Annotated in this window: 49 protein-coding genes, 2 pseudogenes and 1 riboswitch (1 of these 52 running past the window's edge); of the genes and pseudogenes, 11 read left to right on the top strand and 40 right to left on the bottom strand. The window is 70.1% G+C overall.

Annotation, left to right across the window (positions count from 1 at the left end; all coding sequences use genetic code 11):
• The 5 genes from ACGFU7_RS10530 to ACGFU7_RS10550 all read right to left on the bottom strand — a co-directional run.
• The coding region (locus ACGFU7_RS10530; RefSeq protein ID WP_393694290.1) for an NAD(P)-binding domain-containing protein at positions 1 to 227 on the bottom strand (227 nt) is incomplete at its 3' end.
• A 102-nt stretch (positions 228 to 329) separates the two neighbouring features.
• The gene (gene ilvN, locus ACGFU7_RS10535) at positions 330 to 857 is read right to left on the bottom strand and encodes an acetolactate synthase small subunit (RefSeq protein WP_018102507.1); all 528 of its coding nucleotides are present in this window, start codon (positions 855 to 857) and stop codon (positions 330 to 332) included.
• 22 nt (positions 858 to 879) lie between these two features.
• Entirely contained in the window at positions 880 to 2730 is a 1851-nt protein-coding gene (locus ACGFU7_RS10540) for an acetolactate synthase large subunit (RefSeq protein ID WP_393694292.1), read from the bottom strand.
• A 222-nt stretch (positions 2731 to 2952) separates the two neighbouring features.
• Entirely contained in the window at positions 2953 to 5790 is a 2838-nt protein-coding gene (locus tag ACGFU7_RS10545; RefSeq protein WP_393694874.1) for a putative bifunctional diguanylate cyclase/phosphodiesterase, read from the bottom strand.
• A 341-nt stretch (positions 5791 to 6131) separates the two neighbouring features.
• Entirely contained in the window at positions 6132 to 7082 is a 951-nt protein-coding gene (locus tag ACGFU7_RS10550) for a 2-hydroxyacid dehydrogenase (protein WP_393694294.1), read from the bottom strand.
• 169 nt (positions 7083 to 7251) lie between these two features.
• Between ACGFU7_RS10550 and ACGFU7_RS10555 the strand changes: the two genes are divergently transcribed.
• From ACGFU7_RS10555 to ACGFU7_RS10565, 3 genes are all read left to right on the top strand, one after another.
• Positions 7252 to 8208 carry an aldo/keto reductase gene (locus ACGFU7_RS10555; protein WP_393694876.1) on the top strand — a complete coding sequence of 319 codons (957 nt, stop codon included), beginning with the start codon at positions 7252 to 7254 and terminating at the stop codon, positions 8206 to 8208.
• A 191-nt stretch (positions 8209 to 8399) separates the two neighbouring features.
• Positions 8400 to 9569, top strand: coding sequence for a PQQ-dependent sugar dehydrogenase (locus tag ACGFU7_RS10560; protein WP_393694877.1), 1170 nt, complete (start codon positions 8400 to 8402; stop codon positions 9567 to 9569).
• A gap of 31 nt (positions 9570 to 9600) precedes the next feature.
• Entirely contained in the window at positions 9601 to 9888 is a 288-nt protein-coding gene (locus tag ACGFU7_RS10565) for a DUF6191 domain-containing protein (RefSeq protein ID WP_393694879.1), read from the top strand.
• Between the two features lie 20 nt (positions 9889 to 9908).
• Here the strand turns inward: ACGFU7_RS10565 and ACGFU7_RS10570 are convergent, their stop codons facing one another.
• The 17 genes from ACGFU7_RS10570 to ACGFU7_RS10650 form a co-directional block, all read right to left on the bottom strand.
• Positions 9909 to 13067: an AAA family ATPase gene (locus ACGFU7_RS10570; RefSeq protein ID WP_393694881.1), complete on the bottom strand. Its 3159-nt coding sequence runs from the start codon at positions 13065 to 13067 to the stop codon at positions 9909 to 9911.
• A gap of 69 nt (positions 13068 to 13136) precedes the next feature.
• Positions 13137 to 13322 (bottom strand): hypothetical protein, encoded by a 186-nt coding sequence (locus tag ACGFU7_RS10575; protein ID WP_393694296.1) that lies wholly within the window; start codon positions 13320 to 13322, stop codon positions 13137 to 13139.
• A 211-nt stretch (positions 13323 to 13533) separates the two neighbouring features.
• The gene (locus ACGFU7_RS10580; protein WP_393694298.1) at positions 13534 to 14244 is read right to left on the bottom strand and encodes a hypothetical protein; all 711 of its coding nucleotides are present in this window, start codon (positions 14242 to 14244) and stop codon (positions 13534 to 13536) included.
• 106 nt (positions 14245 to 14350) lie between these two features.
• Positions 14351 to 14905 (bottom strand): GNAT family N-acetyltransferase, encoded by a 555-nt coding sequence (locus ACGFU7_RS10585; protein WP_393694882.1) that lies wholly within the window; start codon positions 14903 to 14905, stop codon positions 14351 to 14353.
• A complete protein-coding gene (locus ACGFU7_RS10590; RefSeq protein ID WP_393694299.1) occupies positions 14905 to 17151 on the bottom strand; it encodes an MMPL family transporter in 2247 nt (748 codons plus the stop codon). The genes ACGFU7_RS10585 and ACGFU7_RS10590 overlap by 1 nt, the downstream gene beginning before the upstream one ends.
• A 185-nt stretch (positions 17152 to 17336) precedes the next feature.
• Positions 17337 to 18815: a hypothetical protein gene (locus tag ACGFU7_RS10595; protein ID WP_393694301.1), complete on the bottom strand. Its 1479-nt coding sequence runs from the start codon at positions 18813 to 18815 to the stop codon at positions 17337 to 17339.
• A gap of 84 nt (positions 18816 to 18899) precedes the next feature.
• A complete protein-coding gene (locus tag ACGFU7_RS10600; protein ID WP_393694303.1) occupies positions 18900 to 21026 on the bottom strand; it encodes a phosphocholine-specific phospholipase C in 2127 nt (708 codons plus the stop codon).
• 132 nt (positions 21027 to 21158) lie between these two features.
• Entirely contained in the window at positions 21159 to 22418 is a 1260-nt protein-coding gene (locus tag ACGFU7_RS10605; protein ID WP_393694884.1) for an SLC13 family permease, read from the bottom strand.
• A gap of 115 nt (positions 22419 to 22533) precedes the next feature.
• Complete coding sequence (gatB, locus tag ACGFU7_RS10610; protein WP_393694305.1) at positions 22534 to 24042, bottom strand: Asp-tRNA(Asn)/Glu-tRNA(Gln) amidotransferase subunit GatB; 1509 nt, start codon at positions 24040 to 24042, stop codon at positions 22534 to 22536.
• A 15-nt stretch (positions 24043 to 24057) separates the two neighbouring features.
• Positions 24058 to 24297, bottom strand: coding sequence for a hypothetical protein (locus ACGFU7_RS10615; RefSeq protein ID WP_393694307.1), 240 nt, complete (start codon positions 24295 to 24297; stop codon positions 24058 to 24060).
• Positions 24294 to 25796, bottom strand: coding sequence for an Asp-tRNA(Asn)/Glu-tRNA(Gln) amidotransferase subunit GatA (gatA, locus tag ACGFU7_RS10620; protein WP_393694309.1), 1503 nt, complete (start codon positions 25794 to 25796; stop codon positions 24294 to 24296). Before gatA ends, ACGFU7_RS10615 begins: the two co-directional genes overlap by 4 nt.
• A 5-nt stretch (positions 25797 to 25801) precedes the next feature.
• Entirely contained in the window at positions 25802 to 26098 is a 297-nt protein-coding gene (gene gatC / locus ACGFU7_RS10625; RefSeq protein ID WP_015036350.1) for an Asp-tRNA(Asn)/Glu-tRNA(Gln) amidotransferase subunit GatC, read from the bottom strand.
• Between the two features lie 200 nt (positions 26099 to 26298).
• Complete coding sequence (locus ACGFU7_RS10630) at positions 26299 to 28458, bottom strand: putative bifunctional diguanylate cyclase/phosphodiesterase (RefSeq protein WP_393694311.1); 2160 nt, start codon at positions 28456 to 28458, stop codon at positions 26299 to 26301.
• A gap of 358 nt (positions 28459 to 28816) precedes the next feature.
• Positions 28817 to 31009, bottom strand: coding sequence for an NAD-dependent DNA ligase LigA (ligA, locus tag ACGFU7_RS10635; RefSeq protein WP_393694312.1), 2193 nt, complete (start codon positions 31007 to 31009; stop codon positions 28817 to 28819).
• Between the two features lie 30 nt (positions 31010 to 31039).
• Positions 31040 to 32065, bottom strand: coding sequence for a methionine synthase (locus ACGFU7_RS10640; protein WP_393694313.1), 1026 nt, complete (start codon positions 32063 to 32065; stop codon positions 31040 to 31042).
• A 93-nt stretch (positions 32066 to 32158) separates the two neighbouring features.
• The gene (locus tag ACGFU7_RS10645; protein WP_393694315.1) at positions 32159 to 32848 is read right to left on the bottom strand and encodes an SDR family oxidoreductase; all 690 of its coding nucleotides are present in this window, start codon (positions 32846 to 32848) and stop codon (positions 32159 to 32161) included.
• Between the two features lie 27 nt (positions 32849 to 32875).
• Positions 32876 to 33415 carry a TIGR00730 family Rossman fold protein gene (locus ACGFU7_RS10650; RefSeq protein WP_393694317.1) on the bottom strand — a complete coding sequence of 180 codons (540 nt, stop codon included), beginning with the start codon at positions 33413 to 33415 and terminating at the stop codon, positions 32876 to 32878.
• A 121-nt stretch (positions 33416 to 33536) separates the two neighbouring features.
• Here ACGFU7_RS10650 and ACGFU7_RS10655 point away from each other — a divergent pair, with 121 nt between their 5' ends.
• The gene (locus ACGFU7_RS10655) at positions 33537 to 33872 is read left to right on the top strand and encodes a DUF427 domain-containing protein (protein ID WP_393694319.1); all 336 of its coding nucleotides are present in this window, start codon (positions 33537 to 33539) and stop codon (positions 33870 to 33872) included.
• 95 nt (positions 33873 to 33967) lie between these two features.
• Positions 33968 to 34768, top strand: coding sequence for an alpha/beta fold hydrolase (locus ACGFU7_RS10660; RefSeq protein WP_393694321.1), 801 nt, complete (start codon positions 33968 to 33970; stop codon positions 34766 to 34768).
• Between the two features lie 77 nt (positions 34769 to 34845).
• Here ACGFU7_RS10660 and ACGFU7_RS10665 read toward each other — a convergent pair whose 3' ends face one another.
• From ACGFU7_RS10665 to mnmA, 4 genes and pseudogenes are all read right to left on the bottom strand, one after another.
• Positions 34846 to 35148 carry an ATP-binding protein gene (locus ACGFU7_RS10665; RefSeq protein ID WP_393694323.1) on the bottom strand — a complete coding sequence of 101 codons (303 nt, stop codon included), beginning with the start codon at positions 35146 to 35148 and terminating at the stop codon, positions 34846 to 34848.
• Between the two features lie 107 nt (positions 35149 to 35255).
• Positions 35256 to 35694 (bottom strand): annotated as a pseudogene (locus ACGFU7_RS10670) (DUF5753 domain-containing protein); the annotation flags it as partial.
• Positions 35695 to 35802: 108 nt separating this feature from the next.
• Positions 35803 to 36102 (bottom strand): annotated as a pseudogene (locus ACGFU7_RS10675) (DUF6879 family protein); the annotation flags it as partial.
• 399 nt (positions 36103 to 36501) lie between these two features.
• The gene (gene mnmA, locus ACGFU7_RS10680; protein ID WP_393694325.1) at positions 36502 to 37629 is read right to left on the bottom strand and encodes a tRNA 2-thiouridine(34) synthase MnmA; all 1128 of its coding nucleotides are present in this window, start codon (positions 37627 to 37629) and stop codon (positions 36502 to 36504) included.
• Positions 37630 to 37690: 61 nt separating this feature from the next.
• Here mnmA and ACGFU7_RS10685 point away from each other — a divergent pair, with 61 nt between their 5' ends.
• Positions 37691 to 38371, top strand: a complete 681-nt coding sequence (locus ACGFU7_RS10685; protein ID WP_393694327.1) for an N-acetylmuramoyl-L-alanine amidase — start codon at positions 37691 to 37693, stop codon at positions 38369 to 38371.
• Between the two features lie 31 nt (positions 38372 to 38402).
• Here ACGFU7_RS10685 and ACGFU7_RS10690 read toward each other — a convergent pair whose 3' ends face one another.
• The 3 genes from ACGFU7_RS10690 to ACGFU7_RS10700 form a co-directional block, all read right to left on the bottom strand.
• A complete protein-coding gene (locus tag ACGFU7_RS10690) occupies positions 38403 to 39572 on the bottom strand; it encodes a cysteine desulfurase family protein (RefSeq protein WP_393694329.1) in 1170 nt (389 codons plus the stop codon).
• Positions 39573 to 39793: 221 nt separating this feature from the next.
• Positions 39794 to 40150 (bottom strand): DUF4190 domain-containing protein, encoded by a 357-nt coding sequence (locus ACGFU7_RS10695; protein ID WP_393694331.1) that lies wholly within the window; start codon positions 40148 to 40150, stop codon positions 39794 to 39796.
• Between the two features lie 73 nt (positions 40151 to 40223).
• Positions 40224 to 40385 carry a hypothetical protein gene (locus ACGFU7_RS10700; protein WP_393694332.1) on the bottom strand — a complete coding sequence of 54 codons (162 nt, stop codon included), beginning with the start codon at positions 40383 to 40385 and terminating at the stop codon, positions 40224 to 40226.
• A gap of 117 nt (positions 40386 to 40502) precedes the next feature.
• Here ACGFU7_RS10700 and ACGFU7_RS10705 point away from each other — a divergent pair, with 117 nt between their 5' ends.
• The gene (locus ACGFU7_RS10705; RefSeq protein ID WP_393694334.1) at positions 40503 to 41132 is read left to right on the top strand and encodes a TetR family transcriptional regulator; all 630 of its coding nucleotides are present in this window, start codon (positions 40503 to 40505) and stop codon (positions 41130 to 41132) included.
• On the opposite strand, the gene ACGFU7_RS10710 is transcribed toward ACGFU7_RS10705, so the two are convergent.
• From ACGFU7_RS10710 to ACGFU7_RS10760, 11 genes are all read right to left on the bottom strand, one after another.
• The gene (locus ACGFU7_RS10710; protein ID WP_393694336.1) at positions 41129 to 42175 is read right to left on the bottom strand and encodes a helix-turn-helix transcriptional regulator; all 1047 of its coding nucleotides are present in this window, start codon (positions 42173 to 42175) and stop codon (positions 41129 to 41131) included. The genes ACGFU7_RS10705 and ACGFU7_RS10710 overlap by 4 nt on opposite strands.
• 71 nt (positions 42176 to 42246) lie before the next feature.
• Complete coding sequence (locus ACGFU7_RS10715) at positions 42247 to 43113, bottom strand: thioesterase family protein (protein ID WP_393694338.1); 867 nt, start codon at positions 43111 to 43113, stop codon at positions 42247 to 42249.
• A 93-nt stretch (positions 43114 to 43206) separates the two neighbouring features.
• Positions 43207 to 43878 (bottom strand): trimeric intracellular cation channel family protein, encoded by a 672-nt coding sequence (locus tag ACGFU7_RS10720; RefSeq protein ID WP_393694340.1) that lies wholly within the window; start codon positions 43876 to 43878, stop codon positions 43207 to 43209.
• An 18-nt stretch (positions 43879 to 43896) separates the two neighbouring features.
• Positions 43897 to 45129: an ABC transporter ATP-binding protein gene (locus tag ACGFU7_RS10725; RefSeq protein WP_393694886.1), complete on the bottom strand. Its 1233-nt coding sequence runs from the start codon at positions 45127 to 45129 to the stop codon at positions 43897 to 43899.
• A 35-nt stretch (positions 45130 to 45164) separates the two neighbouring features.
• Positions 45165 to 46265 (bottom strand): ABC transporter ATP-binding protein, encoded by a 1101-nt coding sequence (locus ACGFU7_RS10730; protein WP_393694342.1) that lies wholly within the window; start codon positions 46263 to 46265, stop codon positions 45165 to 45167.
• Positions 46262 to 47263, bottom strand: a complete 1002-nt coding sequence (locus ACGFU7_RS10735; protein WP_393694888.1) for an ABC transporter permease — start codon at positions 47261 to 47263, stop codon at positions 46262 to 46264. Before ACGFU7_RS10735 ends, ACGFU7_RS10730 begins: the two co-directional genes overlap by 4 nt.
• Positions 47264 to 47407: 144 nt before the next feature.
• Entirely contained in the window at positions 47408 to 49180 is a 1773-nt protein-coding gene (locus ACGFU7_RS10740; protein WP_393694344.1) for an ABC transporter substrate-binding protein, read from the bottom strand.
• A gap of 95 nt (positions 49181 to 49275) precedes the next feature.
• Entirely contained in the window at positions 49276 to 50280 is a 1005-nt protein-coding gene (locus ACGFU7_RS10745; protein ID WP_393694346.1) for an ABC transporter permease, read from the bottom strand.
• A gap of 448 nt (positions 50281 to 50728) precedes the next feature.
• Positions 50729 to 51511 carry an enhanced serine sensitivity protein SseB C-terminal domain-containing protein gene (locus ACGFU7_RS10750; protein WP_393694348.1) on the bottom strand — a complete coding sequence of 261 codons (783 nt, stop codon included), beginning with the start codon at positions 51509 to 51511 and terminating at the stop codon, positions 50729 to 50731.
• 180 nt (positions 51512 to 51691) lie between these two features.
• Positions 51692 to 52462 carry an enhanced serine sensitivity protein SseB gene (locus tag ACGFU7_RS10755; protein WP_393694350.1) on the bottom strand — a complete coding sequence of 257 codons (771 nt, stop codon included), beginning with the start codon at positions 52460 to 52462 and terminating at the stop codon, positions 51692 to 51694.
• A 78-nt stretch (positions 52463 to 52540) separates the two neighbouring features.
• Entirely contained in the window at positions 52541 to 53218 is a 678-nt protein-coding gene (locus ACGFU7_RS10760; protein WP_393694352.1) for an AAA family ATPase, read from the bottom strand.
• A 159-nt stretch (positions 53219 to 53377) separates the two neighbouring features.
• Positions 53378 to 53475: riboswitch (glycine riboswitch) on the top strand.
• A 140-nt stretch (positions 53476 to 53615) separates the two neighbouring features.
• Between ACGFU7_RS10760 and gcvT the strand changes: the two genes are divergently transcribed.
• The 4 genes from gcvT to ACGFU7_RS10780 form a co-directional block, all read left to right on the top strand.
• Positions 53616 to 54731, top strand: coding sequence for a glycine cleavage system aminomethyltransferase GcvT (gcvT, locus tag ACGFU7_RS10765; RefSeq protein WP_393694354.1), 1116 nt, complete (start codon positions 53616 to 53618; stop codon positions 54729 to 54731).
• A gap of 91 nt (positions 54732 to 54822) precedes the next feature.
• Positions 54823 to 55200: a glycine cleavage system protein GcvH gene (gene gcvH, locus ACGFU7_RS10770; protein ID WP_266748730.1), complete on the top strand. Its 378-nt coding sequence runs from the start codon at positions 54823 to 54825 to the stop codon at positions 55198 to 55200.
• Positions 55201 to 55219: 19 nt separating this feature from the next.
• Positions 55220 to 56479 (top strand): serine hydroxymethyltransferase, encoded by a 1260-nt coding sequence (glyA, locus tag ACGFU7_RS10775; protein WP_393694356.1) that lies wholly within the window; start codon positions 55220 to 55222, stop codon positions 56477 to 56479.
• A 179-nt stretch (positions 56480 to 56658) separates the two neighbouring features.
• A protein-coding gene (locus ACGFU7_RS10780) for an L-serine ammonia-lyase (protein WP_393694358.1) crosses the window boundary here: on the top strand, positions 56659 to 57671 show its 5' portion. It continues 370 nt past the right edge of the window; only the first 1013 of its 1383 coding nucleotides appear in the window; its start codon is at positions 56659 to 56661; its stop codon lies beyond the right edge, outside the window.

Raw genomic sequence — 57671 nt, forward strand, 5'->3', positions numbered from 1 at the left:
ACGTCGGCCTCGGCGGCGGCCTCGGCCGGGGTCACCACGCGCAGGCCCTGCTCCTCGGCCTTGGCCTTGGACTTCGAGCCCTCGTGCAGACCGACGCGGACGTCGACGCCGGAGTCACGGAGCGACAGCGCGTGGGCGTGGCCCTGGCTGCCGTAGCCGATGACCGCGACCTTGCGGCCCTGGATGATGGACAGGTCGGCATCGTCGTCGTAGAACAGCTCGGCCACTGGGTCTTCTCCTTGGTGTGCAGGTGTTGCGTCCCACCGTACGGCGGGGTGCGTCAGATACGTTTTCGGGTCTCGCCATACGAGCGGCGAGGTGGCGGTGCCCTAGGCCGAACGGTCGAGGGCGCGCAGCGAACGGTCGGTGATCGAGCGCGCGCCGCGCCCTATGGCGATGGTGCCGGACTGGACCAGTTCCTTGATGCCGTACTGCTCCAGCATCTTGAGCATGGCCTCCAGCTTGTCGGCACCGCCGGTCGCCTCGATCGTGACGGCCTCCGGGGAGACGTCCACGGTCTTGGCGCGGAACAGCTGGACGATCTCGACGATCTGGGAGCGGGTCTCGTTGTCGGCGCGGACCTTCACCAGGACGAGCTCACGCTGGATCGCAGCGGACGGCTCGAGTTCGACGATCTTCAGGACGTTCACCAGCTTGTTGAGCTGTTTGGTCACCTGCTCAAGTGGCAGGTCCTCGACATTGACGACGATGGTGATGCGCGAGATGTCGGGGTGTTCGGTGGTACCGACCGCGAGCGAGTCGATGTTGAAGCCGCGGCGGGAGAACAGGGCGGTGATCCGGGCGAGGACACCGGGCTTGTTCTCGACCAGGACGGAGAGCGTGTGCTTGGTGGACATGGAGTCGGTCTCTCTCTGTCTCTCAGTCGTCTTCGTTGTCGCCGAAGTCGGGGCGGACCCCACGGGCGGCCATGACCTCGTCGTTGGAGGTGCCGGCAGCGACCATCGGCCACACCATGGCGTCCTCGTGAACGATGAAGTCGATCACGACGGGGCGGTCGTTGATGGAATTGGCCTCTTCGATGACCTTGTCCAGGTCGGCCGGGTCCTCGCAGCGGATCGCGTAGCAGCCCATGGCCTCGGACAGCTTGACGAAGTCCGGGACGCGGGTGCCCTTCGCCGGGACGCCCTCGGTGTCGGCGCCGGAGTGCAGCACGGTGTTGGAGTACCGCTGGTTGTAGAACAGGGTCTGCCACTGGCGGACCATCCCGAGTGCGCCGTTGTTGATGATGGCGACCTTGATCGGGATGTTGTTGAGCGCGCAGGTGGTGAGTTCCTGATTGGTCATCTGGAAGCAGCCGTCGCCGTCGATCGCCCAGACCGTACGGTCCGGCATGCCGGCCTTGGCGCCCATCGCGGCCGGGACCGCGTAACCCATCGTTCCGGCGCCGCCGGAGTTCAGCCAGGTGGCGGGCTGCTCGTACTGGATGAAGTGCGAGGCCCACATCTGGTGCTGGCCGACGCCCGCCGCGAAGATCGTGCCCTCGGGGGCGAGCCGGCCGATGCGCTGGATGACCTGCTGCGGGGAGAGGCTGCCGTCCTCGGGCAGGTCGTAGCCGACCGGGTAGGTGTCGCGCCAGCGGTTGAGGTCCTTCCACCACGCGGTGTAGTCGCCGGTGTGGCCCTCGGTGTGCTCGGCCTGGACGGCCTGGACGAGGTCGGCGATGACCTCGCGGGCGTCACCGACGATCGGCACGTCGGCGGCGCGGTTCTTGCCGATCTCCGCCGGGTCGATGTCGGCGTGGACGATCTTGGCGTACGGGGCGAAGCTGTCCAGCTTGCCGGTGACGCGGTCGTCGAAGCGGGCTCCGAGGGCGACGATCAGGTCGGCCTTCTGCAGCGCGGTGACGGCGGTGACCGCACCGTGCATGCCCGGCATTCCCACGTGCAGCGGGTGGCTGTCGGGGAACGAACCGAGCGCCATCAGGGTGGTGGTGACGGGCGCTCCGGTGAGCTCGGCGAGGACCTTCAGTTCGGCGGTGGCGCCGGCCTTCATGACGCCGCCGCCGACGTACAGCACCGGGCGCTTGGCCTGAGTGATCAGCTTGGCGGCTTCGCGGATCTGCTTGGCGTGCGGCTTGGTGACCGGGCGGTAGCCGGGCAGGTCCAGGGTGGGCGGCCAGCTGAACGTGGTCTGCGCCTGCAGGGCGTCCTTGGCGATGTCGACGAGGACGGGGCCCGGACGGCCGGTGGAGGCGATGTGGAAGGCCTCGGCGATGGTGTGCGGGATGTCCTCGGCCTTGGTGACCAGGAAGTTGTGCTTGGTGACCGGCATCGTGATGCCGCAGATGTCGGCTTCCTGGAAGGCGTCCGTGCCGATGGCCTTGGAGGCGACCTGGCCGGTGATCGCGACCAGTGGGACGGAGTCCATGTGGGCGTCGGCGATCGGCGTGACCAGGTTGGTGGCGCCGGGGCCCGAGGTGGCCATGCAGACGCCGACCTTGCCGGTGGCCTGTGCGTAGCCGGTGGCGGCGTGTCCGGCGCCCTGCTCGTGACGGACCAGCACATGACGGACCCGGGTGGAGTCCATCATCGGGTCGTACGCCGGAAGGATGGCGCCGCCGGGAATGCCGAATACCGTGTCGGCCCCCACTTCCTCAAGAGACCGGATGAGTGACTGCGCGCCCGTGACGTGCTCAACGGTGGCGGCGGACGATCCGCCGTTACGGGCCCGCGGCTGGGGATGGTGGGCCCCGGTGGCCTGCTCGGTCATCGCATTCTCTTCTCGAAGCTGAGGGTTTTTGCGGGTGTTTTGCGAGGATTTGCCTGGTGTTAGTGCAACAAAAAACCCCTCGTGCCGTGAGGCAAGCGAGGGGAGCGCGCCGGTGCGGTCTGCAGAGTGTCAGTGAGGGACTCTGCTTCAGCCGACGCGCTTTCCAAGTACGAGAATTCGGGTGCGCATGGCATTGACCCTCTCTCCGGCGCATACAACGTGTCAAGTGGGTGGGACGGGCGTCTCAGCATGTGAGCCGCTGAGGAGTGGGATCGAGCCACCGGTCAGGACCGGCTGGGCGCCGGCACTGCCGGGCATCGGGAACTCGCCGCGGGCCAGGGCGCGGCGCAGCCGGTACTCGTCGAGCGGCCCGGAGAAGGCCATTCCCTGGCCGTGCGTACAGCCCATGGCGCGCAGGGCGAGGACCTGCTCCGGTACGTCGACCCCGTCGGCCACGGACTGCATGCCGAGGTCACAGGCGATCCGCAGGAGGCCGCTGGTGATCTTGTGCAGCCGGGCGGATTCCACGACGCCCTCGACGAGACCGCGGTCCAGTTTCAGTACGTCGATGGGGAGCCGGCGCAGGGCGTTGATCGCGGCGTAGCCACTGCCGAAGCCGTCGAGCGCGATGCGGACGCCGAGCCGGCGCAGCGCGACGAGACGCTGTTCGAGTTCGTCGAAGGAGATCCGGGGGTCGCTGTCTGCGACCTCGATCATCAGGGCTCCGGAGGGCAGGCTGTGCCGGGTGAGCAGCGCCTCGACGGAGCCGAACGGCATCCCCTTGTCGAGGAGCCTGCGGGCGGAGAGCCGCACGGCGACGGAGACCGGATGGCCGGCCCTGGCCCGGTCGGCGGCCTGCTCGACGGCCTCTTCGAGGAGCCAGCGGCCGAGTTCGGCGGTGCGGTCGCTGTCCTCGGCGACGCGGAGGAATTCGGCCGGGGTGAACAGGATGCCCTGGGCGGAGCGCCAGCGGGCCTGGGCGGCGACGGCGGCGACGGTGCCGCTGGCGAGATGCACCACGGGCTGGTGGAGCAGGGCGAACTCGCCGTCGCGCAGTGCGGTGCGCAGCCGGGCCGCCAGCTCGGAGCGGCGTACGACTTCGGCCTGCATCTGCGGGGCGTACAGCTCGACGCGGTCCTTGCCGCGCGCCTTGGCGCGGTACATGGCGAGATCGGCGTTGCGCATGAGGTCGCTGGGAGAGATGCCGGGCTCGGCGAAGGCGACCCCGATGGACGCGGCGACCCGGACCTCGCCGGTGCCGATGTGGTACGGCTGGGAGAGGGTGAGGCGCAGCCGGTCGGCGATCTCATGGACCTGGCATTCCCGGGCGGACTGGTCGCGGATGCCGTCGCCGAGGATGATGGCCGCGAATTCGTCACCGCCGAGGCGGGCCGCGGTGTCGCCGGCCCGTACGGATTCATGGAGGCGGCGGGCGGCCTGGATGAGGAGCTCGTCGCCCGCCTGGTGGCCGAGGCGGTCGTTGACCGCCTTGAAGCCGTCGAGGTCGATGAAGAGCACGGCGGTGCCCGGGTCGCCGGAGCGGCGGCCACCGAGGGCCTGGCGGACCCGCTCGGTGAACAGGGCACGGTTGGGCAGGTCGGTGAGCGGGTCGTGCTCGGCGTTGTGCTGCAACTGGGCCTGCAGCCGCACCCGTTCGGTCACATCGCGGCTGTTGAGGATCAGGCCGCCCTGGTGGCGGTTGACCGTGGATTCGACATTGAGCCAGTCGCCCGTACCGGATCTGAAGCGGCATTCGATCCGGGTGGTGGGTTCGTCACCCGGAGAGGCGGCGAGGAACCGGCGCACCTCGTGGACCACCCGCCCCAGGTCCTCGGGGTGGATGATCGAGGCGAGCTCGGCGCCGACCAGGTCATCGGCATCGCGCCCGTACACCCCCGCGGCGGCGGGGCTGACGTAGCGCAGGACGCCGGTGGGGGCGGCGATCATGATGACATCGCTGGAGCCCTGCACCAGGGAACGGAAGTGGTTCTCCTTCTGCGCCAGCTCCTGGGTGAGGGCGATGTTGTCGACGAGCATGATGCCCTGCCGGACGACCAGGGCGAGCACCACCGTGCAGCCGGTGAAGACCACGACGCGGTCCACCCGGCGGCCCTCGATGACGTTGTAGAGAATGCCGAGGGTGCAGACGGCGGCGGCGAGATACGGCGTCAGCGCGGCCAGCGATCCCGCGATGGGGCGACTGGTCGAGCGCGGTGCACCCCGTGGCGGGAAGGCGTTCTCCGGTGCGCTGTGCGCGCCCCAGGGTGCGTACGCGAGGAGCAGGGAACCGGCGAACCAGCCCGCGTCCAGCAACTGGCCGGAGTGGTAGGTCTGGCGCAGCAGCGGGGAGGTGAACAGTGCGTCGGACAGGACCGTCAGGGCGAGTGCGCCGACGGCGGTGTTCACCGCGGGGCGGTTGACGTTGGACCGCCGGAAGTGCAGGGCCAGCACCATGGAGACCAGCACGATGTCGAGCAGCGGATAGGCCAGCGAGAGCGCCGCGCGGGCCACGCTCGCACCCTCGGCGTCCACGAGATGTGCGGTGTGGGCGAGGGCGAGGCTCCAGGAGAGCGTGAGGAGCGATCCGCCGATCAGCCAGGAGTCCAGCGCGAGACAGACCCAGCCGGCGCGGGTGACCGGGCGTTTGGCGAGGACGAGCAGCCCGACGATGGCGGGCGGCGCGAAGCAGAGGAAGAAGGCGTCGGCGAGGGAGGGGCTGGGCACCGGGAGCCCCAGCAGGACCTCGTACCAGCCCCAGACCGCGTTGCCGCCTGCGGCCATGAGCGAGGAGAGCGAGAACAGCAGCCAGGCGGGCCGGAACCGGTCGCCGCCGGCCCGCGCATAGAGGAAGCAGGAGACGGCCGCGATCAGCGCGGCGGCGCTGAGGCCGAAATCCCCCATGAAGAGCGCCAGTTCCGAAGAACCCCAGCCGAGTGCCGCCCCCACCGCGTATCCGCCGCAGACGAGGCCGAGCAGGACCTGCGAGACCAGTGCGGATGCGCCGCCGACGGCCGACCGCCGGGAGAGCAACGCCCCGAGGGCGTCGGCCGGCGCGCTCACCGGGGCGCACCCGACGCCGCCGGGTGCGCGCGCACCCGGCGCCCCGCCGGTGCCTGTTCCGGGCTTCCCGTCCGCGTCGCGACGGCGGACGACGGGAAACCCGGAACAGGCACCGGTCGCCGTCGGCTGCCCTGCGGTGTCTGATCGTTCGCCCATCGGCCGTACATCGCCCGTCGCCCCCTCGCGTGTTGCGTCCTCCCCGGCGCAGTCCCTTCCTTGGCGCAGCGCCCCTTTCGGGACGATACACCAGACTAGTCACGCAGGGACATAGCTTATCTACTCTCCGTGACGATCAAGGGGTTTGTCGGAACAGTACGCAGTCGAGCGGAATCACAGCGTGATCAATCGGTGATGCGTACGACGTTCTGCACCGGCTCCCCCGCGGCGAAACGGCTGAGCTGCCCGGCCACCAGACGCTTGGCACGCGGCATGAACGCCGAGGTGCTGCCGCCCACATGAGGAGTGATCAGGACGTTGGGAGCATGCCAGAGGGGATGGCCGGCGGGCAGCGGTTCCGGGTCGGTGACATCGAGGGCGGCGCGCAGCCGGCCGGACTCGAGTTCGAGCAACAGCGACTTGGTGTCGACGACTCCGCCCCGTGCGACGTTCACGAGCAGCGCTCCGTCCGGCATCGCAGCGAGGAACTCCGCGCCCACCAGCCCTTGTGTGGACGGGTTCAGCGGGGTGGACAGCACGACGATGTCGGCTTCGGGCAGGAGTGCGGGCAGGTCGTCGAGTGTGTGTACGGGGCCGCGCGCTGTTGCCCGTGCAGAGCGCGCGACGCGCGCCACCCGCGCACACTCGAAGGGCGCGAGCCGGTCCTCGATGGCGGATCCGATCGATCCGTACCCCACGATCAGCACGGACTTGTCGGCCAGCGCGGGGTAGAAGCCGGCCCGCCACTCCTCCTTGTCCTGGCCGTGGACGAACCCGGGGAAGCCGCGCAGGGAGGCGAGGATCAAGGCAAGGGTGAGCTCCGCGGTCGACGCCTCGTGGACCCCCTTGGCATTGCACAGCCGTACCCCGGCCGGCAGCAGGCCGAGCCCCGGCTCGACATGATCGATGCCCGCGGAGAGCGTCTGCACAATCTTGACCTGCGTCATACCGGCGAGCGGAGGGACCGTGATCTCCGAACCCTTCATGTACGGCACGACGTAGAAGGCGCAGTCGGCCGGGTCGGCCGGGTAGTCCTGCGCGCCGTCCCAGAAGTGGTAGTTGAGACCCTCGGGGAGTCCTTCGATCTCGTCGGCGCGAAACGGCAGCCATACGTCGGGAGTCTTCGTCGAAGTCATGGTCAGGAGGCTAATCCCCGGGAGGCTGCGCGAGGAGCGGCGGGCGGCAGAGGTTACTTTGGGGTGCGGTGCGGTCCCGTGACGGCGGGGCCGAGGTCCTGTAGTCACGGGACCTTAGGGAGGGTTCGGGGAGTTGGAGCGCAGGAGTCTCGGTGCGGCGGCGCTCGCCGTGGGTGCGGTCGGTCTTGGCTGTATGCCGATGAACTGGGCGTACAGCGCGTCGCAGCAGCGCGGTGACCGTGCGTTGCGTGCGGTGCACGCCGCGCTCGACGCGGGCGTCCAACTGCTCGACACGGCCGACATGTACGGCCCCTTCACCAATGAGCTGCTGGTGGGCCGGGCGCTGAAGGGCCGCAGGTCCGATGCCTTCGTCTCCACCAAGTGCGGGCTGCTGGTGGGCGATCAGCACATCGTCGCCAATGGCCGCCCCGGCTATGTGCGGCGGGCCTGTGACGCCTCGCTGCGGCGGCTGCAGACCGATGTGATCGATCTGTACCAGCTCCACCGGGCCGATCCCGAGGTGCCGGTCGAGGAGACCTGGGGTGCGATGGCGGAGCTGGTGACCGCCGGAAAGGTGCGGGCGCTCGGACTCTGTGCGGTCGGTGCCCGGGCTTCACGCCGGACGGGTGCCCGCATGCATGACGAAACGATCCGTCAGCTGGAGCGGGTGCAGCAGGTCTTCCCGGTGAGCGCGGTGCAGGCGGAGCTCTCGGTCTGGTCGCCGGAGGCGCTGGAGTCGTTGCTTCCGTGGTGCTCGGCGCGGGGTGTGGGGCTGCTGGCGGCGATGCCGCTGGGGAACGGATATCTGACGGGCACGCTGACCCCGGGACAGGGCTTCGAGCCGGACGATCTGCGGGCCAGGCATCCGCGGTTCACGGCCGAGATGATGGCGGCGAACCAGCCGGTGGTGGTCGGGCTGCGGCGGATCGCCGAGCGGCACGGGGCGACCGCGGCGCAGGTGGCGCTGGCCTGGGTACTGCGGCAGGGGCCGCATGTGGTGCCGGTGCCGGGGACCAAGCGGGAGCGGTGGGCGGTGGAGAACGCAGGGGCGGCCGGACTCACGCTGACCGCGCAGGATCTGGTGGAGATCGCCCGGCTGCCCGCGGCGCGGGGTTCGTGGGACTGATCGCCGGCCACGCATTCGTGATCACCGATCGAGAAAATCGGCGGCATGGGGAACCCGGGGCGGGGCTGCGGTGTAAGAACAGTAGTCGGGTGGCCGTCGAAGGGATCGGTGCTGTGCGCGGTGTTCTGTTCGGATCTGTACAAGACCCTGCGGGTCGTCGGGGGCGGCGTCGAGGCGTGCGCCACGGGACGGTGGCCGCGCTGGCGGCGGGCACGCTGTTGCTGACCGCGGGGTGTTCCTCGGGAGACGGTTCCGGCAGTACGGCGGGCGTCGGCGACCTGCCGTCGTCGCGTCCCTCCCCCACAGCCCCGGGCCCGTCGGCCTCTCCGTCCGCGTCGGTGGCCCTGCCACCGGCAAAGGGCTCGGCGGAGGTGGTCTCCACGCTCACCGAGGGCCTCGACTCGCCGTGGGGGCTGGCGGAGCTGCCCGGCGGCGATCTGCTGGTCTCCTCGCGCGACAAGGGCACGATCACCCGGATCGACGCGAAGAGCGGGAAGAAGACCCTGCTGGGCGACGTGCCAGGGGTGTCGCCCGGCGGGGAGGGCGGGCTGCTGGGGATCGCGGTCTCCCCCACATACGGTTCGGACCATCTGGTGTACGCGTATTTCACGACCGAGTCCGACAACCGCATCGCGCGCATGCAGTACAACGAGAACGGCACGACGCCCGGACAACTGCTGGGTGCACCGGACACGATTCTGCGGGGCATCCCGAAGGGCTCGATCCATAACGGCGGGCGGATCGCCTTCGGCCCGGATCACATGCTGTACGCGGGCACCGGGGAGACGGGAGACACCGGGCTCGCGCAGGACAAGAAGTCGCTGGCCGGCAAGATTCTGCGGATGACCCCGGACGGCCAGCCGCTGCACGGCAATCCGGAGGCCGACTCCGTGGTGTATTCGTACGGCCACCGCAATGTGCAGGGGCTGGCCTGGGACGGGCAGAAGCAGCTGTGGGCGTCCGAATTCGGGCAGGACACCTGGGACGAGCTGAACCGGATCGTGCCGGGTGGGAATTACGGCTGGCCGGAGGTCGAGGGCAAGGCGGGAAAGCCGGGATTCATCGATCCCGTGGCACAGTGGAAGACGTCCGAGGCGTCCCCGAGCGGGATCGCCTTCGCCAAGGGCTCTGTCTGGATGGCGGGCCTGCGCGGTGAGCGGCTCTGGCGGATTCCGCTGTCCGGCAAGGACGACAAGGAATCTCTGGCGCCCCCGCAATCGTTCTTGATGGGGAAGTACGGCCGTCTGCGCACGGTGCTCGCGGCAGGCGGCAACAGGCTCTGGCTGGTCACGAGCAATACGGACACCCGTGGCACCCCGAAGCCGGGAGACGACAGGATCCTGGTGCTTGAGGTGCGTTAGCGGCTACAGCAGGTGAAAGGGCGTGCGGCCGGTGTTCAACTTCTTCGAGGAACTCTTCGCGCCGGGCCGGAAGCATGCCGCCGAGGAGCAGAAGCGGCTGGAGCTGACCCGGGTGGATCTGGGCATCGGCGACCCGGGGCGCGGGCCGATAGACCTGGCCTCCGGAAAGGTGATCGTCAGGGCGTCCGGCAGCGACGGCGGTCCCGGGGCGGATCGTGGCGCGATTCCGGAGCCGGAACAGGCAGTGGACGACCCCGATGAGGCGTCCGGGCCGGATGCCCCGGACGCTCCGGAGGCCGGTCCGGACGCGCGGCCGTAGGCGGGCCGGACGCCCCGAGGTCAGGAGGCGTTCCGGGCCGGGTACAGGCGGAGCCGGTGGGCCAGCGCGGCTGCCTCGCCACGGCTGGAGACGCCGAGCTTGGCGAGAATGTTGGAGACGTGCACGCTCGCGGTCTTCGGTGAGATGTAGAGCTCCTCGGCGATCCTGCGGTTGGTGTGACCGGCGGCGACCAGCCGGTGCACATCCTGTTCTCGTCGCGTCAGCCCGAAGGACTCCACCGCCGCCGCGGCCGCCTCGCGCAGGTGGTCCTCGGTCTGCTCGCGGTCCGCGTCCTCGTCGGTGGTGCCGTCCTGGGCGGGGACGGTGACGGCCGCCGGTATCTCGTGCGCGGTGCCGTGGGCCCGGGTCCGGTCGGGGGTGGTGAGGGTGATGCGGGCACGGCCGGCCAGCAGCTCGATGGTCTCGGTCAGCGGGCGTGCGCCGAGCCGCCGGGCGGTGCGGTGCGCGTCGCGCAACAGGGTGGTGGCCGCGGACCGGTCGCCGGGGGTGATGAGGAGGGCCTCGGCCCAGCGGTGGCGGATCTGGGCCAGTTCGTACGGGCGGTGGAGGGGAGCGAAGGCGGTGGCGGCGCGGGACCAGTGATCGGGGGTGTCGAGACCCTCGGCCCGGGCCAGCTCGGCGTCGACCAGGAGACCGTAGGCGGCCCAGATGGGGATGAGCATCGGCAGCCGCTTCAGGTGGGTCCGGATGCCCGCGAGGATCGCCGGCCGGCCGGGGTCGGCGGCGGGCAGGCCCCGGGCGTCGGCCTCGGCGGCGGCGGCGACATGGAGCAGCGGCAGGGCGTACCGCTGGGTGCCGGGCGGGAAGCCCTGCTCCGACTGCGCCTCGAACGCGGCCCGAGCCTCGGGGAGCCGCCCCTGCTGCACGGCGAGGGTCATGGCGTGGCGTACGGGGGTGATGAGGTGCTGGGGCTGCGGGTCATGGGAGCCGAAACAGCGTCGGGTCAGGGCGAGTTGAATCTCGGCCTCGGCAAGGTGGCCCTGGGCGAGGGCCAGTTCGGTACGGCGTGAGGCGACGAGCCCTTGCGCCTTGCTGGACTGGGCGGCGCGGGCCGCCGCGTCGGTGGTCGCACGGCTCTCGTCCCAGTGGCCGAGGGAGAAGAGCGAGGTCGCCTGGTTGCAGCGGACCCATGCCTCCATGTCGGCGATGCCGTGGCCGCGGCCGATCTCGATGCCGTGGTCCGCGGCGGCCACGGCCTCCAGGGAGCGGCCCATGGATTCGAGGGTGGAGGGGAGATTGATGCCAGCCCGGCTCATGATGCCGACCAGGTGCAGTTCATCGGCGCGGTCGCGGACTGCGTACATCTCGGCGATGCCCTCGTCGACACTGCCCGCGTCGGCGGTGAGCCAGCCACGGGTGAGCCTGGCGTGCAGTTCGATGTACTCGTCACCGACGAGCCGGGCGTACTCCACGGCCCGGTCGACGGCTTGCAGCGTCTCGGCGCCCGGGCGGTGCAGGGCGCCCCATCCCGCCACGCTCATCAGGACATCGGCATGCACGACGGACGGGGGCAGGCCGCGTACGAGCTTCTGGGCGGTGGCCAGTTCCTGCCATCCGTCGCCACGGGTGAGGTCCTGCATCAGCCGGGAGCGCTGGACCAAGAACCAGGCGGCGCGCAGCGGGTCGTCCTCGCCGTCCAGGACGCGCATGGCCTTCTTGGCGATGGCCAGGGCCCGTTCGCGTTCGCCGCCGAACCGGGCAGCGACGGTGGCCTCGGCCATCAGGTCGAGATAGCGCAGCGGGGTGGTGTCGGGATCGCAGCCGCAGGCCGGGTAGCTCTCCGCGTAGTCGATGGGGCGCAGGGTGCGGCGCACGTCATCGGGGGCGTCGTCCCACAGCTCCATCGCCCGTTCCAGCAGACGGAGTTGCTCGAAGAACGCATAGCGGCGGCGGGCCTCGACCGAGGCCTTCAGTACGGCGGGCAGGGCCTTGGCGGCATCGTGTGCGCCGTACCAGTAGCTGGCGAGCCGGGTGGCCCGTTCACCGGCGCGGACGAGGGTGGGGTCGACCTCCAGAGCTTCCGCATAGCGCCGGTTGAGCCGGGAGCGCTCGCCGGGCAGCAGATCGTCGCTGACGGCCTCGCGGACCAGGGAGTGCCGGAAGCGGTAGCCGTTGCCCTCCGGGGTGGTGAGCAGCAGGTTGGCTCCGACGGCCTCCCGCAGGGCCTCGATGAGTTCGTCCTCGGTGAGCCGGGAGACCGCGGCCAGCAGTTCGTACTCGACGGTGGAGCCGCCCTCGGCGACGATCCGGGCGATCTTCTGGGCGTCGTCCGGGAGCGCTTCGACGCGGACCAGCAGCAGGTCTCTCAGCGAGTCGGAGAGTCGGGAGTGGTCGCCGCTCTCCAGGCTGCAGGCGAGTTCCTCGACGAAGAAGGCGTTGCCGTCGGAGCGTTCGAAGATCTCGTCCACCAGGGCGGCCTCAGGGGTGGCGGCGAGGATGCCGGTGAGCTGGCGGCGGACCTCGGCGCGGTTGAAGCGGGCGAGTTCGATCCGGCGGACGGTACGGAGCCGGTCCAGTTCGGCGAGGAGGGGGCGCAGGGGGTGGCGGCGGTGGATGTCGTCGGAGCGGTAGGTGCCGATCACGACGAGGCGGCCGCTGCGCACGGTGCGGAAGAGATAGGCGAGGAGATGCCGGGTGGAGGCATCGGCCCAGTGCAGGTCCTCCAGGACGAGGACGACCGCGCGCTGCGCCGAGATGCGCTCCAGGAGTCTGGCGGTGAGTTCGAAGAGGCGGGCGGTGCTGTACTCGTCGGTCGCGTCCCGGTCGTCCTCGCCGAGTTCGGGGAGCAGCCGGGCCAGTTCGCCCTCCTGCCCGGCGCAGGCCGCGGCCATCTCGTCGGGCAGGGTGCGGCGCAGGGCGCGCAGGGCGGTGGAGAACGGGGCGTAGGGCAGGCCGTCGGCACCGACCTCGACGCAGCCGCCGACGGCGACGACGGCCTCGCGGCGCACCGTCGCCGCGAGGAACTCCTCGACCAGCCGGGTCTTTCCGACGCCCGCCTCGCCACCGATGAGCAGCGCCTGCGGCTCGCCGCCGGGGCGGCCGGCCAGGCCGGTGCCCTCTGCGGTGGCGCGGGTGAGCGCATCGACGAGCGAGGCGAACTCACCTGCGCGGCCGACGAACACGGGACTGACGGACCTGGTCTCCACGTCGCCGAGCATCGCACACGGGTCCGACAGTGCGGGCCCCGGAATCGAGTCGTCCGGCATCGCGCAGCCGTCACACGGCTACTACGCGGCGTGGACGAACCGGTTCCGGTCCGTACTCACCGGCCCCTCGGCCTCCTTGCGTACGGAATCACGGGCGGCCCTGCGGGCGGCCCGGCGGGCGCGACGGGCCTCCCCGACGAGCCGCTCCTGCTCTGCCCGGCGCTGCAGTTCGGTCTGGTTCAGCTTGTGGAGTTCGAGCGAGTACATGTGCTTCTCCCGGAGGACGACGGCCCGTTGGGGCCTGGGGGGCGGCAGTGCTTCTGCCGTGCCCCCACTGTCGTCTCCCAGGGGGTGTCGCCACATCGGGCGAGTTCCGCATCTTCGCGGGGTGGGGGGCCTTAGCCGGGTGCGGACACTGCCGCATACGGGGCGGGGCCGCCCGGGCGGATGCCTTAGACGGCCGCGGGGCGGTGCGTACTCACTTGGTGGCGCCCGCGGTCGGCAGGGACACGATGAGGTCGAAGTACATGCCGACGGAGATCAGCACACCGAGGACACCGAGCGCGATGCCGGCGGTCGCGACAGCACGCACCCAGCCGGGCTGCGGGTGCGGGGAGGGTGCGCCGAAGGCCGGGCGGACCAGGGCGAAGATGCCGACCAGCAGGGCGAGCAGCGCGAAGACGCCGTTGACCAGCGCCGTGGAGTGCCAGGCGTCGCCGTAGATCTCGGAGATCTGCTGGGCCGCGGTGCTGCCGGTCGGGGTCTTGATCTGCCCGATCAGGGTCTCGCGCTCCGCGATGACCTTGCCGGTCCAGGACCCGCTGAGCGCGACGACACCGAGACCGGCGGCGGCCACGGCCGCGGCGGCCGAGCCGAGGCCGGACGACTCCTTGCCGGAGTCCGTGAAGTCTGAGTCCGTGAATTCGGAGCCGTCGAAGTCGGAGACCTTGAGGCCGGCATCCGGGTCGAGATCCTGATCGGAGTTGGGGGCGGAGCCCGCCCCGTCGTGGTCGGCCACCGCGAGCTCTCCCTCGGCTTCGGCCGCCCCCTTGTCGAGGTTGTACGCCGCGTCCTTGGAAGCGGTCACCTCGGCCGCGGTCTCCTCAACTGCGGTCTCCTCGGCGTCGAGAACAGCGGGAGCGGCGGGGCCGGTGGGAGTGGTGGGGTTCTTGGGAGTTCCGGGGTTCATGTCCCGCACGCTAGGCGGCCCGGATGAGAACCCTCTTAACGCCCGTCCTCCAGACCGGTCCCAGGCCGGCCCCAGCCCGACCCCGGCCCGTCCTCCCGCCCCGGCCTCAGGCCTTCTGCGCCCGCCACTCCCGGGCCAGCACGGACCAGATCTCCGAGTCGTGCCGCTCGCCGCGGTACAGATAGTTCTCGCGCAGCACCCCGTCGCGTGTCATGCCGAGCCGTTTGGCCACGGCGATGCTCCGGGTGTTAGCGGCGGACGCGTCCCACTCCACGCGGTGCATGCCGCGCTCGTTGACCGCCCAGTCGATCAGCTTCCGTGCCGCCCGGGTGACCAGGCCACGCCCCTCCCCCGCCGGTTCCAGCCAGCAGCCGACCTCGCAGTTCCCGGACTCCGTGTCGAAGATCCGGAACAGGACACCGCCGACGAGCGTGCCGTCCAGCCAGATGCCGTACAGCCGCCCCGTGTCGGCCGCCTGCTTCTCCGCGTACCGCCGGAGCAGAGCGCGCGCCGAGTCCAGGTCGGTGGCGAAGGAGGCGAAGGGGATCCAGGGATCGACGATCTCGCGGGCCCGGTCCATATGGGCGAGGAACTCCTGCGCCTGCCAGATCTCCAGCGGACGCAGTTCCGCTCCGTCGTCGCCCAGGGATATCGCGAACATCATGCTCCTTCTCGAACCGCTTCCGCCGCTTGTACGGCCTGCGCAGCTTCCACCGGTTCCACCGGTTGCGCCGCCTTCGGGATCTTCGCATGCGGCGCGCGGCACTCGGGAGGCTCGATGCTGATCCGCGGCAGCCGCCGGTCCAGCCAGCGCGGCAGCCACCAGTTCGCTCCGCCCAGCAGATGCATCAGGGCGGGCACCAGCAGCGTACGGAGAACGAAGGCATCGAGGGCGACCGCCGCGGCGAGCGCGATGCCGAACATGGCGATGACCCGGTCCCCGCTGAGGACGAACGCGAGAAAGACCGAAATCATGATCACGGCCGCGGAGTTGATCACACGGCTGGTCTCGGCGAGGCCGACCCGGACCGCCCGCCGGTTGTCACCGGTCTCCAGCCACTCCTCATACATCCGCCCCACCAGGAACACCTGGTAGTCCATGGAGAGCCCGAAGAGCACGGACACCATGATGACCGGCAGGAACGGTTCGATGGGCCCGGAGCTGCCCAGCCCCAGCAGCTCGCTCCCCCACCCCCACTGGAAGATCGCGACGACGACTCCGAACGAGGAGGCGACGGCGGCCGCATTCATCGCGGCGGCCTTCAGCGGAATGCCGATCGACCGGAAGGCCAGCAGCAGGAGCAGGCAGCCGAGTCCTATGACGACGCCGATGAAGAGCGGGAGTTTGCCGATGATGATCCGGGCGAAGTCGTCGTAGCCGGCCGTCACCCCGCCCACATGGGCCCGGAGCGAGGTGTTCGCCTCGGCCTGGGGAAGGACCTCCGTGCGCAGCCGGTCGACGAGCGCGCTGGTCTCCTGCGACTGCGGCGACGACTTCGGTACGACGTTGACGAAGGCCGCGCTGCCGCTGTTGTTGTACGTGACCGGGCCGACCGAGGCCACGCCGTCGGTGGCCCGCAGTGCGGCCGGCAGGCCGTCCATCGCCAGCCGGTCGTCCGCACCGTCGAGCTGTGCGGCGATCGTCAGCGGGCCGTTGACGCCGGGCCCGAATCCGTCGGCCAGCAGGTCGTACGCCTGCCGGGTGGTCGACGAGGAGGCGTTGTTGCCCTGGTCGGAGGTGCCCAGGTGCAGGGAGAACATGGGCAGCGCGAGGCCCAGCATCACCACGGCGGCGAACGCCCCGAGCAGCTTGGGGTGGCGTTCGACGAACGCGGACCAGCGGGCGGCGAAGCCGGCGGGCAGTTCGGGCTGCGGCCCGCGCTCGGCGAGCCTTCTGCGCTCGCGCCGGCTCAGCGCCCGCATGCCGATGAAGGACAGCAGGGCCGGCAGCAGGGTCACGGACGCGGCCACGGTCAGGACGACGGTGAGCGAGGCGGCGATCGCCACACCGTTGAGGAACCCGAGCCGAAGGATCAGCATGCCGAGCAGCGCGATACAGACCGTGGCCCCGGCGAAGACGACGGCCCGCCCGGTCGTCGCGACGGCGTTCTGCGCCGCCTCGGTGACCGTCATGCCTCTGCGCAGTCCTCTGCGGTGCCGGGTGACGATGAACAGGGCGTAGTCGATACCGACGCCGAGCCCGATCAGCATCCCCAGCATGGGGGCGAAGTCGGCGACGGTCATCACATGGCCGAGCAGCACGATGCCCGAGTACGCCGTGCCGACGGAGACGAGGGCGGTGGCGATGGGCAGCATGCTGGCGGCGAGCGAGCCGAAGGCGAGGAACAGGACGACCGCTGCGACGACGACCCCGATGGCCTCGCTGAAATGGGCGGACGGCGCTTCGGTGAGGGCGACGGCCGAGCCGCCCAGTTCCACTTGGAGGTGGTCGCCGGCGGCCGCCTTCGCGGTGTCGACGACGGCCCGGGCCTGCTGCACCGGGATGTCGTCGGACTGCTGGTCGAAGGTGATCGTGGCGTAGGCGGTGTGTCCGTCCCCGCTGATCTGCCCGGTGCCGGACGCCCCGTACGGCCCGATGACGGCGCCGACACCGGGCAGTTCCTCGACCGCGTGCAGGGTCCGGGTCATCGTCTGCCGGACATCGGCGGCCCGCACGGTGGAGTCGGTGGTGTGCCAGACGATGGTGTCCGTGTCACCGCCGAGATCCGTGAAACCGCTCTTGAGGAGCTCGGCGGCCCGGCCGGACTCCGTACCGGGCACCTCGTAGTCGTTGGAGTAGTCAGAACCCGTGAAGCCCGCCGCAGTGGCCGCGCCGCCGAGGGCGAAGAGCCAGAGGAGGACGGCGATGAGGCGGTGCCTGATGCACCAGCGGGCAATGGCAGCCAACGGACGTGCTCCCTGATGGTTCGTGGTTCCTTACCGGGATAAAACATGAATTACCCGCAAAGAACACATGACCTGAGAACCGCCACTCTGGCAGCCGATAGTGATCCTTTGTCCCCTTCGTGGCCTTACTCACAATGGCCGCAGGAATTACCATGGCTCCGGAGTCACAACGGCTTCCGGCCGCCTCACCCGGCCAGTCGCTCCTCCTCCGCCTCCAGTTCTTCCTCGAACTGCTCCTCGATCTCCGCCATGCCCTTCGCCACGATGTCCGCCAGGTGGGCGGGGCAGGTCAGCACCTCGCTCCCGAAGCCCCGGCCGGAGTCCGGACCGGGGGCGGGGCATGTGCCGGGGGCGTAGAGGTGCGCGACGCGGGCCATGTGGTCGGCGGTGCGCTCATGGGCGGGCGCATGGCCGTCCGCGTGGGCGCACGCATCGCCGGGCAGGGTGGCGGCCGCGGTGCGGAGGATTCCGAGGATCTCCCGGGCGATTCCGTACGACAGCTCCAGGGAACCGGCCGCCGTGCCCATCAGGAGCAGCAGGACGGTCCGGTCGAGCGCGGGTCCGTCGGGGCCGAGCTGCTCGTACCGCCGGGCCGCCCAGAGCGCCGCCTCCTCGGAGGCCGTCTCGTCCTCGAACGGGACATGCCGCTCGCTCAGCGGTCCGATGTCGAGCCGGCCGTCGGGACGCAGGTACAACGGGTCCAGATGTGCCGTCTCCCGGGTGCCGAAGAGGGTGTCGACCGCTTCGCGCAGATAGTCGCGGGCCTCGACGGCGAGAGCGCGCAGGAAGGTGGTGCAGGTCCACGCCTCCAGCGAGGCCCCGTATCCGTCCTCGTGTTCCTCGCGCAGGACGCTCCGGCCGCCGGGGCTCTGCAGGTGAATGCCCTCAGCGGCCTGCTGGTCGCTGCCGGAGTTCAGCGCCGGGTGCCCGCCTTCCTCGTGCGCGCATGTCTCGTCCGGCAGCAGCGGCAGTACGGACTCCAGGCCTTCGATCATGTCGTCGAGCAGCGACCGCTGCCTGATCCGGCCCGACCCCGCGTACCAGCAGTTCGCATGGGCGACGACGACATAGCCGGCGAGCGCGGCCCGGGAGAGCCTGCTGGGCGGTGTGGCGTGGATATCCAGGTCCCAGAACGGATCGCCGTTCGGATAGTCGTTGAGGACACTGCCCAGGCTGCGGATGTTGCTCTCGTGGCTCTCCGGGATGATCTCGGGGATGCCGTCCGTGCTGCCCGGCAGGATCACGTCGGCGGCTGTCCGCGCCCATCCGACGGCGTTGTGGGGGCAGGCCTCGGCCTCGTCCCACGCAGCGAGCGGAACCTGGACGTCCGGCGCATCGAGCAGCGCGTCCGCGTCCGTGTCCCACTCCTCCAGGCTCCCGGTGTACGGATGGGCCGTGTGACCGCACCCGCCGGCCTGGAGGAACTGCTCGTCCATGGCCTCGACGGCGGCGCCGAGCGCGTCCACGACGGCCCGCTCGACGGCCGCGCCGCGCCGCCCGAGAACGTACGGCGCCATGTTCACCAGACCGAAGGTGAGCAGGACCGCCTGCTCACCGCCCGGTTCGGCGGTGAGCAGGCGGGCGCACTCCAGGACGACGGGGTCCGCCTCCTCAGGGGCGGCGCCCACCGTGACGTCGGCCCATTTCTCGATCAGTTCAGTCATGATCAAGGAAACGCAGGCCGCGCCGCGGCGGTTCCGGTGGGCGCCGAACTTCCGTACGTATGCGCGGGCCTGCCGGTCGGCTCGTCAGCCGGAGACGCTCGCCCGGCCGTTCTCGATGTGCCCCATCAGCCGGCGCCGGAAGACATCGTCCCCGTCGACGGTGACGGCCAGGTCGTACCAGCCGTGTGCGTCGGCCGCCGAGTGCACGACCGTACGGCTGCGTCCCGGCTTGACCTTGACGGTCCTGGTCCAGTCCCGCAGGTCCGTCTCGTCGACGTAGCCCAGCGGCCGCACGGTGAAGGTGAGCGTCGTCCGTCCCGTGTTGCGCAGGGTGAGATGGAGATCCCGCTCATGCGCGTCGACCCGCGAGGCGACCTCGGCCCCGGCCGAAACGCCGTCCTTCGCGGGCCCGGCAAACTCGCGCCGGAAGCCGTTCGGCCCCGTCACCGTGAACCGGTACGCCGCACCGGTAAGGGGTACCGTCCATCGCGCCGTGCCCCTTACATCCCGGTGCTGCGGTACAGGGAACTCGCCCGCGTACGGATACAGCGCGAAGTGTGCGGACGAGCGCCCCGTGTTGCTGAGAACCACCTGCACCGCCCCGTCCACCAGTTTCGCCTGGGCGTCCGGCTGGTACGGCAGCGCACGGGCCGGGCGCGCCCCGGACTCCTGTACGGGCATGTGCTGCACGAGCGGCGGCTTCGGTGCCCAGCGTCCGCTGAACGGCGGGATGACGCCGGGCTGCTCCACCTCGGGCCGGCGCCGCGCGCGCTTGAAGTCGAAGGCCGAGGTCAGATCGCCGGTGACGGTGCGCCGCCAGTCGCTGATGTTCGGCTCCTTCACGCCGGTCCAGCGCTCCAGGAAGCGGATCACGGAGGTGTGGTCGAAGACCTCGGAGCAGACGTAGCCGCCCACGGTCCACGGCGACACGACGAGCAACGGCACCCGCATCCCGAGACCGGTGGGCTTGCCCTCCCACTGCTCCTCGGCCACCTCGGGCGGCGCTACCGGCGGCGGCACATGGTCGAAGAAGCCGTCGTTCTCGTCGTAGTTGATGAGGACGGCGGTGTGCCGCCACACATCGGGGTGCTTGCCCAGCGCGTCCAGGACCTTGTAGACGATCGTGGCGCTGTGGATCGGCGAGGAGACGCTCGGGTGCTCGGAGTCGACGGCCGACGGCACCAGATAGGAGACCTCGGGCAGCGTGCCCGCCGCCACGTCCTTGGCGAACTCATCGGCCAGCGTTCCGGTCTCCACCCGGCGCAACGCACGCTCGAAGAGGCTGCGTTCGGTCTTGTCCAGGGTGGCGACACCCTCTTCGAGCAGACCGGACAGCCGCTCCCGCTCCGTGGCGTCCGCGTCCCGTACCGCCGCGTAGAACGACTCCATGTACGTATGGCCGCCGGTCTTCGCCAGCGCCTTGCGGGCGATCGCCTTGAAGGTGGCGAAGAACTCGATCTGGTTGTCGGTGAAGTTCTCCCACTCGGTGTACGTACGCCAGCTGCGCCCGGCCTTCTCCAGCCGCTCCGCGTACGTGCCCCAGTCGTACCCGGGGTGCGTGCCCTCGTCGTACGCGTCGTTGCTGACGGCCCGCTTGCCGTTCGCCTCGTAGCCCGTCTTCCCGCTCCACATGTGGTTGCGGTTGGGGCTGGTCGAGGAGTGGATGGAGGAGTGGTAGGCGTCGCAGACCGTGAACGTGTCGGCCAGTTCGTAGTGCAGCGGGATGTCACGGCGGTCGTAATACGCCATGGTGGCGGCCGTCTTCGCGGTCACCCAGCCGTTCATCCACCCCCCGGCCCATGCCTTGCCGCCACCGTTCCAGGAGTGGTCGAGCGCGCCGATGTACTGGAGGTCCTTCTTCTGCGTCTCGGCGGCGTCCCGCACCGGGAACGGCAGCACGGAGGTGCCCAGCGGAGCGGGCTGCTCGAAGACCGGCTTGCCGGAGGGCAGTTCGACGGCGTTGCGGTCACCGAAGCCGCGTACTCCCCGGAGCGTCCCGAAGTAGTGATCGAAGGAACGATTCTCCTGCATCAGGATCACCACGTGCTTGATGGCTCCGAGCCCGTCACCGCCACCGGACCCCGCCGAGTGCGCCGGCTGCGCGGCGATCGCGGCCTGCAGCGAAGGCGGTAGCAGCGACCCCGCCGCTGCGATGCCGAGCGCACCGCCGCCGAGCGCGAAGAGCCGTCGCCGTGAAATGTCCGTGGTCAAGTGAGCCTCCCGAGTCCTGTCGTACAGCCGGGAAACTAATCAAGCCAGGTGGCGCCGGGAAGGATTCTGTACGGCTCGGTGGTGAACGTCCAACAGGTCGGCCGGGAAAGTCCAACCGCGCCCCGCGCCTGGTCACACCCCGATCAGCTGCAGTGCACCCCACAGCGCGACCGTCGACACGGCCAGTGTCGCCGGTACGGTCAGCAGCCCGAGCCGGGTGAAGTGCCCGAGGTCGGGCGCGGCGCCGTGGGTGTGCAGGATGCGGCGCCAGAGCAGGGTGGCGAGCGAGCCGACGTAGGTGAGGTTCGGGCCGAGGTTCACGCCGATCAGGGCGGCGAGCAGCGGGCCGGGACCGGCCGCCGCGACGACCGGGAGCAGGGCGAGGATCGCGGGCAGGTTGTTGATCAGGTTGGCGAGCACGGCCGCCACCGCGGCCACCGCCAGCAGCGCGGGAAGTGACGAGCCGTCCGGCAGGAAAGTGTCGATGCCGGCGCCGAGGCCGTTGTCGACCACGGCCTTGACCACGACGCCCAGCGCCAGCACGAACAGGCAGAACAGCGGGTTGGCGGAGCGGACGAGGCCCTTGGCGGTGGTCTCGCGCTTCGCCAGCGCGCGGACGGCCAGCACCCCGGCACCCGCCAGCGCCGCCCACAGCGGTTCCGCGCCCAAGAACGAGGTGACGACGAATCCGCCCAGGGTCAGGGCGAGGACGACGAGCGTGAAGACGGGGAGGCCCGGACGGTCCTCCTCCGGCTTCGGCGGACAGGCGCCCGCTGCCAGGTCGGCGGCGAAGACCCGGCGGAAGACGGCGTACTCGATGGCGATGGCGGCCAGCCACGGCAGGGTCATCAGCGCGGCGAAGCGGGTGAAGGAGAGGCCGCTCGCGGTGAACGCCAGGAGGTTGGTGAGGTTGGAGACGGGCAGCAGCAGGGACGCCGAGTTGGCCAGGTGCGCACAGGCGTAGACGTACGGGCGGGGGCGGGCGCCGACGCGGGCGGCGGTGGCGAGGACGACGGGGGTCAGCAGGACCACGGTCGCGTCCAGGCTGAGCACGGCGGTGATCACGGAGGCGACGACGAAGACCCCGCCGAGCAGGGGGACGGTCCGCCCGCCGCAGGCCCGGGCGACCAGATCACCGGCGACCGTGAACAGCCCCTCGTCCGCGCAGAGCTGGGCCAGGACCAGAATCGCCGCGAGGAAACCGACGACCGGCAGCAGACTGCCCACCTGGGCGCGGGCCTCCGGCCACGGGACCGCACCGACCGCGGTCACCAGCACGGCCGCGGGAACGGCGAGGGTCGCCTCCGGCAGCCCCCGGGGACGTACGACGGCGAAGGCCAGCACGCCGAGCAGGAGGACGACGGAGGCGATCTCGGCAGTGATGGTGTTCAGCGGACTTGAGCCCCTCCGGATGGGTGAAGGGGCGGTGCACCCGGCTCACGGGTGCACCGCCCCTCCAGAGACGTACGGGAACCGCCCGCGCAGGGGACGGCCGGCCTCTCCGGGATCAGCCCTCGACGCCGAGCTTCTCCAGGATCAGCTCGCGCACGCGGGCCGCGTCCGCCTGGCCACGGGTGGCCTTCATGACCGCGCCGACGAGCGCGCCCGCCGCCGCGACCTTGCCGCCGCGGATCTTGTCCGCGATGGCCGCGTTGGCGGCGATGGCCTCGTCCACGGCCGTGCCCAGCGCGCCCTCGTCGGAGACGACCTTCAGGCCGCGCTTCTCGACGACGGTGTCCGGGTCGCCCTCGCCCGCGAGGACGCCCTCGATGACCTGGCGTGCCAGCTTGTCGTTGAGGTCGCCCGAGGCGACGAGCTCGGCCACCCTGGCGACCTGCACCGGGGTGATCGGCAGCTCGTCGAGGCCGCGGCCGGTCTCGTTGGCGTTACGGGCCAGCTCGCCCATCCACCACTTGCGGGCCTGGTCCGAGGGGGCGCCCGCGTCGGTCGTGGCGACGATCAGGTCGACCGCGCCCGCGTTGAGGATGGACTGCATGTCGTGCTCGGAGACGCCCCACTCCTCCTTCAGCCGCTTGCGGCGCAGCCGCGGCAGCTCGGGGAGGCCCTTGCGGAGCTCCTCGACCCACTCCCGGGCCGGGGCGACCGGCACCAGGTCGGGCTCGGGGAAGTAGCGGTAGTCCTCGGCGTTGTCCTTGATGCGGCCGGCCGTGGTCGAGCCGTCCTCCTCGTGGAAGTGCCGGGTCTCCTGCACGATCGTGCCGCCCGAGCTCAGCACCGCGGCGTGGCGCTGGATCTCGAAGCGGGCGGCGCGCTCGACGGAACGCAGCGAGTTCACGTTCTTCGTCTCGGAGCGCGTACCGAGCGTCTCGGTGCCGTTGGGACGCAGCGACAGGTTGACGTCGCAGCGCATCTGGCCCATTTCCATCCGGGCCTCCGACACACCGAGCGCCTTGATGAGCTCGCGGAGCTCGGCGACGTACGCCTTGGCGACCTCGGGGGCGCGTGCGCCCGCTCCCTCGATCGGCTTGGTGACGATCTCGATGAGCGGGATGCCCGCACGGTTGTAGTCGAGCAGGGAGTGGGACGCGCCGTGGATACGGCCGGTGGCGCCGCCGACGTGGGTCGACTTCCCGGTGTCCTCCTCCATGTGGGCGCGCTCGATCTGCACCCGGAAGATCTCCCCGTCCTCCAGCTGGACGTCCAGATAGCCGTTGAAGGCGATCGGCTCGTCGTACTGGGAGGTCTGGAAGTTCTTCGGCATGTCCGGATAGAAGTAGTTCTTCCGGGCGAAGCGGCACCACTCGGCGATCTCGCAGTTCAGCGCGAGGCCGATCTTGATGGCGGACTCGACGCCGATCTCGTTGACGACCGGCAGCGCGCCGGGCAGGCCGAGACAGACCGGGCAGGTCTGGGAGTTGGCGTCCTGCTTGAGCTCGGTCGAGCAGCCGCAGAACATCTTGGTCTTGGTGCCGAGCTCGACATGGACCTCCAGGCCCATGACGGGGTCGTAGGACGCGAGCGCGTCCTCGTACGACACCAGGTCAGTGACAGTCACGGTGAAACTTCCCTCTCAGCCCAGCAGTACGTCGTCATCGCCGATGCGCTTGAGTTCGCGCAGCAGCAGGGCGACACCAGTGGCGATGGCGGCGGCGGAGACAACGGCGTCGATCAGTCGGAGCGTGTCGTGTTCAAAGCGGGCCTTCTTGGCCTGCTTGAGGACGCCGAGCGCCCCGAAGGCGGTGGTGCCGATGGACAGGTACGTACCGGTCTTGGACTTCTTGAAGCCCTTGGCCTTGGTCAGTGCGCTCACAGCGACGGAGCCTCCTCCAGCAGCGGGTGGCCCCACTTTTCCACGAAGGCGGCCTCGACGGCGGCTCCGACCTTGTACAGCCGGTCGTCCTTCATGGCGGGGGCGATGATCTGCAGTCCGACCGGCAGGCCGTCCTCCGGGGCCAGGCCGCAGGGCAGCGACATGGCGGAGTTGCCGGCGAGGTTGGTCGGAATGGTGCACAGGTCCGCGAGGTACATCGCCATCGGGTCGTCGGCACGCTCGCCGATCGGGAAGGCGGTGGTGGGCGTCGTCGGGGAGACGATGACGTCAACCTGCTCGAAGGCCTTCTCGAAGTCCTGGGTGATGAGGGTGCGGACCTTCTGCGCCGAGCCGTAGTACGCGTCGTAGTAGCCGGAGCTGAGGGCGTACGTACCGAGGATGATGCGGCGCTTGACCTCGTCGCCGAAGCCGGCCTCGCGGGTGAGCGCGGTGACGTCCTCGGCGGACCTCGTGCCGTCGTCGCCGACCCGCAGGCCGTAACGCATGGCGTCGAAGCGGGCCAGGTTGGAGGAGCACTCGGACGGCGCGATCAGGTAGTACGCCGACAGGGCCAGGTCGAAGGACGGGCAGTCCAGCTCGACGATCGTGGCACCGAGCGACTTCAGCAGCTCGACCGACTCGTTGAAGCGCTGGACGACACCGGCCTGGTAGCCCTCACCGGCGAACTGCTTGACGACACCGACGCGCATGCCGTCGACGCTGCCGTTGCGCGCGGCCTCGACGACCGGCGGGACCGGGGCGTCGATGGACGTCGAGTCGAGCGGGTCGTGCCCGGCGATCACCTCGTGCAGCAGGGCCGCGTCCAGCACGGTACGGGCGCAGGGCCCGCCCTGGTCCAGGGAGCTGGAGAACGCCACCATGCCGTAGCGGGAGACGCCGCCGTAGGTGGGCTTGACGCCGACGGTGCCGGTGACGGCGGCGGGCTGGCGGATGGAACCGCCGGTGTCCGTGCCGATGGCGAGGGGGGCCTCGTACGATGCGAGCGCGGCCGAGGAGCCACCGCCGGAGCCGCCCGGGATTCGGGTGAGGTCCCACGGGTTGCCGGTCGGGCCGTAGGCGCTGTTCTCGGTGGAGGACCCCATGGCGAACTCGTCCATGTTGGTCTTGCCGAGGATGACGACGTCGGCGGCCTTCAGCTTCTTGGTGAGGGTCGCGTCGTACGGCGGGATCCAGCCTTCGAGGATCTTGGAGCCGACGGTGGTCGGCATGCCCTCGGTGGTGAAGATGTCCTTCAGCGCGAGCGGGACACCGGCCAGCGGGCCGAGCTTCTCGCCGGCCGCCTTCTTCGCGTCGACGGCACGGGCCTGCGCGAGCGCGCCCTCACGGTCGATGTGCAGGAAGGCGTGGACCTTCTCGTCGACCGCGTCGATCCGGGCCAGGTGGGCCTCGGTGACCTCGACGGCCGTGAGCTCGCCGGACGCGATCTTCGCGGCGATCTGGGCAGCGGTGAGCTTGATGATGGTGCTGTTGTCCGTCATGGCTGTTAGTCCTCCCCCAGGATCTGCGGCACCTTGAAACGCTGCTGCTCCTGGGCCGGGGCGCCGGAGAGCGCCTGCTCGGGGGTGAGCGACGGACGGACCTCGTCCGCGCGCATGACGTTGGTCAGCGGCAGCGGGTGGGAGGTCGGCGGTACGTCTTGGTCGGCGACCTCGGAGACGCGGGCGACCGCGCCGATGATGTCGTCGAGCTGACCGGCGAAGTGATCGAGCTCTTCGCCCTTCAGCTCCAGACGCGCCAGCCGGGCGAGGTGGGCGACCTCCTCGCGCGTGATGCCAGGCATGCAGCGATCCTCAGGGGTTGGTGTGTGGTTTTGGCCCAATCCTATGGTGTCGCCCACAGCCACTCCCGCCACCCGGCCGAACGCCCTGGTCGGACGCCGGTTTCAAGCCCGTCCGACAGGCCGGATCGCAGGCCGTCCGGTGATTGCAGGACAAAGCGGCCACCGAACGCCCCCGGCACCCATCCCCGCGCCCCCTACGCTCACGTCGTCGCGGGCCGCGACTCGACCGCCCGCCCGGACGGCCGCTGCTCCAGCTCGGGCGTCGCACCGGCCGCCGCGGCTGCGGCCGCGGCCGCAGCCGCCAGCTCGGCCGGCCGCCGCCACCCGTGCTCACCCCGCGCCCGCAGCCAGGCCGTCGTCTCCTGCGGCGGCATCGCGGCGGCGACCAGCCACCCCTGCACCGCATCGCAGCGCAGATCCCGCAGCCGCTCCCAGGTCTCGTCGTCCTCGACGCCTTCCGCGACGACCAGCAGGCCGAGCGAGTGGGCCAGGTCGATGGTGCAGCGGACGATCTCCGCGTCCTCGTGGTCGACGGCCAGTCGGGCCACGAACGAGCGGTCGATCTTCAGCTCGCTGACCGGCAGCCGACGCAGATGGACCAGCGAGGAGTACCCCGTACCGAAGTCGTCGAGGGACATCTTCACACCGTGCCCGGTGAGTCCGGCGAGGGTGTCGGCGGCGCGCTGCGGGTCCTCCAGCAGCACGTGTTCCGTTATTTCCAGCTGCAGCGCCCCGGCCGGGACGCCGTGCCGGGCGAGCCGGGCCGCGACGCCGCCCGCGAATCCGGGGGTGTGGACGTCGCGCGGGGAGACGTTGACCGCAACCGGGACGAACAACCCCTGCGCCCGCCACCGGGCGACCTGGGCCAGCGCCGTCTCCAGGACGTACTCCGTGAGGTGCGGCATCAGGCCGGACGACTCGGCGATGGCGATGAACTCGTCCGGAGGGACCCGCCCGCGCTCCGGATGCACCCAGCGCACCAGCGCTTCGAGGCCGGCCACCTGGCCGTCGAAGCGGACCTTCGGCTGGTAGTGGAGCTCCACCTCGCCGGCGTCCAGCGCACGCCGCAGATCACCGAGGAGCCCGAGCCGGTCCGGGGTGTTGCTGTCCCGCTTGGACTCGTACACCTCGACGCCCGTACGGTCGCGCTTGGCCTGGTACATCGCCACGTCCGCGCGCCTGAGCAGCCCTTCGGCATCCAGCGCGTGGTCCGGGTAGACCGCGACTCCGGCACTCGCCTCCAGCACCAGGGTCAGACCGTCCAGGTCCAGCGGGGAGGACAGCTCGGCGACCAGATGGCGGGCGACCCGCTGGGCGCTGGTGGTGGAGTCCGCGGTCGGCAGGAGCACGGCGAATTCGTCACCGCCGAGCCGCGCGACCTCCGCTCCTCGCGGGAGTGCCAGTCTGAGACGTTCCGCTATCTGCAGCAGCAGCCGGTCCCCCGCCAGATGACCGAGGGTGTCATTGACCGCACGGAAGCGGTCGAGGTCGATCAGGACGAGGGCGGATCTGGCGCCGGTGGACTCGGCGTCCTCCAGGGCCGCCCAGGTGCGTTCCAGAAGCCACTGCCGGTTGGGCAGTCCGGTCAGCGGGTCGCGCAGCTGCTCCTCGGCCCGGGCGCGGGCGATCCACAGGGTGGAGTCCAGGGCGATCAGCGGGACCGCGAAGAGCGGCAGGAGTACGGGCATGGCCATCGCGACGACGCAGATCAGCGGTGCGATGCCGAGCAGGGCGACCGCGACGAGGCCCTGGCGCAGCAGGGCGGTGCGGGCGATGCTCGGCAGCCCGCCGCCCTGGGGTGCCCGTGCGTACCACAGGAGGACCCGGGTCACCAGAAGATAGGTGGAGGCGGCCAGGAGGACTTCCGGGACGGCGGCGATGCCCCAGTCGAGTGGCTGCCAGGGCGATTCGACGCTCTGCACCTCACCGAAAGCGGCGAGCACCAGGGCTGCCGCGCCTATCCCCAGGATGTCCACCGCGCCGTGCAGCAGCCCCTGCCACCAGCGGTGTCTGCGGGCCACACCGACGAGGACGACGACGACCAGGCTGACCAGACCGGCGGGCACCCAGCCGTAGAGGAGCAGTACGGCAAGGGTGAGGGCGGCTCCCGAACCGGTGCCGCCCCACCAGCGGTCGCGCCCGAGCGCGACCAGATGGCCGACGATGATTCCGGTGAGGACGGCGAGGGACCAGCCGGCCCTGCCGTCGGGGAAGAGTGCGTGTCCTTCACTCACGGTCCGGTAGAAACCGGTCGCGAGCTGAACGACGGCGATCGCCACGGCGACGGCACCCACTTTGGGCGTGAGGCCGACGAAACCTTGCAGCCGCGACACCGGTGCGGCGCTCTCGGTCGGTTTCATTCCGTCCCTCTCACAGCCGGCGGTGCCGATGTCACCTGATGGTTCAGCTCCATGCCACCACGACCAGATTTCCCACCCCGTGGTTGGGCACGGCAGGTGCACATCTCAACAGTAGGCCGCAGAAGGCCTCTACGGGCAGCGCTCTACAGCTCTTGCCCGAATGCAAACCGACCGTCCGTCAGCATCTGGCATGCGCCGATCGGGTGAACCCGGACCCCCGACGGCAACCCTTGTCCCTGTCCGTCCGTCTACACCCTTTCTGCCCACTTGTTCACCACTCACCCACCGATCGACTCCATTTCGGGGTTGTCCGACGGGGTTCTGTCCCGTTGCGCCGGTTCTGTGACGGGGATCTGCGCTATTCCGCCGGTTCCTCGACGGGTACGGCCGCCTCGCGCGCGGCATCCGGCCCCTGTTCGAGCAGTACGGCGAAGCCGTCCTCGTCCAGCACGGGCACCTTCAGCTGCATCGCCTTGTCGTACTTCGAACCGGGGTTGTCACCCACGACCACGAAGGAGGTCTTCTTCGAGACGGAACCCGTGACCTTCGCCCCCCGGCTCTGGAGCGCCTCTTTCGCGCCATCCCTGGTGTGGCCGGTCAGCGTGCCGGTGACGACGACGGTGAGTCCTTCGAGCGGGCGCGGCCCGACCTCCTCACCCGCTCCCTCGTCCTCCATCCGGACCCCGGCCTCCCGCCACTTGCGCAGGATCTCCCGGTGCCAGTCCTCGGCGAACCACTGCTTCACCGAGGCGGCGATGATGGGACCGACCCCGTCGGCATCGGCCAGCTCCTGTTCGGTCGCCTCGTCGATCCGGTCGATGGAGCGGAACTGACGGGCCAGCTCCTCGGCCGCGACCGGGCCCACATGGCGGATGGAGAGCCCGGTGAGGATCCGGGCAAGCGGGGCGTCCTTGGCCGCGGCGATGGCGTCGAGCATGGCGAGGGCGTTCTTCTTCGGCTCGCCCTGCTGGTTGGCGAAGACCCAGGCGGTCTTCTCCTCGCCGGTCTTCGGATCGCGCTTGGGCAGTCCGCTGTCCTGGTCCAGCACATAGGCCCGGATCGGCAGCAGCTGCTCGACGGTCAGCCCGAAGAGATCACCCTCGTCGCGCAGCGGCGGCTCGGCAGGCTCCAGCGGCTTGGTGAGGGCCGCGGCCGCGACATAGCCGAAGTGGTCGATGTCGAGGCACTTGCGGCCCGCGAGATAGGCGAGACGCTCCCGCAACTGCGCCGGGCAGGAGCGCGCGTTGGGACAGCGGACGTCGATGTCGGCCTCCTTCATGGGCCGCAGCTCCGTACCGCACTCGGGGCAGTGCGTCGGCATCACGAACGCCTGCTCGGTGCCGTCGCGCAGATCGACGACCGGGCCGAGGATCTCCGGGATCACATCGCCCGCCTTGCGGAGCACCACCGTGTCCCCGATGAGGACGCCCTTCGCCTTCACCACGTTCTGGTTGTGCAGGGTGGCGAACTCGACCTCGGAGCCCGCCACCTCGACCGGCTCGACCTGGGCGTACGGGGTGACCCGGCCGGTGCGTCCGACGCCGACCCGGATGTTCACCAGCTTGGTGTTGACCTCCTCCGGCGGGTACTTCCAGGCGATCGCCCAGCGCGGGGCGCGCGAGGTGGAGCCGAGCCGGCCCTGGAGCGGGATCTCGTCGAGCTTGACGACGACGCCGTCGATCTCGTGCTCCACGGAGTGCCGGTTCTCGCCGAAGTACGCGATGAACTCCCGTACCTCGTCGAGGGAATCCACCACCTTGTTGTGCCTGGCGGTGGGCAGACCCCATGCGTGCAGCAGCTCGTAGGCGTGCGAGAGGCAGTCGATGTCGAAGCCCTCGCGGGCGCCGATGCCGTGCACCACCATGTGCAGTGGGCGGGTGGCGGTGACCTTCGGATCCTTCTGGCGCAGTGAACCCGCCGCCGCGTTGCGCGGGTTGGCGAAGGGTTTGTCGTCGGCCTCGACGAGCCGGGCGTTGAGCTCCTCGAAGGCCTCCATCGGGAAGAAGACCTCGCCGCGGATCTCCACCAGCGCCGGAATCCGGTCGCCCGTCAGCCGGTGCGGGATCTCGGCGATCGTACGGACGTTGGGGGTGATGTCCTCGCCGGTGCGGCCGTCGCCGCGGGTAGCGGCCCGGGTCAGCCGCCCGTGCTCATAGGTGAGGTTGACCGCGAGTCCGTCGACCTTCAGCTCGCACAGGAAGTGGTAGTCGGTGGTGCCGACGTCCTTGGCGATCCGCTCGCCCCAGGCCGCCAGCTCCATATCGTCGAAGGCGTTGTCCAGCGAGAGCATCCGCTCGCGGTGCTCGACGGAGGTGAATGCCGTCTGGTAAGGCCCCGCGACCTTCTGCGTCGGCGAATCCGGCGTACGCAGCTGCGGATACGTCTCCTCCAGGGCCTCCAGCGCGCGCATCAGCCGGTCGAACTCGGCATCGCTCACGACCGGCTGGTCGTTCACGTAGTACCGGAAGCGGTGCTCCTCGATCTGCTCGGCAAGCAGTGCGTGCTGCTCCTGAGCCTGTACGGGCACTGCCATCCGCTGTTCGCCGGCCATCGTCTCGTCCTCCCGTTACCCGTTGCCCCGTTACTCAGGGTTGTCTGCGAGCGATCTTGCGGCCCGGGCGCAGTGGGCGAGCGCGGCGCGCGCGTACGCGGGCGAGGCACCCGCGAGCCCGCACGACGGGGTGATCACCACGGACTCCGTCAGAGTCCCCGGATTCAGCCCCAGCCTGCGCCACAGCGTCCTGACACCCATGACGCTACCGCCCGGGTCCGACAATCCGCCCGAGGCCGGGTCGGTGCCCGGCACCACCCCGAGGAAGAGCTGGGTGCCGCCCTCGACCGCTTCCCCGATCGCCTCCTCCTCACGCTCGGTGAGCAGCGAGAAATCGAACGAGATGCCGTCGGCCCCGGCCCGGCGCAGCAGCGAGAACGGCACATCGGGCGCGCAGGTGTGAACGACCGTCGCCCCGTCCCCGGCCGCCGCCAGGACATCGCGCAGGGTGCCCTCCACGACCTGGCGGTCCACGGCCCGGTAGGTGCGATAGCCGCTCGCCGTCCTGATCCGCCCGCGCAGTACACCGGTCAGCGACGGTTCGTCGAGCTGGAGGATCACTTCGGCGCCGGGCATCCTGCGCCGTACCTCCGCGAGGTGGGCGCGCAGTCCCTCCGCCAGTGAGCCGGCCAGGTCGCGGCAGGCCCCCGGGTCGCCGAGCGCGGCCTCGCCGCCCCGCCGTTCCAGTGCGGCGGCCAGCGTCCAGGGACCGACGGCCTGAACCTTGAGCGGTCCCTCGTATCCCTGGGTGAACTCCTCCAGCGCGTCGAGGTCCTCACCGAGCCAGGACCTGGCCCGGCGGGTGTCCCGTCCGGGCCGGTCGCTGATCCGCCAGCCGCTGGGCTCGACATGGCCGTACAGGTCGACGAGCAGTCCGATGGTCCGCCCGATCATGTCCGCACCGGGCCCGCGGGCCGGCAGTTCGGCCAGATACGGCAGGCCCTCGCCGTCCCCGAAGGACCCGGTGACGGTCTTCGCCGCCTCCCGTGCGTCTCCCCCGGGCATGGAACCGATTCCGGTGGCCGGGCAACCCCTGAACTTGCTCTTCTCGCTCACACGGGAAGCCTAAGGCCGTGCACGGCCTGTCCGGCCTTCGGCGGTCAGGGGCCGGGCAGCGCGCCCCGGCCGATGACGGCCGGCCGGCGGCGGTCAGCGCCCGGGGCGCACCGTGAGGTCGTTGACCTCGGCGTCGCGCGGCAGGTCGATGGCCATCAGGATCGTGGTGGCCACCGACTCCGGGTCGATCCAGCGGGAGGGGTCGTACTCCTTGCCCTCCTGCTGGTGGACCTTGGCCTGCATGGGGCTGGCGGTGCGCCCCGGGTAGACGGAGGTCACCCGGACGCCGTTCTCGTGCTCCTCGTGGCGCAGCGAGTCGGCGAGCGCCTTCAGGCCGTGCTTGCTCGCGGCGTACGCGCTCCACTCGGCGTGCGCGGCGAGGCCGGCGCCCGAGTTCACGAAGAGCACATGGCCCTGGGAGATGCGCAGTTGCGGCAGGAAGAGCCGGGTCAGCTCGGCGGGTGCGACGAGGTTGGCGTTGAGCTGGAAGTGCCACGCCTTGGGCGTGAGGTCACCGACCTTGCCGAGCTCGACGACGCCCGCGATGTGCAGCAGCGAGTCGATCCGCTCCGGCATCGCCTGCTGGGCGAACGCCCAGGAGAGCCGGTCCGGGTTGGAGAGGTCACCGACGAGCGTACGGGCGCCGGGGTGAAGCGCGGCCAGCTCCTTGGCGCGGCCCGCGTCACGGGCCAGCAGCACGGTCTCGTCACCGCGGTCCCGAAGACGACGGGTGACAGCTGCGCCGATGCCGGAGCCTGCGCCGGTGATGACATGAGTGGACATGCCCCCATGATCGCACCCGCCGCCGCGTCACCGGAGGCCGGACCACTCCTCCAGGTAGGCCAGGGCGCCCACGCCGTCCTTCGCGAAGAACACCAGGTCGGCCAGCGGGACGGGCAGGAAGCCCTCGTCCTCCATGCGCTGGAACTGCTGGCGCAGCCCGTCGTAGAAGCCCGCCGTGTTGAGCAGGACCACCGGCTTGTCGTGCTTGCCGTGCTTCTTCAGCTCCAGGATCTCGGTCGCCTCGTCGAGCGTCCCGGTACCGCCCACCATGATCACGACCGCGTCGGCCTTCTCCAGGAGCAGCGCCTTGCGCTCGGCGAGATCACGCGCGATCACCATCTCGTCCGCGTTGGTACGCGCCTTCGCGGCCAGGAAGTCGACCGACACCCCGACCAGCCGTCCGCCCGATTCCTGCACCCCGTCGGCGACGACCTTCATCAGCCCGCTCTCCGACCCTCCCCAGACCAATGTGTGTCCCCCCTTGCCGAGCAGTTCGGCGAATTCGCGGGCGGGCCGGGTGTAGCGGTCGTCGAGGTCGGCGGCGGAGAGGAAAACACAGATCTTCATGCAGCAACCGTAAAGCCCACCACTGACGCACCCGGGCGGCCGGGTGGAAAAACCGGCCGGCACCGGGGAAGGCACCGGGGGAAGGGGGAAGAAATCGGCCCCTGCCACGGCTGAACCAGACATGACTTCCACACAAGGACACATCATCACCGTCGAACCCGGCACCGAGCATGTTCGTGTGGTGCGCGACGGGCAGGTGCTCGCCGAGAGCCGGCGCCCGCTCGTACTGCGCGAGACGGGCTGTCCGGCCCGTTACTACCTGCCGCCCGAGGACGTCCGTACGGAGCTCCTGACGGCTTCGGACACCCACACCCACTGCCCGTTCAAGGGAGATGCCTCCTACTGGTCGCTGCCGGACGCGGCCGATCTCGTCTGGGCGTATCCGGAACCCAAGCCCGAAGTCGCCGCGATCAAGGACCACTTCTGCTTCTACGACACCGAGACGATCTCCGACTGATCGTCAATCACCGCTCCGACCTGGGGAATTGAAGAATCTCAAAAAATTCTCGGCGGAAGCGATGACTTTTCCGCAGCATCGCAGTCCACCTCCACATGGACAAGACTCTCTCCCGCGACGGCACCTGGATCGCGTATCGGCGCCGGGGCGAAGGACCGCCGGTGATCCTGGTCGGCGGGGCACTGAGCACGGCAGCGACCGAGGCGCCTCTGGCGCGCCTCCTCGCGCCGCGCTTCGATGTCGTCACGTACGACAGGCGCGGCCGCGGCTCCAGCGGCGAGAGCGGGCCGTACGCGGTGGAACGCGAGATCGAGGACCTGGCCGCGCTCGTCACCGCGGTGGGCGGCCGGGCCTCGGTGTTCGGCGTGGGGGCCGGCGGGGCACTGGCCCTGGAGGCCCAGGCCGCCGGGCTCCCCCTCGACCTGCTGGCGGTGTACCAGCCGCCCTACACCCCCGGAGCCTCGGGGCTGCAGTTCAAGGCCTGCTGCACGGCCCGGCTGCACCGGCTGCTGTCCGCCGGGGACCGCGGCGGTGCCGTGGAGCTGTTCCTGTCCGTGACGGGCGTCCCGGCCGACATGATCGCCCGGATGCGGCGTGCACCGCTGTGGCCCGGCCTGGTGTCGTTGGCGCACACCCTCGCGTATGACGATGCGCTGCTCGGCGACGGCTCGATCCCCGCCGAGCGGTTCGCGTCCGTCACGGCGCGCACGCTGGTGGTCTGCGGCGGCTTCAGCGCCACCCCGGCCCGGCTGGCGACCCGCGCCCTCGCGGAGGCCCTCCCCCGTGCCCGCCACCGCACCCTGACGGGCCAGACACGCGACCTGGCCCCCCAGTCGGTGGCCCCGGTCCTGACGGAGTTCTTCGGCAGGGACATGTACGCGCGCCAGGCCTCCTGAGCCCACAGTCCACCCCGCTCGGCCACGCCCGTACAGGGGTCGGACGTGGCCGTGCGGGGCGCCGCCGTATCAGCGGCTCAGGCGCCGAGCCCGAGCTCGAACCAGATGGTCTTTCCCCCCGGTCCGAGCGCCCCTTCCCCTATGGCGCACCCGCCCCACCGGTCGGCGACGAGTTCGAGGATGGCCATGCCCCGCCCGGCTTCGGCGCGGGGGTCGGCGGGCGGGGCGTACGGCTTGGGCAGGTCCGGGCTCATGTCCCAGACGCTGATCCGGGGCACAGGGTGCCGCCACTGGAGCCGCACGGCGACGGGCCCCTTGGTGTGCCGTACGGAGTTGGTGGTCAGCTCCGACGTCAACAGCTCGGCGCGCTCTGCGTGCACTGCTGATTGGCGTGAAAGCTGGTCAGGCCCGACAACCGCGCACCTGATTTCGCCTGAATCTTCCGCCGCGACCGATCAATCCCCAGACGCCCCTCCACTCCTCGCGCTCAACCTCCGTGTTGCACATGAGTGATGATCTGCTGGGCGTCAACACCGAAGACGGCAGAGCCACGTAGCAGATTCCATGTGCGCTGATAGACAGCGATGCTGTCGGTGTCGTCGATCCAGAGTTCCGCGTGCCAGTCCTCGGCGATGACCAGCCTGTCGTCGTAGATCCAGAACCCATTCGCCGGGTGGATCTTCAACGGCGCGGTGAACGGAACGATTCCCAGCTCCACGGTGTCGAGACCGATGAGGCTGGACAGCCGGTCGAGCTGGGCGGCCAGCACCGCAGGCGGGCACACAAGAGCGCGCAACGCCCCTTCCCACATTAATGATCCGGTGTCGCTTCCCGGAGTCGTACAGAGCCTCCTGGCGCCGGACCCGGGCCCGGACCGCCTCTTCGGTGTCCCTCGGGGACCGCATCAACTCGGCGTGCCGTGTGAGCCGCCCCCGGGGACCCGAAGCGCGAAGCTCCCTGAGCCGCACCCCGAAGGCGTCCCGTGCCTTCTGGAAGTCTGTGCTCACCGGTCACACGCTAACTGCTGTGCGGGGTCAGAGGTTTGCCGCGAAGGTATCGTGCCGGATCGCGTGATGCCATGCCGCGTCCCGAGCCTGGGCGTAGCGGTTCACTTCAGCCGGCTCGGTGATCAGCTCAACATCAACAAGGTTGTCGGCGTCGTCGAAGTTGAGGAGCGCCACAAGCCGCGAATCGAAGACCCAGAAGTCTTCGGCGGGAAGGTGCAGCCGATCGGCGTCGCTGCGCCACAGGTTCCGGATGTCCTCTCCAGCGGCACAGTTACGCTTCGCGTTGTCGAGTAGGTACAGCTGCCCCGGGGTCGGGGGGCTGTACACGCGGGGTCGAGCTTGAAGAGCTTACGGGGCACACCGGGCGACTTCGTCCAGTCGGCGAACGACGTACGGACCGCAAGTCGCATATCGCGCAGCGCGCTGAGCATGTTGCTCTTGCCCGCGGCATTGGCGCCGAAGACACCCAGGACAGGCAGAGCGGACACGTCGTGCCCTTCGTGGCGGAGCCCGGTCGCGCGGGCGTTGCCGTCACCGCGTTCCGAGCCGATGAGCGACAGCTCGCACTCGTCACGGATCGAACGATGGTTGGCCACCCGGAAACGCAGCAGCACCCTCTGCCTCCCGACAGGACGGGGAAGCTGACCCCGTCGTACGTACACCATCCTGCGGACTATCCGCAGGTGCAGCCCATGACGGCCGCCGGGGCCGTGCCAGCCCTGTCGGTCAGCCGGCCGCTGCGGTCTCCCGGCGCACCGTCGTCGCGATCGTCGCCGAGCCGACCACGCGGGTGCCGTCGTACAGGACGACCGCCTGGCCGGGGGCCACGCCCCGTACCGGCTCGGTGAACGAGACGTTCAGGGTGCCGTCGACCAGTTCGGCCGTCACCTCGGTCTCGCCGCCGTGGGCGCGGAGCTGGGCGGTGTACGTACCGGGGCCGGCCGGGGGCGTGCCGCACCAGCGGGGCTTGATGGCGGTGAGCTCGGTGACGTCGAGGGACTCGACCGGGCCGACCGTCACCGTGTTGTTCACCGGGGAGATGTCCAGGACGTAGCGCGGCTTGCCGTCGGGGGCGGGGTGGCCGATGCGCAGGCCCTTGCGCTGGCCGATGGTGAAGCCGAAGGCGCCCTCGTGGGTGCCGACCTTCGTACCGGACTCGTCGACGATGTCGCCCTCGGCCGTGCCGAGCCGGCTCGCCAGGAAGCCCTGGGTGTCGCCGTCGGCGATGAAGCAGATGTCGTGGCTGTCGGGCTTCTTGGCGACGGCGAGGCCCCGGCGCTCGGCCTCGGCGCGGATCTCGTCCTTGGTGGTGAGGGTGTCGCCGAGCGGGAACATCGCGTGGGCGAGCTGCTTCTCGTCCAGGACGCCGAGGACGTACGACTGGTCCTTGGCCATGTCGGAGGCGCGGTGCAGTTCACGGCTGCCGTCCTCGTTCAGTGCGACGGTGGCGTAGTGGCCCGTGCACACGGCGTCGAAGCCGAGCGCGAGGGCCTTGTCGAGCAGCGCGGCGAACTTGATCTTCTCGTTGCAGCGCAGACACGGGTTGGGGGTGCGCCCGGCCTCGTACTCGGCGATGAAGTCGTCCACGACGTCCTCGCGGAAGCGTTCCGCCAGGTCCCAGACGTAGAACGGGATGCCGATGACATCCGCGGCGCGGCGCGCGTCGCGGGAGTCCTCGATCGTGCAACAGCCACGCGCTCCGGTACGGAAGGACTGCGGGTTCGCGGAGAGGGCGAGGTGCACACCGGTCACGTCGTGGCCCGCCTCGGCGGCACGGGCTGCGGCGACGGCGGAGTCGACACCGCCCGACATGGCGGCGAGCACACGGAGGGGGCGCTGGGAAGTCTGAGTCATAGCTCCACCAGAGTACGGGGCGCCGGGAACCGAACGCTCGCGGATATGCGTTGTGGATCGCATGGGCACCAAGGGGACGGCGGGCGCCAAAGGTTCCGCGGGGGCGAAGTCCGGGCACGGCATCAGCCGGCGCGGGCTGCTGATCGGCGCTGCCGTGACGGCCGTGGGTACGGCCGCGCTGGCGCGGGAGAAGCTGGAGCATGCCTGGTGGCGGCTGCCCGGGGTGGACAAGCCCCGGAAGCCGGGCGAGGTGGACTACGCGCGGGCCGAGTGGATATCGGCGTCCCCGGCGAACTGGCGGCGGGCCGACCGCCCCGCCGACTACCCGGTCGACCGGGTGGTCATCCATGTCACCCAGGGCAGCTACCGGGGCGCGGTGAAGGTCTTCCAGGACCCGGGGCACGGGGCGGCGGCGCACTATGTGGTGCGCAAGGACGGCCATGTGACGCAGATGATCCGTGAGCTGGATGTGGCGTTCCACGCGGGGAACAGGTCGTACAACGAGCGCAGTGTCGGCATCGAGCACGAGGGGTTCGTGGACCGTCCGCAGGACTTCACGGCTGCGATGTACGGGGCGTCGGCGCGGCTGACAGCGGCGATATGCGCGCGGTACGGGATGCCGGTGGACCGCGAGCACATCATCGGGCATGTGGAGGTGCCGGGCACGGACCACACCGATCCGGGGAAGCACTGGGACTGGGACCGGTATCTGAAGCTGGTCCGGGCGGCGGGCGCGCGGTGACCGTGTGGCCCGTCCCATCGCTGGACAGGCCCTAGCTGAGTCCCGCCGTCCGTGCTCGCTCCACCGCCGGGCCGATCGCGCGGGCGACCTGGTCGATGTCCTGCTTGGTGGACGTGTGGCCGAGCGAGAAGCGCAGGGTGCCGCGGGCCAGGTCCGGGTCGGTGCCGGTGGCCAGCAGGACGTGGCTCGGCTGGGCGATCCCCGCGGTGCACGCGGAGCCGGTGGAGCATTCGATGCCCTGGGCGTCCAGCAGCAGGAGCAGGGAGTCGCCCTCGCAGCCGGGGAAGGTGAAGTGGGCGTTGGCCGGGAGCCGGCCGCCCGGGGCCGGGTCGCCGCCGAGGACGGCATCGGGGGCGGCCGCCAGCACGGCCGCGACCAGGTCGTCGCGGAGACCGCCGATCTCGCGGGCGAATTCCTCGCGCCCGTCGGCGGCCAGCCGTCCCGCGACGGCGAAGGCGGCGATGGCGGGCACATCGAGGGTGCCCGAGCGGACGTGCCGCTCCTGGCCGCCGCCGTGGAGTACGGGTACGGGGGTGTACTCACGGCCCAGGAGCAGCGCGCCGATGCCGAACGGTCCGCCGATCTTGTGCGCGCTGACCGTCATCGCGGCAAGCCCGGACCGGGCGAAGTCGACTTCCAGCTGCCCGAACGCCTGCACCGCGTCGGCATGCATCGGTACGTCGAACTCACCGGCCACGTCCGCCAGTTCACGTACCGGCATGATCGTGCCGATCTCGTTGTTGGCCCACATCACGGTGACCAGCGCGACATCGTCGGGGTTGCGGAGGATCGCCTCGCGCAGTACGTCCGGGTGGACGCGTCCGTGCGCGTCGACGGGGAGGTATTCGACGTTCGCGCCCTCGTGCTCGGCGAGCCAGTCGACGGCGTCCAGCACCGCGTGGTGCTCGACGGGGCTGGCCAGCACCCGGGTGCGGTGGGGGTCGGCAGCGCGGCGGGCCCAGTACAGGCCCTTCACCGCGAGGTTGTCGGCCTCGGTGCCTCCGGAGGTGAAGACCACCTCGCTGGGGCGTGCGCCGAGGGCGTCGGCGAGGGTCTCTCTCGACTCCTCGACGGTACGGCGGGCCCGGCGCCCGGCGGCGTGCAGGGAGGACGCGTTACCGGTGACGGCGAGCTGGGCGGTCATCGCCGCGATCGCCTCCGGAAGCATCGGCGTGGTCGCGGCGTGGTCGAGGTAAGCCATGGTGGGCTCGATTCTACGAGCCCGCGGCGGGGCGTATGCCGGGCGCATCGCAGCCCGGTCCCCGCACACCAGGCACAGCACTCGGTCGCCCGTCCCGATCCGGAGCCCGATCCGGTCAGGGACGGCGTCGGCGGAGACCGCCGGTGCAGGCCGTTTGTGCAGGCCATTCGTGCCAGCCGTACGTGCCGGCCGTACGTGCCGGCCGTTCGCGTGCGGCTCGGTCAGCCGGCGAAGTTCCAGGAGACGGTGCCGGTGTCTGTGACCAGGAAGGCCAGCACCACGAGGTCGGCGATACCGAGGACGAGCCCGAGGTAGGCACGGCCGCGACGGGAGGTGGAACGGGCCAGGGCGATGATCGCCATCACGATGGCGGCAGGGCCGAGCAGGAGGTTCATCACCAGCAGGCCGACGAGCCCGAGCACGAAGGAGGCGACGGCCAGTCCGTCGGCGTCCCGGGTGCGGCCCTTGCGGCTGTCGGGCACGGTTCCGGCGTCGGCCTCGGTATTGATGTCGGTGTCAGCGTCGGTGTCGGTGTCGGCCTCCGTGTCGGGGCGGCGGACGGATGCGGTGAGTGTCATGGTGCGAGCTCCTTCGAATCGATGGTCGGAACGGTGATCGGAACGGCAGTCGGATCAGTCGCCGGATCGGCGGTCACTGGGACCTGCGCTGCGTACCCATCCGCTCCCGCACAGCGAAGATCAGCAGCCAGCAGCCGATCACGGCGGCGAGCGCGAGGGACAGCGGGAGCGGAATCTGGACCACCGCTCCGAGCACGACCCCGAGCAGGAGCAGGGCGGCGACGAGGACGATCATGTTCAGCCTTTCTGCGAGCTCTCCACGAACCTTTGAGAGTACGACTGTTCACTGACTTGTCAGTCTAGACCCGGTCACCCCTTCCCCGCCCCGGAGAACAGTTGTTTACTGAATGGCATGAGTCACATCGCCGGCATCCGCCAGACCCAGAAGTTGAGAACCCGTCAGTCCCTGCTGGATGCCGCGCTCGGACTCCTGGAGCACCAGAGCCTCAGCAGCCTGGGGCTGCGCGAGGTGACCCGGGCCGCGGGCGTCACGCCCACCGCCTTCTACCGGCACTTCGACGACACCGCAGCCCTCGGAGTGGCGCTCGTCGAGGAGACGCTGGGCAGCCTGCACGGAATGATCGGCGCAACGCTCGCCGAGACCGGCGACAGCGAGGAACGACTGGACCGCAGCGTCGAGCTGATAGCACGTCATGTCCGCGAGCAGCCCGCCCACTTCCGCTTCATCGCCCGTGAGCAGCACGGCGGCGTGAGCCCGGTCCGCGAGGCCATAGCGGCCCAACTGCGGCAATTCGCCGAGGAGGTGGCGGCGGCGCTCGCCGAGGAGCCGCAGTCCCGGGGCTGGAGCCGCGAGGATCTGCTGATGCTGGGCGGCCTCTATGTCGACCACATGGTGATCACGGCCTCGGCGCTGCTGGACGCGGGGCCGGACGGCGAGCAGCAGGTGGCCGGGGTGGCCCGCCGCCGGCTGAGACTGGTCACCCTCGGCAGACGGCACTGGCTGGACGGCGCGGACACCTAGGGCGTCCCCGGAGCCTCGTCCGCCTCCCCGTACAGCGCCACGACCGCCGCCGCGTGACGGGCGAGAACGGTCCGCGCCTCGGGCGGCGAGAGCACTTCGAGGTTCGGGCCGAAGGAGAGCAGGGAGCGGGCCCACTCCACCGAGTCCACGGCCAACTCGGCCCGCACCCACTCCCCTTGCTCCTCACCCGACACCCACTCCCCCTGCCCCTTGCCCCGCACTCGCTCCCCGTGCTCCCCTTGCTCCTCGGGCCGCGGCTCCCCGGTCAGAGCCCCGGCGTGGAGGCGTACGAACAGATCGAGCCGCGAGCGGTGCACGCGCACCCGCAGCCGTACGCCCCCCGGCCGCTCCTCGACCTGCTTGCGCAGCGCGTCCCACAGATCCGCCAGCTCCACCCCGGGCCGGCGCACGACCGCGTCGTCGGTGAGGGTGGCCCGCTGCACCCGGTCCGCCCTGAAGAGTTGGGGCACCCCGTCGCGGTCCGCGACCAGGTACCAGACGCCCGCTTTCACGACGAGACCGTACGGATCCACGGCGTAGGGGCGCGGGGTCTGCGTACCGCTGTGCCGGTAGCTCAGCCGCAACCGCCGGTCGGCGAACACGGCGTCGTGCAGTTCGGCGACATCGACGACCGGCTGCGGGCCGCTCATCCAGCGCACCGGGTCGACCAGGATCCGTCTGCTGGTCAGCTCGGCGGCGGGCCGGTGCGGTGCGGGCAGGGCCGCCATCACCTTGCGCAGCGCGGACCCGAGCGCCGCGTCGAGGCCGAGCGCGGCATGGGCGCCCTGCGCGGCGAGGACGAAGAGGGCGCGCGCCTCGTCGGCGGTGAGCCCGGTGACGTCCGTACGGAAGCCCGGCAGCAGCGCGATACCGCCGTGCCGCCCCCGCTCGGTGTAGACGGGGACGCCGGAGGCGGAGAGCGCCTCGATGTCGCGGTAGATGGTGCGTACGGAGACTTCGAGGCGCTCGGCGAGCTCGGTGGCGGGCACGAGGCCGCGGGTCTGGAGCAGCAGGAGGATCGAGAGCAGCCGGTCGGATTTCACGCCACCAGCTTCCCCTGCGGCCCTCCGCTCCCGCTCCCGCTCCCCCTGTGACCCTCTGGGTCCCGCGGCGGCTATGCGCGCGGCGCCCGCGCCAGTTGGCGGGACTGGGCAACCAGCCGGTCCGCGCTGTCCCAGACGTCCGCGTCCTCCTCCAGGAAGCCGCCCGCGAGGTTGCGGGTGGTGATGGAGACGCGCAGCGGGCCGGGGGCGGGGCGGCAGCGGATGTGAGTGGTGAGTTCGATGGTCGGCGTCCAGCCCTTGAGGCCCAGCTCGAACGAGGTGGGCGGCAGCGCGTCGACGGTGAGCAGCAGCGAGAGCGGGTCGGCGTCGCGGCCGTCCGCGAGGCCGAACCAGCCGCGCATCTCGCCCTTGCCGGAGGGTGCGCCGACGGCCCAGCCGATCGTCGCCGGGTCGAGCTTGATGTCGAGCCGCTCGGTGATGGCGGAGCTGCCGGGGATCGGGGCCGGGCCGTCGCTCGGGCCGAGGCAGTGCTCCAGCGGCGGGATGGCCGGCGGCTTCGCCGATGTGCGGACCTCGTCGGACAGCGCGTCCAGGTCGCCGTAGGTGGCGATGACGCGGATGCGCTCGACCTCGGTGCCGTCCTTCGCGTACTGGAAGAGGGAGGCCTGTCCGGTGGAGAGGGTGCGGCCGGTGCGGACGGTCTGGGTGCGGATCACCGCGGGGCCCGGGGTGGACGCGGTGAGGTAGTGCGCGGAGACCGAGAAGGGGTCCGGGTGCGGCAGGGCCTCGCCGAGTGCGCGGCCGAGCATGGCCAGCAGATAGCCGCCGTTGACGGCGTGGATGATCGTCCATCCGGCGGAGAGTTCGGCGTCGTAGACGCCCTCTTCGCGAAGGGTGACGGCGGTGTCGCGGTCGAACTCGCTGTCCCCGATGGTTGCCTGCGCGGTCCGCGCCGCCTGCTCTGCTGCCTGTGCCATGCGATGCACCGTACACCGATTGTGTTACTGAGCGGTAGCTTTTTTGTGGCCGGAAGATGTCGGCGCACGGCATCGGCCCGTCGCGAAGTCGTGTCAGGTGGCCGCGGAACCCTCCTCGGCCGACGCCGACCGCCGGTTGTAGGCGCGCGGGGCCCGCAGGTGGTAGCGCATCGAGAGCAGCCGCAGCACGAAGGCCACGATCACCGCGGTGCCGCTGGTGAACGCGTTGAGCACGTCGAAACGGATGCACAGCACGATCATGGTGGCGCCGACGATCGCGGGCACGGCGTACAGGTCCCGGTCCCAGCGCAGCAGCGATGGCACCTCGTTGGCCAGTACGTCGCGCAGCACACCACCGCCGACCGCGGTGGCGAGCCCCAGGGCCGCCGATGCGGTGAGGCCGAGGCCGTAGTCGTACGCCTTGACCGTGCCCGTGACGCAGAACAGCCCGAGGCCGGCCGCGTCGAAGACATTGACGCCCACCTGGATTCGCTCGACGTGCGGATGCAGGAAGAACACCAGGACAGCGGCGAGGAGCGGGGTGGTGAAGTAGCCGAGATCCGTGAACGCCGCGGGCGGGACCGCCCCGATGATGATGTCACGGAACAGCCCCCCGCCCAGCGCGGTGACCTCGGCGAGTACCGCGATGCCGAAGACATCGAAGTTCTTGCGTACGGCGAGCAGAGCGCCGGAGATCGCGAAGACGAAGATTCCGACGATGTCGAGCGCATGCTGGACGGAGGGCGTGAACAGTTCGTTGAGCACCGGGCAATTGTGCCGGTACTACTCCTTCGGGTTGTCCTCCGGCGTATCGGACGATGCGGCGCCGTCATCCGCTGCGGCCTCGTCGGCCTCCGCCTTCTGCACTGCGCCGGCTTCCGGCTTCTGCACCGTGGCAGATTCCGGCTTCTGCACCGTGACGACCTCGATCGCCTCGCGCGCCGCCGCCGTCACCGTCTCCCCCGGCGCCTGGTCGGGCGCGTTCTCCGGGTGGTGGCAGGCCACCTGGTGCCCGGTCTTCAGCGCGACCAGCGGCGGTTCCTGCGTCTTGCAGATCTCCGTCGCCTTCCAGCACCGGGTGTGGAAGCGGCAGCCGCTGGGTGGCGAGATCGGCGACGGCACGTCGCCCTTCAGCAGGATGCGCTCGCTCTTGGCCGAACGGCGCTTCGGGTCCGGGATCGGGACCGCCGAGAGCAGCGCCTTGGTGTACGGGTGCATCGGCGCCTTGTAGAGCGACTCGCGGTCGGCCAGCTCCACGATCTTGCCGAGGTACATCACCGCGATCCGGTCCGAGACGTGCCGGACGACCGAGAGGTCATGGGCGATGATCACGTACGTCAGACCCAGCTCGGCCTGGAGATCGTCGAGCAGGTTCACGACCTGCGCCTGGATCGAGACGTCCAGCGCCGACACCGGCTCGTCCGCCACGACCAGCTTGGGGTTGAGCGCGAGCGCGCGGGCGATCCCGATGCGCTGGCGCTGACCGCCGGAGAACTCGTGCGGGTAGCGGTTGTAGTGCTCGGGGTTGAGGCCCACGACCTCCAGCAGCCGCTGCACCTCCTTCTTGACGCCGCCCTCGGGCGTGACGCCCTGCAGCTTGAAGGGGGCACCCACGATCGTGCCGATCGTGTGCCGGGGGTTCAGCGAGGAGTACGGGTCCTGGAAGATCATCTGCATGTCGCGGCGCATCGGGCGCATGGCGCCGACGCCGAGGTGCGTGATGTCCCTCCCCTCGAACTCGACCTTCCCCGCGGTGGGTTCGAGCAGCCGGGTGATCAGCCGGCCCATCGTCGACTTTCCGCAGCCGGACTCCCCGACGACACCCAGGGTCTCGCCCGAGTGCACCTCGAAGTCGATCCCGTCGACGGCCTTCACGGCACCGGCACTGCGCTGCAGCATCCCCTTCTTGAGGGGGAAGTGCTTCTGCAGCCCGGTCACCTTGAGCAGCACCTCGCGGGAGGCTGCGTCCTTGACCGCCGCGCCGCCCCCGGCAGACCTCTGCGCCGGAACGTCCACGCCCTTGTCCTCGCTCGTCACGGCCTTGTCCTCGCTCACAGCTTGGGCGCAATCTCTTCGGTCCAGATACGCTCCCGCTGCTCCTGCGACATGTGGCAGGCCGCCCAGTGCCGGCTGCCGACTTCCTGCAGCTCGGGCCGTACGGTGCGGGTCACGTCGTCCTTGGGCACATCCGCGTACGGGCAGCGCGGGTTGAAGGCACAGCCCGACGGGATGTTGATGAGCGACGGCGGGGAGCCCTTGACCGGGATGAGCCGGTCGGTCTGGTCGCGGTCGAGGCGCGGCATCGAGCCCAGCAGACCCCAGGTGTAGGGGTGCCGGGGCTCGTAGAACACCTTCTCGGCCGGTCCGCGCTCGACGCAGCGCCCGCCGTACATCACCAGGATGTCGTCGGCGAGCTCGGCCACGACGCCCAGGTCGTGGGTGATGATGATGACCGCGGAGCCGAACTCCTTCTGCAGATCCCGGATCAGGTCGAGGATCTGCGCCTGGACGGTCACGTCCAGCGCGGTCGTCGGCTCGTCGGCGATCAGCAGCTCGGGGTTGTTGACCAGCGACATGGCGATCATCGCGCGCTGGCGCATCCCGCCGGAGAACTCGTGCGGGTAGCTGTCGATGCGCTTGTCGGGCTGCGGGATGCCGACCCGGTCGAGCATCTCGATCGCACGCCTGCGGGCGGTCTTCTTGTTCACGTCGTGATGGACCCGGTACGCCTCCACGATCTGCTTGCCGATCGTGTAGTACGGGTGCAGCGCGGACAGTGGGTCCTGGAAGATCATGGCCATGTCGCGGCCGCGGAGCTTGCGTACCTCGTTGGGGTCGGCGGACAGCAGTTCCTTGCCGTCCAGCCAGATCTCGCCGGAGACCTGTGCCTTGCGCTTTCCGTACTGGCCCGCGGTGTGCAGGCCCATGATGCCCAGCGACGTGACGGACTTGCCGGAGCCGGACTCGCCGACGATGCCGAGAGTCTTGCCCTTCTCCAGCTGGAAGTTGAGCCCGTCGACGGACTTGACCAGGCCGTCGTCGGTCGGGAAGTGCACCTTGAGGTCGCGCACTTCGAGGAAGGCGGTGGGAGCGGGCGAGCCGGCCGGGGCGGGTTCGCCCAGCGCGGCACCGCTCTTGTGCAGTTCGGTCATCCCAGCCTCACTCGCGGGTCGATGACGGCGTACAGAATGTCGACGACGAGGTTGGCGACGGCGATCGCGAGAGCCGCGAACAGTGTGACGCCGAGGATCACGGGCAGGTCCTTGTTACTGATGGCCTGGACCGCCGCGAGACCGAGCCCCGGCAGGTTGAACGTGGACTCGGTGAGGACGGCGCCACCGAGGAGCACGCCGATGTCGAGGCCGAAGACGGTGAGGATCGGCGTCATCGCGGAACGCAGGGCGTGCCGGGTGATGACGGCGCCCTCGCCCAGACCCTTGGAGCGGGCGGTACGGATGTAGTCCTCGCCGAGCACTTCGAGCATGGTGGCTCTGGTGAGCCGGGCATACATCGCGGCGTTCAGGAAGGCGAGCACGATCCACGGCAGGATCAGTGTCTGGAACCAGGTGCCGATGCTGTCGTCCGTGGAGAGGTTGTCGGCGATGTGCACCCAGCCGAGGTTGTGCACGAAGAGGCCCATCGCGACCATGCCGGTGAAGAAGATCGGCAGGGAGACGCCGGCGAGGGCGGTGGTCATCGCGGCACGGTCCCAGATGCTGCCGCGCCGCAGCGCGGACACCACACCGGTGGCGACGCCGCCGAGGAGCCACAGGACGCAGGCACCGGCGGCGAGCGCACCGGTGACGGGCAGGGCGTCCTTGAGGGTGGTCCAGACCGGTACCTCCGTGCGGAAGGAGTAGCCGAAGCAGGGTGCGGCGCAGTGGGTGACGTCGTCACCGTTCGCGTAGTCGCGCCCCATCGGGATGCCCTTGACGAAGTCCCAGAACTGGACGAGAAGGGGGTCGTCGAGACCCAGTTTGATCCGGATGCCCGCGAGCTGCTCGGCACCCGTGGCCTTGCCGGCGAAGAGGACGGCGACGTCCTGACCCGCCCACTTGGGCAGCATGAAGAAGATGGTGAAGGTCGCGAGCAGTACGACGAGCACCATGATGACTACGGCGAACAGGCGCCGGATGAGATAAGCAAGCACTGTGCGCGGCCCGGCGGTGGCCGGGAACCCCTTGTGGGGGCTCCCGGCCACCACCACGGCCATCACCTGCCCTTCGGACTGGCGGGTTTCGGCGGCGGTGGGGCAGTCAACCGGGTTGACTGCAAATGCTGTTGGCTACAGCGACTACTTGACGACGCCGAGCGAGACGTAGTCGTAACGTCCGCTGTAGGCGTCGGACATGTAGACGTTGGTCAGTCGTTCGCCGCGCCAGGTGATGTTCTTCTCGTAGATGAAGGGCATCCAGTCGGCCTGGTCGAGGATCCGCTTGTCAAGAGCCTTGTAGATCTCGCCGGCCTTGACCGCGTCGGTCTCCGCGATGGCGTCGTCGAAGAGCTTGTCGATCTGCGGGTCCTTGAGCTGCGACTCGTTGTAGTTACCGGTCTCGGCGAGGAACCGGCTGTCCCACAGCGGCTGGCCGAAGCCCTGGCCGGACGGGAAGTCCGGGCCCCAGCCGCTCATCGTCATGCCGTAGCCGCGCTTCTTCACGACGGACGGCGAACCGGTGATGCTGGACGACTCGGCGCCGTCGATCGGGTCGACCTCGATCTTGATGCCGACCTTGCCGAGCTGCTCCTGGAGCGCCTCGGCGGTGTCGACCTCGCCCGGGTTGTTGTTACGGGCGGTGAGCTTGGTGGAGAAGCCGTTCGGCTGGCCGCACGCCTTCAGCTCTTCCTTGGCCTTGGCCTCGTCCGGCTTGCCCTTGCGGGCGAGAACGCCGTACGGGTCGTAGTCGCTGTGACCCTTGATGGAGGTCGGAAGCGTGCTGTTGGCGATCTCGCCACCGGCGATCTCGCCACCGCGGGTCTGCTGGAGGCCGGCGAAGTCCGTGGCGTAGAAGACGGCCTTGCGGCAGTGGACGTCGTCCAGCGGCTTCGCCGTGTGGACGAGCGCGACGTAGCGGACGAAGGACGTCAGCATGTTGTCGACGCTGTCCTTGTGGTCCGAGACGGCGGTGACGCGGCCGGACTGGGTCATGCCGGTGCCGTTGAGGTCGACGTCGTAGTCGCCCTCCATCAGCCTCTTGTCGTTCTCCTCCAGGTTGGCGGAGATCGTCACGGTGACCTTGTCCGGCAGCGCGGCGCGCACCGGGTCCGAGGACTTCTGCCACTTGTCGTTGCGGACGAGCACGATGCTCTTGCCCGGCTTGTACGACTCGAACTTGTACGGGCCCGAGGAGAACGGCCGCTGGGTGTACTTCGCCTTGGTGTCCTTCGCCGCCTTCACGGGCGTGCCGGACGGCATGGCGAGGAACTGCTCGAAGTCACCGTTGGGCTTGGGCAGCTTGAAGATGACGGTGCTGTCGTCGGGCGTCTCGATCGCCTTCAGGCCGAGCTTGTCCGCGGACGAGTCCTTGTAGGGGCCCTTGTACTCGCCCTTGGGGTCCAGCGTCTGCTTCAGGTACTGCGGGCCACCGGTGATGGTGTCCGTCGCCCAGATGCGCTCGATGCCGTACTTGACGTCCTGGGAGGTGACCTTGGAGCCGTCCTCCCAGGTGATGCCGGGACGCAGCTTGTACGTGTACGTCTTGCCGCCGTCGCTGATCACACCGGGGCCGGTGGCGAGGTCGCCGACCAGCTTGGTGGAGGCGGCGCCCGGCTTGGTGTCGTACGTGACCAGCTGGCGGGTGTAGAAGCGCATGAAGTCCCAGGCCATGCCGTAGTAGGCACGCTGGGGGTCGGCGGAGTCGAGGTCCTGCTTGCCGACCATCTTCAGCGTTCCACCCTTTTTGGTGGACGCGTTGGCGACCTTGTTGAACGCCGCGTTGAAGCCGGCGCCCTTCGACTTGCTGTCGCCGCTGTCGCCGTCGCCGCCGCCGCACGCCGAGGTGGTCATCAGCGCCGCGACCACGAGGGCCGCACCAGCGGTGAGCCGTCGTTTCGAGGTAACTGTGGACATTTTCTCGCAACCTCCGAGATCGCGGTCCCAGGCCATTGCTTGCCGGAGAACCATGGGAAGAGCCACCTGACAGTGCGGCAGGGGCAAGTCGTGGGCTATCGGGTCCCCTTGGGATCCAGGGCGTCGCGCAGCCCGTCCCCGAAGAGGTTGAAGGCCAGTACGGTGATGAAGATCGTCACGCCGGGGAAGACCATGAACATCGGGTCGTGCTCGTACGTCTCCAGGGCGTCCCGCAGCATTCCGCCCCAGGAGGCCGTGGGCGGCCGGACACCGGCGCCGAGGAAGCTGAGGGCCGCTTCGGTCAGGATGTTGGTGGGGATCATGAGCGTCGCGTAGACGGTGATCGGTGCCACCAGGTTCGGCAGCAGTTCGCGGAAGAGGATGTGCACCCGCCCGCCGCCGAGGCTGCGTGCCGCTTCCACGTACTCGCGTTCACGCAGCGAGAGCGTCTGGCCGCGGACGATGCGTCCCACGTACGGCCATCCGAAGAAGCCGATGACGGCGACGAGTACGGCGATGCGCACCCCGCTGCCGGTGAGGCCGAGCAGGTCGTCGGGGAGGACCGAGACGAGGGAGATGATGAAGAGGAGCTGCGGGAAGGACAGCAGCACGTCCATCACCCGGCTGATCACCGCGTCCACCCAGCCGCCGAAGTAGCCGGCGACGATCCCGAAGAGCGTGCCGAGCGCCACGGCGACCAGGGCCGCCAGGAACGCCACGAGCAGCGAGATCCGGGCGCCGTAGACGATCCGGCTGAAGATGTCGCGCCCCTTGTTGGGCTCGACGCCGAAGAGGTAGTCGCCGCTCACGCCGCCGAGGTCGCCCTTGGGGAGATTGGTCAGCGGGTCGAGCATCTCCTGGTGGAAGTCGTTCGGCGGGTGTCCGAGCAGGCTCACGATCAGCGGCGCGAAGACCGCCACCACGACCAGGACGAGCACGGTGATGCCGCCCGTCAGCGCGACCTTGTCCTGCTTCAGGCGGTTCCAGGCGATCTGCTTGAGAGACCGTCCCTCGACCTTCTTCACCCCGGAGTCGGCTGCGGGACCGCCGGTAGCGATCGGGTCCGCTTCCGTGGTCGGCTCGTGCAGTGGTGCCGTCATCGTGGCAAGGACCCCTCTCAACCGGCGGTGGCCGGGCCGAACTGGCCGCTGTGGCGGCGCGATCAGTCAGTCGTACGCAGAGGCGGCAAGACGCCCTTGCTGCGGGAGTCTTCATTGCCGTCGCGCGAGGTAGCCATACCGTCAGGCGAATGGATGCCTAACCGTGATGCGGTCAGGGGTGTTCCGTTATCCGGACGGAAGTGAACGCCCCTCGAACACAGGTCAGTTGAGGCGGAAGGGGGCACGCGCGTAGATTCGCGTCGCTTTCACCACCAGATACCCCCAGCACGGAAATCTCGGACATGAGGAGTTCGAGCCTGTGGTGAGGGTCCGGTCGGCGCACCGATTCACCCGAGCTTGGACGGGCACGGGTGGCCGCCTTCCGGAAGTCGGGTGCGTACAGCGACATTTCGGGTGCCGGGGACGTACAACTCCGCTGCCGGCAGGGTCAGTACGCGCCCTGCTGCGGCGGATAGCCGTAGCCCGCCACCGGGGCCGCCGGTGCGTGGGCCTCGCGGTCGTAGAACGGGCGGGAGTTGGCGCGCAGCCACATCGCGACCGGGTCGTACTCGTCGGACATCGCGACGGTGGAGACGGGCAGCCCCTCCGGGACCGCGCCGATCGACTGCTGCATCATCGCGCGCACCGCGTCGACCGAGGTCTGGCTCGTGTCGTAGAGGTCGAGACCGATGGCGAGATACGGGACGCCGAGCGCGGGCTGCACCCAGGCGCGGCGCAGCGAGCGGATCGCGGGGGTGTGATGGGCGTTCTGTGTGAGCAGGGCGTAGAACTGCGGGATCTCGATGGCCGGCTCGGTGAGCCGGAGCGGGCCGGCGGGCATCCGGTCGAGGCCGGTGGCGATCCGGCGCAGGTCCAGCCAGGGGATGCCGACGCCGCCGCCCGGGGCGTGCGGGTTGAGCCAGATGCCCCAGCGGTCGGGGAAGAGGGTGCGGGCGATGTCGCGGCCGCCGACGAGCTCGTGGGCCCGGTTCCAGCCGCTGGCCGAGAGCTCCTGGGCGGAGGTCACACAGGGGGCGTAGCCGAGGCCGTCGATCTCCATGTTCCCGTACTGGGCGTCGGGCGAGCCCGGCCGGCCGTGCCAGAGGAGCATCCAGATCCGGCCGTTCGCGAGGGCCTGCAGCAGTGCCTCGTACGCGTCGTAGCGCCCGGGCGTCACTTGGCGCAGCATGTGCTCGACCTGCCCGGCCGCCGCGGTGCCTGACGCACTCACCTGGTCCCGCCCCTCTTCGATCCACTGTGTCGGCCCGCCGCTCCCGGGGCACACGGGTGCGGCATGGTGCCGTGGCACCAGCCATCAAACCAGCTTATGCGCCGGTCCTGACACCGACTTGACGCCTCGGGTCGACGCCGTGATCCACTCCGGAGGCGTCCGCGTGCGCCGCGCCGGGCGCTACTGGCCCGCGCGCTGGTAGAACGGCCGGATCTTCTCCCGCATCCAGTCGCCGACCGGGTCCTGCGCCACATCGAGCAGGATCAGATTGACCGGCCAGGGCACCTCGGCCCGGCCGAGCGCACGGCCGAGGGCGTCCATCGGGGCGTTGCGCCCGGCGCCCTCCCAGGTGGAGAACTCGACGCCGATGAAGAGGACGGGCTCGCCGCCCTCGATGCTGGCCAGCGCCCGGCGGGCGGTGAGCACGACACCGCTCTCCTCGAATTCGCCGGCCGCCACGGAGAGGAAGTCGACGGGCTCCTCCTGCCAGGCCGGTTCGTACAGCCGGACCCTGCCTCCGCTGGCCGGTCCGTCCAGCGGGGTGCGTCCGGCGCGGCAGAGCTCGGCCACGGCGGGCGGCGGCAGCGGCAGCCCGACGGCTCCGCCCGGGTTCACCGCGATGCCGAGCTGCGGGGGCAGGCCGCGGGCGAACTCGCGGGCGGGCGCGACGGTGAAGGGCATTTGGGTGCCGGCGCAGCTGAGGAACTGCTGTTCGGAGCTGAATACGGGAACGTACGGAGCGCCCTCGATCTCCAGCGTGGGCAGGTCCAGGTCGGGGGAGTCGGGTCCGCCGCCGCCCGGCAGGGGCACCCAGACGTGGCTGCGCCCGAGCACCTCGACGAGCCGTCCGCCCGCCTCAGGGCTGCCCACCGAGGCCATGAGCACTTCTTCGAGCTCATTGGCCGGCCATCCGCTCTGCGGATGGGACTGGACCTGTGCCGGAATGTCCACTGCTTCCCCTTCTTGCCCGAGCCTTCCGGCAGAAGATTAACGTCCGGCCGCCAGGCCCTCCGGCCCCTCCCCCGGGCCTTATGCGTCCGCGAACGCGATCCGGCTCAGCTTCCCCGCCGCCTCCCGGTCCAGCAGCACCGCCGAAGCGCACCCGGGCGGCAGCAGGCCGGTCTCGGTGTTCCGCAGCAGCCTCCCCACCGCCCTTCGGTGCCGGGCGAACGCATATCCGGAGACGCCGCGTCCGCGCTCCCGCTGCCCCTCCCTCGCCGTCCGCGGTGTGACGTCGAGCAGGACGAGGTGCAGGACGCGGCCCCGGCGCCGCGCGTCACGCGCCAGCCAGCCGCGCACCCACGCCTGGGTTCCGCAGTCGTGGACGACGACGGACTCGCCGGAGCGCAGCGCCCGCCACAGCCCCCAGTAGTGGGCGAAACGGACAAGGGGGCGGTAGAGGGCGTACGGGAGTAAACGGGGCATCAGCCCCGCCCAGCGGTCACGGGTGTTTTGCGAGTCGATGGCGCGGGCCGTCGCCACCGCCCGCCGGATGAGCGTCGATTTACCGCTGCCGGGCAGCCCGGAGACCACCACCACGTCGCCTGCCGCGAAGTGCAGGCTGCGCGGGCTGCGCCCGGCCCGCTCCCGCAGATCCCGTACGACGGGCGCGTGCGTGCCGAGCGTTTCCGTGGCCGGAGCCCCTGGCTGTGCAGGCATCGCGCCGTGCGCGACCCCCGCGGTCGTCGCGTACCGCTGCAACGTCATCACCCTCCCCCTGTCGGGTCACCCCACGTATGCCCATGAAGTGTAAAGAAAAGGTAATGCGGCACAACCGTCCACGCCGCTGATTTCCCGAGAGGGACCGGGGCCCCACTCCGGCGCGATGCGTGCGATGATGACCCGGCCAACTGCATAAAGGCCGCTTGAATCCGCGCGGGAGAGTTCCGGTCACTGCATGTGCCGGGCGCCGAAGGAGCAAGTTCCTCCCTTGAATCTCTCAGGCCCCGTACCGCGTGGATGAGGCAGATCTGAAAAGCGGGCCGCTCTGCGGCTCCACCCAAGGTGCAAGCCGAACCCTTCAGGGGCTCTCGGCGAACCTCTCAGGTTCCGATGACAGATGGGGAGGGATCGTCCTCGTCGTCATGCCCTGGGAGCCATATCCATGAGCACCGCCCCCCGTCTCACCGCCCTCGATGCCCTGCACCGTTCGCTGGGCGCGACCATGACCGACTTCGCGGGCTGGGACATGCCCCTGCGGTACGCCAGCGAGCGCGACGAGCACAACGCGGTGCGCACCAGGGCCGGTCTCTTCGACCTGTCGCACATGGGCGAGATCACCGTCACCGGCCCCGAGGCCGCGGCCTTCCTGAACTTCGCGCTGGTCGGCAACATCGGCACCGTCGCCGTGGGCCGCGCCCGCTACACGATGATCTGCGCCGAGGACGGCGGCATCCTCGACGACCTGATCGTCTACCGCCTGGGTGACACCGAATACATGGTCGTCGCCAACGCCGGGAACGCCCAGATCGTGCTGGACGCACTGACCGCGCGGGCCGACGGCTTCGACGCCGAGGTGCGCGACGACCGCGACGCGTACGCGCTGATCGCCGTCCAGGGCCCCGAGTCGCCCGCCATCCTGGCCTCGGTCACCGATGCCGACCTGGACGGTCTGAAGTACTACGCCGGCCTGCCCGGCACGGTCGCCGGTGTGCCCGCGCTGATCGCCCGTACCGGCTACACCGGCGAGGACGGCTTCGAGCTGTTCGTAGCCCCCGAGCACGCCGAGCACCTGTGGAAGACCCTCACCGAGGCGGGCGCCTCGCGCGGCCTGATCCCGTGCGGGCTCTCCTGCCGCGACACGCTGCGCCTGGAGGCCGGCATGCCGCTCTACGGGAACGAGCTGACCACCGAGCTGACCCCGTTCGACGCCGGTCTGGGCCGGGTCGTGAAGTTCGAGAAGGAGGGCGACTTCGTCGGCCGCAAGGCCCTCCAGGCCGCCGCCGAGCGCGCCGAGACCGCCCCGCCCCGCAAGCTGGTCGGGCTGATCGCCGAGGGCCGCCGGGTGCCGCGCGCCGGTTTCTCCGTGGTCGCCGCGGGCGAGATCATCGGCAAGGTCACCTCGGGCGCCCCGTCGCCCACCCTGGGCAAGCCGATCGCCATCGCGTACGTGGACGCTGCGCACGCCACGCCCGGTACCGCGGGCGTCGGAGTGGACATCCGGGGCAGCCACGAGCCGTACGAGGTCGTGGCGCTGCCGTTCTACAAGCGCCAGAAGTGACATCCGCGCACCTCGGAAGTGACGCAGTCGCGTCTCACACCGTAAGACCACCGTTCATCAGCACTCCCCCGCGTACAGGAGAATTCAGGTCATGAGCAACCCCCAGCAGCTGCGTTACAGCAAGGAGCACGAGTGGCTGTCGGCCGTCGAGGACGGTGTGGCCACGATCGGTATCACCGAGTTCGCCGCCAACGCGCTCGGCGATGTCGTCTACGCCCAGCTCCCCGAGGTCGGTGACACGGTGACTGCGGGTGAGACCTGCGGTGAGCTGGAGTCGACCAAGTCGGTGAGCGACCTGTACTCGCCGGTGACCGGTGAGGTCACCGCCGCGAACCAGGACGTCGTGGACGACCCGTCGCTGGTGAACTCCGCTCCCTTCGAGGGCGGCTGGCTGTTCAAGGTACGTGTGGCGGAGGAGCCGAAGGATCTGCTCTCCGCCGACGAGTACACCGAGTTCTCCGGCAACTGAGACCCAAAGGGACCACCTGATGTCGCTTCTCAACTCCTCCCTCCACGAGCTGGACCCGGACGTCGCCGCCGCTGTCGACGCCGAGCTCCACCGTCAGCAGTCCACCCTCGAAATGATCGCCTCGGAGAACTTCGCTCCGGTCGCGGTCATGGAGGCCCAGGGCTCCGTCCTCACCAACAAGTACGCCGAGGGCTACCCCGGCCGCCGCTACTACGGCGGCTGTGAGCACGTCGACGTCGTCGAGCAGATCGCCATCGACCGCATCAAGGCGCTGTTCGGCGCCGAGGCCGCGAACGTCCAGCCGCACTCCGGTGCGCAGGCCAACGCCGCCGCGATGTTCGCGCTGCTGAACCCGGGCGACACGATCATGGGCCTCAGCCTGGCCCACGGCGGTCACCTGACCCACGGCATGAAGATCAACTTCTCCGGCAAGCTCTACAACGTGGTCCCGTACCACGTCGACGAGACCGGCGTCGTGGACATGGCCGAGGTCGAGCGTCTGGCCAAGGAGTCCAAGCCGAAGCTGATCGTCGCCGGCTGGTCCGCGTACCCCCGCCAGCTGGACTTCGCCGCCTTCCGCCGCATCGCGGACGAGGTCGGCGCGTACCTGATGGTCGACATGGCACACTTCGCCGGCCTGGTGGCCGCGGGTCTGCACCCCAACCCGGTGCCGCACGCCCATGTCGTCACGACGACCACGCACAAGACCCTCGGCGGTCCGCGCGGTGGCGTCATCCTGTCGACGCAGGAGCTCGCCAAGAAGATCAACTCCGCGGTCTTCCCCGGCCAGCAGGGTGGTCCGCTGGAGCACGTGATCGCTGCCAAGGCGGTCTCGTTCAAGGTCGCGGCGACCGAGGAGTTCAAGGAGCGCCAGCAGCGCACCCTGGACGGCGCCCGCATCCTCGCCGAGCGCCTGGTCCAGCCGGACGTCACCGAGGTCGGTGTCTCCGTGCTGTCCGGCGGTACGGACGTCCACCTGGTCCTCGTCGACCTGCGCAACTCCGAGCTGGACGGCCAGCAGGCCGAGGACCGGCTGCACGAGCTGGGCATCACGGTCAACCGGAACGCCATCCCGAACGACCCGCGGCCGCCGATGGTCACCTCGGGTCTGCGGATCGGTACGCCGGCCCTGGCCACCCGCGGTTTCCAGGCCGAGGACTTCACCGAGGTCGCCGAGATCATCGCTTCGGCGCTCAAGCCGTCCTACGACGCCGACGACCTCAAGGCCCGCGTGATCGCGCTGGCCGAGAAGTTCCCGCTGTACCCCGGCCTGAAGTAGGGGCGCAGGCCGTCCTGAAGTAATCCGGGACACAGTTCGTCACCTTTCGGGCGGGGCACCGCGCACACTGGTCAGTGGGCGCGGTGCCCCATCCCTTGTCCCCGCTGCTCTTCGGGCCGACCGGTCCGTACCGCATCACCCGGCAGACAACGGCGTCTACCAACCCTTAGGAGTCTCCCGTGGCCATCTCGGTCTTCGACCTGTTCTCGATCGGCATCGGCCCGTCCAGCTCCCATACGGTCGGCCCGATGCGCGCCGCCCATATGTTCGCGCGCCGGCTGAAGAACGAGGGCCTCATCGCCCACACCGCCTCCATACGCGCCGAGCTGTACGGATCGCTCGGTGCGACCGGCCACGGCCACGGCACCCCCAAGGCCGTCCTGCTCGGCCTGGAGGGCGAGTCGCCCCGTACCGTCGACGTGGAGTCCGCCGACGACCGCGTGGAGCGGATCCGTACCACCGGCCGGATCAACCTCCTCGGCATGCACGAGATCGACTTCGACGCCGACGAGCAACTGATCCTGCACCGCCGCAAGGCGCTTCCGTACCACGCCAACGGCATGACGATCTTCGCCTTCGACCACGAGGGCGCCCCCCTCCTGGAGAAGACCTACTACTCCGTCGGCGGCGGCTTCGTCGTCGACGAGGACGCGGTGGGCGAGGACCGGATCGTCCTCGACGACACCGTGCTGAAGCACCCCTTCCGCACCGGCGACGAACTGCTGCGGCTCTCGAAGGACACCGGTCTGTCCATCTCCTCGCTGATGCTGGAGAACGAGAAGACCTGGCGCACCGAGGACGAGATCCGCTCGGGTCTGCTGGACATCTGGCGCGTCATGCAGGCCTGCGTCTCGCGCGGCATGTCCCGCGAGGGCATCCTGCCCGGCGGTCTCAAGGTCCGCCGCCGTGCCGCGAACACCGCCCGCCAGCTGCGCGCCGAGGGCGACCCTCAGACCCTCGCGATGGAGTGGATCACCCTCTACGCGATGGCGGTCAACGAGGAGAACGCGGCGGGCGGCCGCGTCGTCACCGCACCCACCAACGGCGCCGCGGGCATCATCCCGGCCGTGCTGCACTACTACATGAACTTCGCGGCCGGCGGCGCCACCGAGGCGGAGAAGGAGGACAGCGTCGTCCGCTTCCTCCTCGCCGCCGGAGCCATCGGCATGCTCTTCAAGGAGAACGCCTCCAT

The sequence above is a fragment of the Streptomyces sp. NPDC048473 genome, assembly GCF_043200155.1.
Lineage (GTDB): Bacteria > Actinomycetota > Actinomycetes > Streptomycetales > Streptomycetaceae > Streptomyces.

Excerpts from the sequence above, each read along its gene's own strand:
- ACGFU7_RS10700 (WP_393694332.1), bottom strand. The coding sequence starts at position 40,385 with ATGATCGTCCTCGTCGCCGCCCTGCTCCTGCTCGGGGTCGTGCTCGGA.
- ACGFU7_RS10685 (WP_393694327.1), top strand. The coding sequence starts at position 37,691 with ATGGGCACCAAGGGGACGGCGGGCGCCAAAGGTTCCGCGGGGGCGAAG.
- ACGFU7_RS10705 (WP_393694334.1), top strand. The coding sequence starts at position 40,503 with ATGAGTCACATCGCCGGCATCCGCCAGACCCAGAAGTTGAGAACCCGT.
- ACGFU7_RS10650 (WP_393694317.1), bottom strand. The coding sequence starts at position 33,415 with ATGAAGATCTGTGTTTTCCTCTCCGCCGCCGACCTCGACGACCGCTAC.
- ACGFU7_RS10580 (WP_393694298.1), bottom strand. The coding sequence starts at position 14,244 with ATGAACCCCGGAACTCCCAAGAACCCCACCACTCCCACCGGCCCCGCC.
- ACGFU7_RS10660 (WP_393694321.1), top strand. The coding sequence starts at position 33,968 with ATGGACAAGACTCTCTCCCGCGACGGCACCTGGATCGCGTATCGGCGC.
- ACGFU7_RS10715 (WP_393694338.1), bottom strand. The coding sequence starts at position 43,113 with ATGGCACAGGCAGCAGAGCAGGCGGCGCGGACCGCGCAGGCAACCATC.
- ilvN (WP_018102507.1), bottom strand. The coding sequence starts at position 857 with ATGTCCACCAAGCACACGCTCTCCGTCCTGGTCGAGAACAAGCCCGGT.
- ACGFU7_RS10730 (WP_393694342.1), bottom strand. The coding sequence starts at position 46,265 with ATGACCGAACTGCACAAGAGCGGTGCCGCGCTGGGCGAACCCGCCCCG.
- ligA (WP_393694312.1), bottom strand. The coding sequence starts at position 31,009 with ATGGCCGGCGAACAGCGGATGGCAGTGCCCGTACAGGCTCAGGAGCAG.
- gatC (WP_015036350.1), bottom strand. The coding sequence starts at position 26,098 with ATGCCTGGCATCACGCGCGAGGAGGTCGCCCACCTCGCCCGGCTGGCG.
- ACGFU7_RS10760 (WP_393694352.1), bottom strand. The coding sequence starts at position 53,218 with ATGACGTTGCAGCGGTACGCGACGACCGCGGGGGTCGCGCACGGCGCG.
- ACGFU7_RS10575 (WP_393694296.1), bottom strand. The coding sequence starts at position 13,322 with ATGTACTCGCTCGAACTCCACAAGCTGAACCAGACCGAACTGCAGCGC.
- ACGFU7_RS10630 (WP_393694311.1), bottom strand. The coding sequence starts at position 28,458 with ATGAAACCGACCGAGAGCGCCGCACCGGTGTCGCGGCTGCAAGGTTTC.
- ACGFU7_RS10645 (WP_393694315.1), bottom strand. The coding sequence starts at position 32,848 with ATGTCCACTCATGTCATCACCGGCGCAGGCTCCGGCATCGGCGCAGCT.
- gatA (WP_393694309.1), bottom strand. The coding sequence starts at position 25,796 with ATGACGGACAACAGCACCATCATCAAGCTCACCGCTGCCCAGATCGCC.
- ACGFU7_RS10695 (WP_393694331.1), bottom strand. The coding sequence starts at position 40,150 with ATGACACTCACCGCATCCGTCCGCCGCCCCGACACGGAGGCCGACACC.
- ACGFU7_RS10595 (WP_393694301.1), bottom strand. The coding sequence starts at position 18,815 with ATGACTGAACTGATCGAGAAATGGGCCGACGTCACGGTGGGCGCCGCC.
- gcvH (WP_266748730.1), top strand. The coding sequence starts at position 54,823 with ATGAGCAACCCCCAGCAGCTGCGTTACAGCAAGGAGCACGAGTGGCTG.
- ACGFU7_RS10745 (WP_393694346.1), bottom strand. The coding sequence starts at position 50,280 with ATGACGGCACCACTGCACGAGCCGACCACGGAAGCGGACCCGATCGCT.
- ACGFU7_RS10550 (WP_393694294.1), bottom strand. The coding sequence starts at position 7,082 with ATGACTTCGACGAAGACTCCCGACGTATGGCTGCCGTTTCGCGCCGAC.
- ACGFU7_RS10655 (WP_393694319.1), top strand. The coding sequence starts at position 33,537 with ATGACTTCCACACAAGGACACATCATCACCGTCGAACCCGGCACCGAG.
- ACGFU7_RS10540 (WP_393694292.1), bottom strand. The coding sequence starts at position 2,730 with ATGACCGAGCAGGCCACCGGGGCCCACCATCCCCAGCCGCGGGCCCGT.
- ACGFU7_RS10570 (WP_393694881.1), bottom strand. The coding sequence starts at position 13,067 with ATGCTCGGCGACGTGGAGACCAGGTCCGTCAGTCCCGTGTTCGTCGGC.
- gcvT (WP_393694354.1), top strand. The coding sequence starts at position 53,616 with ATGAGCACCGCCCCCCGTCTCACCGCCCTCGATGCCCTGCACCGTTCG.
- ACGFU7_RS10740 (WP_393694344.1), bottom strand. The coding sequence starts at position 49,180 with ATGTCCACAGTTACCTCGAAACGACGGCTCACCGCTGGTGCGGCCCTC.
- ACGFU7_RS10690 (WP_393694329.1), bottom strand. The coding sequence starts at position 39,572 with ATGGCTTACCTCGACCACGCCGCGACCACGCCGATGCTTCCGGAGGCG.
- ACGFU7_RS10585 (WP_393694882.1), bottom strand. The coding sequence starts at position 14,905 with ATGTTCGCGATATCCCTGGGCGACGACGGAGCGGAACTGCGTCCGCTG.
- mnmA (WP_393694325.1), bottom strand. The coding sequence starts at position 37,629 with ATGACTCAGACTTCCCAGCGCCCCCTCCGTGTGCTCGCCGCCATGTCG.
- glyA (WP_393694356.1), top strand. The coding sequence starts at position 55,220 with ATGTCGCTTCTCAACTCCTCCCTCCACGAGCTGGACCCGGACGTCGCC.